The sequence below is a fragment of the Peribacillus sp. NPDC096448 genome (genome assembly GCF_044762675.1).
Classification (GTDB): domain Bacteria; phylum Bacillota; class Bacilli; order Bacillales; family DSM-1321; genus Peribacillus; species Peribacillus frigoritolerans_B.
Map to the genome: position 1 here is coordinate 1 of NZ_JBIWEU010000002.1, position 57,671 is coordinate 57,671.

58 protein-coding genes and 3 pseudogenes (1 of these 61 running past the window's edge) are annotated in these 57,671 nt (G+C 39.6%); 51 read left to right on the forward strand and 10 right to left on the reverse strand.

Annotated features, from left to right (window positions below; all coding sequences use genetic code 11):
* Positions 1–232 precede the first annotated feature (232 nt).
* Positions 233–699, forward strand: a pseudogene (locus tag ACIQ0C_RS03895) (recombinase family protein); the annotation flags it as partial.
* Positions 700–852: 153 nt separating this feature from the next.
* Here ACIQ0C_RS03895 and ACIQ0C_RS03900 read toward each other — a convergent pair.
* Positions 853–1,848, reverse strand: coding sequence for a hypothetical protein (locus ACIQ0C_RS03900; RefSeq protein WP_403057148.1), 996 nt, complete (start codon positions 1,846–1,848; stop codon positions 853–855).
* Positions 1,849–2,186: 338 nt separating this feature from the next.
* Between ACIQ0C_RS03900 and ACIQ0C_RS03905 the strand changes: the two genes are divergently transcribed.
* The 3 genes and pseudogenes from ACIQ0C_RS03905 to ACIQ0C_RS03915 all read left to right on the forward strand — a co-directional run.
* Positions 2,187–2,288 (forward strand): LPXTG cell wall anchor domain-containing protein, encoded by a 102-nt coding sequence (locus ACIQ0C_RS03905; protein WP_275728507.1) that lies wholly within the window; start codon positions 2,187–2,189, stop codon positions 2,286–2,288.
* Between the two features lie 390 nt (positions 2,289–2,678).
* Complete coding sequence (locus ACIQ0C_RS03910; RefSeq protein WP_403057151.1) at positions 2,679–4,838, forward strand: S8 family serine peptidase; 2,160 nt, start codon at positions 2,679–2,681, stop codon at positions 4,836–4,838.
* Positions 4,839–4,947: 109 nt separating this feature from the next.
* Positions 4,948–5,221: pseudogene (locus ACIQ0C_RS03915) on the forward strand (recombinase family protein); the annotation flags it as partial.
* Positions 5,222–5,500: 279 nt separating this feature from the next.
* On the opposite strand, the gene ACIQ0C_RS03920 reads toward ACIQ0C_RS03915, so the two are convergent.
* The 4 genes from ACIQ0C_RS03920 to ACIQ0C_RS03935 form a co-directional block, all read right to left on the reverse strand.
* Positions 5,501–6,028, reverse strand: a complete 528-nt coding sequence (locus tag ACIQ0C_RS03920) for a permease (RefSeq protein ID WP_403057153.1) — start codon at positions 6,026–6,028, stop codon at positions 5,501–5,503.
* Positions 6,025–6,507 (reverse strand): hypothetical protein, encoded by a 483-nt coding sequence (locus tag ACIQ0C_RS03925; RefSeq protein ID WP_402837874.1) that lies wholly within the window; start codon positions 6,505–6,507, stop codon positions 6,025–6,027. The genes ACIQ0C_RS03920 and ACIQ0C_RS03925 overlap by 4 nt, the downstream gene beginning before the upstream one ends.
* Positions 6,500–6,841: a PadR family transcriptional regulator gene (locus tag ACIQ0C_RS03930; RefSeq protein ID WP_403057156.1), complete on the reverse strand. Its 342-nt coding sequence runs from the start codon at positions 6,839–6,841 to the stop codon at positions 6,500–6,502. Before ACIQ0C_RS03930 ends, ACIQ0C_RS03925 begins: the two co-directional genes overlap by 8 nt.
* Before the next feature lie 462 nt (positions 6,842–7,303).
* Entirely contained in the window at positions 7,304–7,525 is a 222-nt protein-coding gene (locus ACIQ0C_RS03935) for a hypothetical protein (RefSeq protein WP_403057159.1), read from the reverse strand.
* A gap of 129 nt (positions 7,526–7,654) precedes the next feature.
* On the opposite strand from ACIQ0C_RS03935, the pseudogene ACIQ0C_RS03940 reads away from it, so the two are divergent.
* From ACIQ0C_RS03940 to ACIQ0C_RS03960, 5 genes and pseudogenes are all read left to right on the forward strand, one after another.
* Positions 7,655–8,163, forward strand: a pseudogene (locus ACIQ0C_RS03940) (IS110 family RNA-guided transposase); the annotation flags it as partial.
* A gap of 1,201 nt (positions 8,164–9,364) precedes the next feature.
* Complete coding sequence (locus ACIQ0C_RS03945; RefSeq protein WP_403057162.1) at positions 9,365–11,542, forward strand: DNA topoisomerase III; 2,178 nt, start codon at positions 9,365–9,367, stop codon at positions 11,540–11,542.
* A gap of 102 nt (positions 11,543–11,644) precedes the next feature.
* Positions 11,645–12,073 carry a transcriptional regulator MntR gene (gene mntR / locus ACIQ0C_RS03950; RefSeq protein WP_048687667.1) on the forward strand — a complete coding sequence of 143 codons (429 nt, stop codon included), beginning with the start codon at positions 11,645–11,647 and terminating at the stop codon, positions 12,071–12,073.
* 220 nt (positions 12,074–12,293) lie between these two features.
* The gene (locus tag ACIQ0C_RS03955) at positions 12,294–12,989 is read left to right on the forward strand and encodes a class I SAM-dependent methyltransferase (protein WP_402837868.1); all 696 of its coding nucleotides are present in this window, start codon (positions 12,294–12,296) and stop codon (positions 12,987–12,989) included.
* Positions 12,989–13,684 (forward strand): AIM24 family protein, encoded by a 696-nt coding sequence (locus ACIQ0C_RS03960; RefSeq protein ID WP_402837866.1) that lies wholly within the window; start codon positions 12,989–12,991, stop codon positions 13,682–13,684. Before ACIQ0C_RS03955 ends, ACIQ0C_RS03960 begins: the two co-directional genes overlap by 1 nt.
* A gap of 105 nt (positions 13,685–13,789) precedes the next feature.
* Here the strand turns inward: ACIQ0C_RS03960 and metA are convergent, their stop codons facing one another.
* Positions 13,790–14,698 (reverse strand): homoserine O-acetyltransferase MetA, encoded by a 909-nt coding sequence (gene metA, locus ACIQ0C_RS03965; protein ID WP_403057165.1) that lies wholly within the window; start codon positions 14,696–14,698, stop codon positions 13,790–13,792.
* Positions 14,699–14,866: 168 nt separating this feature from the next.
* Here metA and ACIQ0C_RS03970 point away from each other — a divergent pair, with 168 nt between their 5' ends.
* The 9 genes from ACIQ0C_RS03970 to ACIQ0C_RS04010 all read left to right on the forward strand — a co-directional run bounded on the left by ACIQ0C_RS03970 (position 14,867) and on the right by ACIQ0C_RS04010 (position 24,236).
* A complete protein-coding gene (locus ACIQ0C_RS03970; protein ID WP_403057168.1) occupies positions 14,867–15,400 on the forward strand; it encodes a hypothetical protein in 534 nt (177 codons plus the stop codon).
* A gap of 78 nt (positions 15,401–15,478) precedes the next feature.
* Positions 15,479–15,955, forward strand: coding sequence for a glutathione peroxidase (locus ACIQ0C_RS03975; protein WP_403057171.1), 477 nt, complete (start codon positions 15,479–15,481; stop codon positions 15,953–15,955).
* A 140-nt stretch (positions 15,956–16,095) separates the two neighbouring features.
* Entirely contained in the window at positions 16,096–16,941 is an 846-nt protein-coding gene (locus tag ACIQ0C_RS03980) for a DegV family protein (protein ID WP_403057174.1), read from the forward strand.
* Positions 16,942–16,994: 53 nt separating this feature from the next.
* Positions 16,995–17,639 (forward strand): HD domain-containing protein, encoded by a 645-nt coding sequence (locus tag ACIQ0C_RS03985; RefSeq protein WP_402837856.1) that lies wholly within the window; start codon positions 16,995–16,997, stop codon positions 17,637–17,639.
* The gene (locus ACIQ0C_RS03990) at positions 17,636–19,513 is read left to right on the forward strand and encodes an ABC-F family ATP-binding cassette domain-containing protein (protein ID WP_403057177.1); all 1,878 of its coding nucleotides are present in this window, start codon (positions 17,636–17,638) and stop codon (positions 19,511–19,513) included. The genes ACIQ0C_RS03985 and ACIQ0C_RS03990 overlap by 4 nt, the downstream gene beginning before the upstream one ends.
* A gap of 130 nt (positions 19,514–19,643) precedes the next feature.
* Positions 19,644–20,780, forward strand: coding sequence for a conserved virulence factor C family protein (locus ACIQ0C_RS03995; protein WP_403057180.1), 1,137 nt, complete (start codon positions 19,644–19,646; stop codon positions 20,778–20,780).
* Positions 20,781–21,109: 329 nt separating this feature from the next.
* Entirely contained in the window at positions 21,110–22,780 is a 1,671-nt protein-coding gene (gene ilvD, locus ACIQ0C_RS04000; RefSeq protein WP_034311212.1) for a dihydroxy-acid dehydratase, read from the forward strand.
* A gap of 171 nt (positions 22,781–22,951) precedes the next feature.
* On the forward strand, positions 22,952–23,389 hold the full coding sequence (locus tag ACIQ0C_RS04005) for a BrxA/BrxB family bacilliredoxin (RefSeq protein ID WP_402837851.1): 438 nt from the start codon (positions 22,952–22,954) through the stop codon (positions 23,387–23,389).
* Between the two features lie 67 nt (positions 23,390–23,456).
* On the forward strand, positions 23,457–24,236 hold the full coding sequence (locus ACIQ0C_RS04010) for a class I SAM-dependent methyltransferase (protein WP_403057183.1): 780 nt from the start codon (positions 23,457–23,459) through the stop codon (positions 24,234–24,236).
* Here the strand turns inward: ACIQ0C_RS04010 and ggt are convergent, their stop codons facing one another.
* Entirely contained in the window at positions 24,237–25,925 is a 1,689-nt protein-coding gene (ggt, locus tag ACIQ0C_RS04015; protein WP_403057186.1) for a gamma-glutamyltransferase, read from the reverse strand. It abuts the gene before it with no gap.
* A 437-nt stretch (positions 25,926–26,362) separates the two neighbouring features.
* Here ggt and ACIQ0C_RS04020 point away from each other — a divergent pair, with 437 nt between their 5' ends.
* Together ACIQ0C_RS04020 and ACIQ0C_RS04025 are read left to right on the forward strand one after the other, a co-directional pair.
* Positions 26,363–26,980 (forward strand): YpjP family protein, encoded by a 618-nt coding sequence (locus ACIQ0C_RS04020; RefSeq protein WP_403057189.1) that lies wholly within the window; start codon positions 26,363–26,365, stop codon positions 26,978–26,980.
* Between the two features lie 200 nt (positions 26,981–27,180).
* A complete protein-coding gene (locus ACIQ0C_RS04025; RefSeq protein WP_403057192.1) occupies positions 27,181–27,945 on the forward strand; it encodes a TerC family protein in 765 nt (254 codons plus the stop codon).
* Between the two features lie 347 nt (positions 27,946–28,292).
* On the opposite strand, the gene ACIQ0C_RS04030 is transcribed toward ACIQ0C_RS04025, so the two are convergent.
* The gene (locus ACIQ0C_RS04030) at positions 28,293–28,535 is read right to left on the reverse strand and encodes a hypothetical protein (protein WP_403057195.1); all 243 of its coding nucleotides are present in this window, start codon (positions 28,533–28,535) and stop codon (positions 28,293–28,295) included.
* 223 nt (positions 28,536–28,758) lie between these two features.
* On the opposite strand from ACIQ0C_RS04030, the gene ACIQ0C_RS04035 reads away from it, so the two are divergent.
* The 11 genes from ACIQ0C_RS04035 (at position 28,759) to ACIQ0C_RS04085 (ending at position 37,355) form a co-directional block, all read left to right on the forward strand.
* Entirely contained in the window at positions 28,759–29,472 is a 714-nt protein-coding gene (locus tag ACIQ0C_RS04035; protein ID WP_403057198.1) for an anthrax toxin lethal factor-related metalloendopeptidase, read from the forward strand.
* Between the two features lie 57 nt (positions 29,473–29,529).
* The gene (locus ACIQ0C_RS04040) at positions 29,530–30,324 is read left to right on the forward strand and encodes a thymidylate synthase (RefSeq protein WP_403057200.1); all 795 of its coding nucleotides are present in this window, start codon (positions 29,530–29,532) and stop codon (positions 30,322–30,324) included.
* Positions 30,321–30,806 (forward strand): dihydrofolate reductase, encoded by a 486-nt coding sequence (locus tag ACIQ0C_RS04045; RefSeq protein WP_402837835.1) that lies wholly within the window; start codon positions 30,321–30,323, stop codon positions 30,804–30,806. The genes ACIQ0C_RS04040 and ACIQ0C_RS04045 overlap by 4 nt, the downstream gene beginning before the upstream one ends.
* 150 nt (positions 30,807–30,956) lie before the next feature.
* Positions 30,957–32,225 carry a threonine ammonia-lyase IlvA gene (gene ilvA, locus ACIQ0C_RS04050; RefSeq protein WP_403057202.1) on the forward strand — a complete coding sequence of 423 codons (1,269 nt, stop codon included), beginning with the start codon at positions 30,957–30,959 and terminating at the stop codon, positions 32,223–32,225.
* Between the two features lie 194 nt (positions 32,226–32,419).
* Positions 32,420–32,611 carry a twin-arginine translocase TatA/TatE family subunit gene (gene tatA, locus ACIQ0C_RS04055; protein ID WP_034307557.1) on the forward strand — a complete coding sequence of 64 codons (192 nt, stop codon included), beginning with the start codon at positions 32,420–32,422 and terminating at the stop codon, positions 32,609–32,611.
* A gap of 85 nt (positions 32,612–32,696) precedes the next feature.
* Positions 32,697–33,443 (forward strand): twin-arginine translocase subunit TatC, encoded by a 747-nt coding sequence (tatC, locus tag ACIQ0C_RS04060; RefSeq protein WP_403057205.1) that lies wholly within the window; start codon positions 32,697–32,699, stop codon positions 33,441–33,443.
* 152 nt (positions 33,444–33,595) lie between these two features.
* On the forward strand, positions 33,596–33,841 hold the full coding sequence (locus tag ACIQ0C_RS04065; protein ID WP_225988704.1) for a DUF2535 family protein: 246 nt from the start codon (positions 33,596–33,598) through the stop codon (positions 33,839–33,841).
* Between the two features lie 229 nt (positions 33,842–34,070).
* A complete protein-coding gene (locus tag ACIQ0C_RS04070) occupies positions 34,071–34,913 on the forward strand; it encodes a DegV family protein (protein WP_403058052.1) in 843 nt (280 codons plus the stop codon).
* A 152-nt stretch (positions 34,914–35,065) separates the two neighbouring features.
* Positions 35,066–35,656, forward strand: a complete 591-nt coding sequence (locus ACIQ0C_RS04075) for an SCO family protein (protein WP_048686762.1) — start codon at positions 35,066–35,068, stop codon at positions 35,654–35,656.
* Positions 35,657–35,931: 275 nt separating this feature from the next.
* Positions 35,932–36,774: an SGNH/GDSL hydrolase family protein gene (locus ACIQ0C_RS04080; RefSeq protein ID WP_402837828.1), complete on the forward strand. Its 843-nt coding sequence runs from the start codon at positions 35,932–35,934 to the stop codon at positions 36,772–36,774.
* A complete protein-coding gene (locus tag ACIQ0C_RS04085) occupies positions 36,771–37,355 on the forward strand; it encodes a YpmS family protein (RefSeq protein ID WP_305162880.1) in 585 nt (194 codons plus the stop codon). Before ACIQ0C_RS04080 ends, ACIQ0C_RS04085 begins: the two co-directional genes overlap by 4 nt.
* A gap of 54 nt (positions 37,356–37,409) precedes the next feature.
* Here ACIQ0C_RS04085 and ACIQ0C_RS04090 read toward each other — a convergent pair whose 3' ends face one another.
* The gene (locus ACIQ0C_RS04090) at positions 37,410–38,159 is read right to left on the reverse strand and encodes a DUF4397 domain-containing protein (protein ID WP_403057208.1); all 750 of its coding nucleotides are present in this window, start codon (positions 38,157–38,159) and stop codon (positions 37,410–37,412) included.
* Between the two features lie 236 nt (positions 38,160–38,395).
* Between ACIQ0C_RS04090 and msrA the strand changes: the two genes are divergently transcribed.
* Positions 38,396–38,887: a peptide-methionine (S)-S-oxide reductase MsrA gene (gene msrA / locus ACIQ0C_RS04095; protein ID WP_403058055.1), complete on the forward strand. Its 492-nt coding sequence runs from the start codon at positions 38,396–38,398 to the stop codon at positions 38,885–38,887.
* Positions 38,877–39,305, forward strand: coding sequence for a peptide-methionine (R)-S-oxide reductase MsrB (msrB, locus tag ACIQ0C_RS04100; RefSeq protein WP_402837822.1), 429 nt, complete (start codon positions 38,877–38,879; stop codon positions 39,303–39,305). The genes msrA and msrB overlap by 11 nt, the downstream gene beginning before the upstream one ends.
* A 51-nt stretch (positions 39,306–39,356) precedes the next feature.
* Here the strand turns inward: msrB and ACIQ0C_RS04105 are convergent, their stop codons facing one another.
* Positions 39,357–40,445, reverse strand: coding sequence for an SGNH/GDSL hydrolase family protein (locus ACIQ0C_RS04105; RefSeq protein WP_403057211.1), 1,089 nt, complete (start codon positions 40,443–40,445; stop codon positions 39,357–39,359).
* A gap of 295 nt (positions 40,446–40,740) precedes the next feature.
* Here ACIQ0C_RS04105 and ACIQ0C_RS04110 point away from each other — a divergent pair, with 295 nt between their 5' ends.
* From ACIQ0C_RS04110 to ACIQ0C_RS04195, 18 genes are all read left to right on the forward strand, one after another.
* Entirely contained in the window at positions 40,741–40,896 is a 156-nt protein-coding gene (locus ACIQ0C_RS04110; protein ID WP_133347152.1) for a YjcZ family sporulation protein, read from the forward strand.
* 315 nt (positions 40,897–41,211) lie between these two features.
* The gene (locus ACIQ0C_RS04115; protein WP_403057214.1) at positions 41,212–42,186 is read left to right on the forward strand and encodes a S66 peptidase family protein; all 975 of its coding nucleotides are present in this window, start codon (positions 41,212–41,214) and stop codon (positions 42,184–42,186) included.
* A gap of 222 nt (positions 42,187–42,408) precedes the next feature.
* A complete protein-coding gene (locus ACIQ0C_RS04120) occupies positions 42,409–42,738 on the forward strand; it encodes a hypothetical protein (protein ID WP_402837815.1) in 330 nt (109 codons plus the stop codon).
* A 182-nt stretch (positions 42,739–42,920) separates the two neighbouring features.
* Entirely contained in the window at positions 42,921–44,285 is a 1,365-nt protein-coding gene (locus tag ACIQ0C_RS04125; protein ID WP_403057217.1) for an aspartate aminotransferase family protein, read from the forward strand.
* Between the two features lie 2 nt (positions 44,286–44,287).
* Entirely contained in the window at positions 44,288–44,998 is a 711-nt protein-coding gene (locus ACIQ0C_RS04130; protein ID WP_403058058.1) for a 3-oxoacid CoA-transferase subunit A, read from the forward strand.
* Entirely contained in the window at positions 44,965–45,630 is a 666-nt protein-coding gene (locus tag ACIQ0C_RS04135) for a 3-oxoacid CoA-transferase subunit B (RefSeq protein ID WP_403057220.1), read from the forward strand. The genes ACIQ0C_RS04130 and ACIQ0C_RS04135 overlap by 34 nt, the downstream gene beginning before the upstream one ends.
* A gap of 9 nt (positions 45,631–45,639) precedes the next feature.
* Entirely contained in the window at positions 45,640–46,911 is a 1,272-nt protein-coding gene (locus tag ACIQ0C_RS04140; RefSeq protein ID WP_403057223.1) for a peptidase, read from the forward strand.
* Positions 46,912–46,990: 79 nt separating this feature from the next.
* Positions 46,991–47,839 carry a putative beta-lysine N-acetyltransferase gene (gene ablB / locus ACIQ0C_RS04145; protein WP_403057226.1) on the forward strand — a complete coding sequence of 283 codons (849 nt, stop codon included), beginning with the start codon at positions 46,991–46,993 and terminating at the stop codon, positions 47,837–47,839.
* Between the two features lie 83 nt (positions 47,840–47,922).
* Positions 47,923–49,302 carry a sigma-54 interaction domain-containing protein gene (locus ACIQ0C_RS04150; protein WP_403057229.1) on the forward strand — a complete coding sequence of 460 codons (1,380 nt, stop codon included), beginning with the start codon at positions 47,923–47,925 and terminating at the stop codon, positions 49,300–49,302.
* 118 nt (positions 49,303–49,420) lie between these two features.
* Entirely contained in the window at positions 49,421–50,824 is a 1,404-nt protein-coding gene (kamA, locus tag ACIQ0C_RS04155) for a lysine 2,3-aminomutase (RefSeq protein WP_403057232.1), read from the forward strand.
* A gap of 1 nt (position 50,825) precedes the next feature.
* Positions 50,826–51,101, forward strand: a complete 276-nt coding sequence (locus ACIQ0C_RS04160; RefSeq protein ID WP_402837803.1) for a YokU family protein — start codon at positions 50,826–50,828, stop codon at positions 51,099–51,101.
* A gap of 458 nt (positions 51,102–51,559) precedes the next feature.
* Positions 51,560–51,802: a YozE family protein gene (locus ACIQ0C_RS04165; protein WP_192205163.1), complete on the forward strand. Its 243-nt coding sequence runs from the start codon at positions 51,560–51,562 to the stop codon at positions 51,800–51,802.
* Between the two features lie 15 nt (positions 51,803–51,817).
* Positions 51,818–53,584 (forward strand): ATP-binding protein, encoded by a 1,767-nt coding sequence (locus tag ACIQ0C_RS04170; RefSeq protein ID WP_403057235.1) that lies wholly within the window; start codon positions 51,818–51,820, stop codon positions 53,582–53,584.
* A gap of 153 nt (positions 53,585–53,737) precedes the next feature.
* Complete coding sequence (locus ACIQ0C_RS04175) at positions 53,738–54,445, forward strand: hypothetical protein (protein WP_402837799.1); 708 nt, start codon at positions 53,738–53,740, stop codon at positions 54,443–54,445.
* A gap of 177 nt (positions 54,446–54,622) precedes the next feature.
* Positions 54,623–54,793 carry a YozD family protein gene (locus tag ACIQ0C_RS04180; RefSeq protein WP_402837798.1) on the forward strand — a complete coding sequence of 57 codons (171 nt, stop codon included), beginning with the start codon at positions 54,623–54,625 and terminating at the stop codon, positions 54,791–54,793.
* A 232-nt stretch (positions 54,794–55,025) separates the two neighbouring features.
* Positions 55,026–55,730: a purine-nucleoside phosphorylase gene (deoD, locus tag ACIQ0C_RS04185; RefSeq protein WP_403057238.1), complete on the forward strand. Its 705-nt coding sequence runs from the start codon at positions 55,026–55,028 to the stop codon at positions 55,728–55,730.
* A 281-nt stretch (positions 55,731–56,011) separates the two neighbouring features.
* The gene (locus ACIQ0C_RS04190) at positions 56,012–57,472 is read left to right on the forward strand and encodes a lmo1851 family serine protease (protein ID WP_403057241.1); all 1,461 of its coding nucleotides are present in this window, start codon (positions 56,012–56,014) and stop codon (positions 57,470–57,472) included.
* Positions 57,473–57,586: 114 nt separating this feature from the next.
* Positions 57,587–57,671 carry the 5' portion of an LCP family protein gene (locus tag ACIQ0C_RS04195; RefSeq protein ID WP_403057244.1) on the forward strand. Its footprint extends 803 nt past the window's final position, so 85 of the gene's 888 nt are visible here — the first part of the coding sequence; it begins with the start codon at positions 57,587–57,589; the stop codon falls past the right edge of the window.

The following is a 57,671-nucleotide window of genomic DNA, read 5'->3' on the forward strand; positions in this document are numbered from 1 at the left end:
GTCAAGGGGTTAATGGGTTAGACTCTATTTTTGAGTTTAGATTTTCGTAGTAGATGGTGGCGGCGAGGAGCGCCGCCATAGGAGTTTCTTATGAAGCTAAGGAGTAGTTTAGTGTAATTAGTACACCGTTTATTCGTACTGTGCGGTTAAATATTTCTCATTTCTTCCTTAAAATCATCCAATTAAAAAGTGAAGTCACACTCTAAAGCATGGCAGTGTGGAACCTCTTTAGAAACAAAGTGGTGCTAAAAGTGATCGTGAGGACCTGATTAAGGCGTTGGACTATTTAAGGGAAGGTGACAAGCTGGTTGTTTACAAAATAGACAGACTAGCTAGGAGTACATTTGATTTACAAAAGATTGCTAAGGATTTAGAAGAACGTGGAATAGCTTTAGTATTCATCAAAGAACAGATTGATTTTAGTGCACCATCAGGAAAGCTAATGTTTACTATGCTGGGGCTATTGCTGAGTTTGAACGTGATCTAATTAAAGATGGAACCACTGAGGGACGTAAAAGGGCTAAGGCACAGGGTAAACATATGGGACGTAAAGGGAAGGACGAGAAGGTCGTTAAGAAGGCGTTAAATCTGTATGATAAAAGAGAATCTAACGGTTTAAGCGTTAATGATATAGCTAAAATGACTGGCGTTCCACGTTCCACTATTTACGCTAAAGTGAAAGAGATGACTAGCAAATAGCTAATCGTGTTTTTTAACTTTAAAATTATTTAAAGGGTGATTTTAAGCGTCTACTAACTGTACTAATTGGTGTACAGTAATCTTACATGTAAGAGAATAGTTAACATTAGCATTGAAAAAAGGATCTTCAAATCGAAGACCCTTTCTTAGTGCCTATTTAGTTAATGGTATTTTAATATCATCACCAACTTCAAGAATACTATCTTGACGATCCATAACCGGAGCAAAAATCATAATATATTCGTCCTCTGCGCCCTCTACTTCACCCTTACTAAAAACTGGATCAACTTTTTCACCAGCAGATTTCAAGAATACACCAGATTTTTTATCATCAACGATATAACCGTATTCTTTATCAACTTTCCTTGCATTAAGAAATTTATCCTCTAATTTGCTCATTACTCTGTATTGCATTCCACTTTCATCTTTTAGGAGTTTTGTGTCAGATCCAGTAACAACTACTCTTGTTTCAAATGCTGAAAACTCTATCTGCTTAATCTTGTATGTTTCGTTTTCAAACGTGAATTCTCTATTTATTTCTACGGTTTCTCTTTTTGAGACGGCAGATTGATCGAGTTTAAAATCGAGTGGCCATGTCGTTTGTACACTGTCCCTCCCACTGTCATTCCAAATTGTCAAATTTTCGATTTCTAAACGAATGTCTTGGCCTTCATATTTTTTGATTGATTCAAAGGATAAGGCTTCAGCCATCTTGTTTTCTTTACTATCGTAATAATTACTTCCCCATCCCACATTGTCTAACTTCTTTCGTTCATCTCCAACAATCAAGTAGATTGAACTTACACCCTCAAAAAGGTCAATATAATGTTTTTTTAAATTTGTTTTTTCACTTTGATAGGTCAGTAACAGTTTTGTTTCCTTTTCATCCGTCAACACCCTGTTAAAATGCACTGTTATGTCATGTTTTTTATCATAAAATGTTTGATCAAGAACTTGGCCATGTCCTAGTTTAATTGCCGCCTTAACACCTGTATCATCAATATGTTTGCTCAAAAATATTTTATCGTCGTTCTTAACTGTTTCAGCTTGTGAATTAACACTCTCAGTAGTAGAATTTTGTGTTTTGGAGCCACAAGCTGATAGTATCAATAACATTAATAAAAAAGTAATTAATATTTTTTTAGACATCTAATTTCTCCTTTTTATAAGGGATGTCCAATTTCAACAAATGAAAATGCACAATACCCTTTCTTTATTTGTTGTATTTTACCACATAAATCCATAAATGAATTCTTAACTATCAATATTTTATTGTATACTCCATACAAAACTAGTTAACAATTTCAGGAAGTAGCTAAAAAAACCAAACCCATGGGTATTGTATCAGCGGTTTGGTTCTAATGGCACTAACGGGGCAGTTTAGTTTAATAAGACTTTTAGAGTCAAACTACCAGTTTAAACCTTTTTAGGAAAAATGTCGTATATAGATTTAGGGAAATGTTTTTTTAGAATAGGAGGAACAGGTTATGTTAGGGGATATTATATATCAAGTTATTGTTTTCGGAGGTATAGCATTAATTTTAGGTGTTTTAGGTTATTTATTTTTTAAGAAGACCAAGAAAAGCTAATTAAATTTCTAATTCAAGTATCGTGTGCGTTAGTTGATTAAGGAACACAAAAAAATGATTTTTTTTATAAGAATAATCCAATTTAATATTATAAGGGCATGTTTTGATTCATCTTTTTTCAAAACATGCCCTTTCTATTTATTCATTCACCTTATTAATATACATTTTTTTCTAAATGAACACTTGAATATTTAATTCACATCTATTAAACTAGTGGATAGTTGTTAAAAAACACCAGAAAAGGAAAAAATTAGTTGTTCTCTATTTGAAAAACACTGAATTTGATCCTTTTTTGGCGAGAGAATTAAATATCTAATAAATGGATATTGGAGGTTTTTGTTCTTAACAAATTATTATCATGCAAACAAAAAAACTGAGGGAGATTAGAGAATGAGAATACCAAAAAAGATAATAGGTATATGCGGAGCTGTAGGATTATTATTTGGGGGGACAACAACATTTGCTGCCACTTCTACGAATACTCCTCAAGTTGTTAAACATGAGAAAAAGGTAGAAGGAAACTTACAAGAGGAGATTATAAAAGTAGATAGTAGCGAAGTTAAAAAAAGGGGAATCCTTACTTATTTTAATAATAACAAACCAAAGAAGTATAAAGAAAATGAGGTTATCGTAAAATTTAAAAAGAATTACTCCATAAAAAGTCTAGGATCCCTGAGCACTACTTTAGGTTTAACAAATGCAAAAGAATTGAATAAAGAAGGAATACATGTAATGAAATTTTCCAAAAATAAAAAGATGGCAGATGTGTTAAAAGAACTTAACGCTTCTTCTAATGTTGAGTATGTAGAGCCAAACTATGTATATCAACCGACAGCAGTTACAGATCCCCTATATAACGAACTATGGGGACTTAAAAATACTGGACAGGAAATATTAGGGCAAGTTGGTAAAAAAGGTATTGATATAAGTGCGGAAGCAGCATGGGCTAATACAAAGGGCAGTTCCTCTCTTGTTATTGGAGTGATTGATACAGGAATCGAAATTAATCACCCAGAATTAAAAGATAGAATTTGGGTAAACACTGAAGAAATTCCTAACGATGGAATCGATAATGATAAAAATGGATATATAGACGATGTAAACGGCTGGAATTTTTATGATAAAAATAATAAATTGTTCATTCGAGGAGAGGAAGACTTCCACGGAACTCATGTTGCAGGAACAATAGCTGCAAAAGCAAATAAAATTGGAGTTACCGGTATTGCTCCAAATGTGAAAATTATGCCTCTCAAGTTTCTCGGACCATATGGAGGGTACGAATCTGATGCGATTGTTGCCATTGAATATGCTAAGGCAAAAGGTGTAAAGATTTTGAATAACTCATGGGGTGGAGGAGAACATTCACAAGCATTAAAGGATGCTATTAAAAACTCAGGTACCTTATTTATAGCTGCGGCAGGTAACTCTGCAGAGAACTCGGATACAAGTCCAGCGTATCCTGCTGCTTATGATTTGCCTAACATTCTTTCTGTAGCTTCTATTAACAATACAGGAAATCTTTCAGGTTTTTCTAACTACGGTGCAAAAAGCGTAGATGTTGCTGCTCCTGGTGAAAGTATTTTAAGTACAACCCCAAGTATGGAAGGCGACTATTCTACGGCTTATGAATATCTTGATGGAACATCCATGGCTACCCCGCATGTTACAGGAGTAGCAGCGTTAGTAAAAAGCGCACGTTCATCATATACTCCCGTTCAAATCAAGGATGCTATCTTGAGAACCACTACAAAGCTGTCTTCATTAACAGGAAAAGTTGGTACGGGAGGACTTGTGAATGCAGGGAGAGCAGTTAATTTCGATGTAGATTCTGATATTCCAGGTATTACTTGGAAAGGAGGAAGTATCAGTACTTCACTTGATGCAAGTAAAGATAAAAATGATGTTTATTCTATTAAACTATTAAAAGGGGAAAAGGTGAAGGCTACACTAACTGGTGATTCCGAGACGGACTTTGATTTATATTTGTATAACGACACTACAAAGACTGTAAATTCGAGCAACGGCATTGTAGCACATTCAGAAATTGCAAATTCATCCAAGGAATCCTTTACTTTTACAGCTCCTGAAACAGGCACATATTATTTGAATGCCTACGCTTTTAGTGGAGCTGGAAAATACATTCTTTCTGTAACAGAAGGCATTGGAGCAGGAACATATGAAAATACGAGTAAATATTTTGGATATGAAGGAACATGGAATAAAATATCCGATGGAAGTGCGTCGGCAAGCTCATACACAAGTACGAACCAAACCGATTCAACTGTGAAAATTGTGTTTAATGGTACAGGAATATCCTATAAAGCTTTAAAAAATGACAAACAAGGAATTGCAAAAGTGACATTGGACGGAAAATCAGCAAATTATAGCTTGTATGCTGCTACTCCTAAGTATAAAGAAGAAATCTTCAGTAAAACAGGACTAACTGCAGGGAAGCACGTATTATCTATTGAATGGACTGGTCAGGCAGATCCTGTTGCCCGTAAAAATTCTACAGAGGTGAATATTGATTCCATCTCAGTTTTAAAATAGTTGTTATATAGAGTATACCCTTAGCTTCCTCCATAAAGAGGATAAAGCTAAGGGTTTTTGTAGTCGGGAAATCCTGAATTTGAGTGGTGAAAATTATCCATAAAACGGTAGTGTATCATCAGGAAAGCTAATGTTTACCATGCTTGGGACTATTTCTGAGTTTGACGTGATCTAATTAAGGATAGAACGGCAGAAGGCAGGGAATGTGCTAAGGCACAGGGAAAACATAAGGGTGGAAAGGGCAGGACGAGAAGGACGTTAAAAAGGCTTTGAAGCTGTATCAGGAAATAGATTCTAACGGATTAAGTGTAAATGAGATAGCTAAAATGACAGGCGTTTCCCGTTCCACTATTTACGCCAAAGCGAAAGAGGCGACATTTTAATAGTGTTAGCCTTTTTTTCTGCTTACAGTGGCATTGTGCAAAAATAGGTTTGGAGGTGCGTTGTCTAAAACATCTACTATGTAAAAGTTAAATTTTAAAATGAACAATTCTAGAACCCAGTCCAGCAGCGACAAGTGAATAATCTCGAGATATTTTCAACTTATTTCCGTAGTGTTTTTCAATAAAAAGTCCGGCTCCTAATGGAATATTATATATTAAAAAAGCTACAGCTACATAAGAATCTGGGATTGAGGGGCTCAAAGACTTATTGATTTGAATCTATATCTCCTTAGTTATATCAGCCTTTAACAACTTTTGTTGACCATAAATTTTTTCAAAAAGAATTCCTGTTAAATAGTAAAACACGAGGCCAAAACAAATGTGAATAAGTGTAAATTTAGGACCAAATGAAGTGAATTCATATACTAGAACTGGCAATTTCACTGTTGACCAAGCTCCTAAGAAAAACACTATATAGCGGACACTGGCTCCTTTTTTCAATAAAAGTACTGCAATTGGAAAGGCTATATAAAGAGGGCCCGCAGCTACTGTTGCTAATAATAAGGTGAAGAAGACACCGTATATACCTGATTTTTCACCCATATATCGAATGAGTGATTCTTTCTTTACCCATTGATCCAATAATCCCACTAATATAAATATAGGAGGAAGTAGGAATAACATATCCAAAATACTTTTACCAGTTAATTGAACTGTTGTCATAGCGATAGCTTGATTCATAAATGAAATAAGAAGCAGCCCTAATAATAAAATGAAAAAGAACCGATATCTTTTTAGTTTTTTCATGTCATCACCACCCAAATAATCAAAGCAAATAGAAGAGACATTATTATGGCAGAAATATTTCGTGCATAAGCAAAACTTCGTCCAAAAGTTTTTTGTTCCATAGATAAAGTTGTAAGTCCTACAGACATTAATGTCGACATTAATACCGCTACTTGTGGAAGAGCAGCACCATTTTGAACTAATGTATGTCCGAGAGGAAAGACGATAAAGCTTGGAACTAAAGCAATTGAGCCAATGAGTGTTGAATAAATGATGCCTAGTAAGCCAGAATTTTCGCCAATAATTGAAGAAATAAGGGACGGCGTCAATAAAGATAATGCGAGCCCAACAAAAAGCATAATAGCTAATAAATCCGGTAAAACATTGTGAAACATTTTCCATGAACTTAATAAAGCCGCCTTTGTTTTATATTTATCTTTTGTAAAAGAAATACCTAAATAAATAATGGCTATAGTATATAGAATAATTCCATTAATCATTATTTTGAGCCTTCCATTCTTTATATTTATCTTGAAAAAACTCTAAATTTTTAATTTTTTCTTCAATATCTATTTGAAAATCTTCTAATTTTCTTCTTCCAACTGTAGTGATTTTGTACATCCTTATCGGTTTATCTCGATCAGATGTATCCAGATAAGACTCAACAGCGCCTTCTTCCTCTAATTTTTTTAGTGTGCGATATAATATGGCACTATCAATTGGATTGATGGGAAGCTCTTCCTCACATTTTTTCAGAAGTTTCCCTCCATAGTTATCTCCCTCTGTTAAAAACAGCAATAGAAATGCACCTGTATGTCTCCCTGTATGTTTCATGAAATATATAACCTCCTAATTTTAATGTGAAAATTTTTTTCGGTAACAAGTTACTGTTAATAACAGTATGCTTTCATAAACAGTAATGTGTCAATTTTTTTCTTTGTGATAACAAAAAAATTAGAATGTGAAAGGTTGCACTTAAACTACCAAGAAAATAAGTTTCTTTAAAAATGAAAAATGACAATACTTAAGAAGACCCTGCTCAATCGTTTTAAAAAAAGAGGAGAGCGTTAATTAATTAGTCTATAGATTAGGGATGACTGGATTAAGTATCAGTATTGACATTTCCTAACCATTTTCATTCTTTGTGGTGAAATGCCGATTTTGGCGATTCATGGATGGCTAACGGGTGCGTTAGTGGAGTGTCGGAGCTGCCATTTGGTGGCTTTTTTTCTTAATGAACTAAAGGGGCAGTTTAGTTCAATTAGCGTTGTGTAGTCGAACTATGTTGTAAGTCTGTTAATATTCAATCAAGATTTTCAAGGGATTAATTCTCCCTTCACTCAATTCCTCAAAACATCGGCATATTTTTTGTTTGGTTATTTTACTTTCGAATATCTTTTTTAAAAGGGAGCCAGTCTCTTTTACGCTGTTTAAATACCATTCTGAGTGTTTTCTATAATCATAACCATCACTTGAACCGACTATTTTTAATTCTTTAATATAAAACTCTGGTTGCAATTCAAATTTTTCCTTGTTTCCATCTGAGAGGATACAAATTCCACCATCTTTGCGTATTGATTGTTGAAGTGTTTTAAATGCTTCATTACGAGCAGAACACAATCTTTAGGGGAACTAATTCCGTTTTTAAATCCATTTCAAATAAACGTGTATCAAAGTCACGTAATCAATCTTCGTATGTATATTGAGTTGCTTTTTCATTACCAGGGACACCTCTCTGAGTTGAAAGATCGTATAGTGGCCCTGGCAAATGAAATGGAAGAATATAAAATCATCCAATCGATTCCAGGTATCGGAGAAAAAATCGCAGCCACGATTATCTCTGAAATTGGTGAAATCGATCGGTTTAATCATCCGAAAAAACTGGTGCCTTCGCTGGAGTAGATCCAAGTGTTCACTCTTCGGGTAAGTTTACGGCAACCATTAATCGTATTACTAAAAGAGGTTCGAGCAGACTACGTCATTCTCTATATCTTGCCGTACTTTGCGGCATAAGAAGTTCAAGGAACAAAAAGCTTAAAACATTCTATGATAAGAAAAAATCAGAAGGAAAACCTGCCAAAGTGTCAATCGTTGCCTGTATGAATAAGTTGCTTCATTGGATATACGCTTTATTAAGAGAAAAGAAGCATTCCTAGATTTAGCCTGATTAACGATTTTGTGAAACAGAGAAAAATCCTTCCAAAAGGGTTTTGGAGGGTTATTTGTCATGAACAAAAATAGTATATCATAAGGGAATGAAAATTTTAGAGAAAGATATTGACATCCTATTAGCTGGTTTAGTTCTATAATGACACTAAAATAATCAAATATTTTATAAAAATTGTATAACAAGTCACTAGAAAAGAACCCTTTTTGATCAATCTCTTTTCAAAATGGATTGTATTTATTTACGAATATGAGGGTTCATGAGGACCTTTTGATCAATCTTTATTTCAAAGCTACAGTGGATTCTTGTTTTAACAGATGCTTTAACACAATACATACATGAACTGAGCTGGAAAGTTCCCTCCAAAGAAAGGAATAAGAATGGCCGAAAATCAATTTGATTTTTCGGCCATTTTAATATTTGAAAATGGGGGATTTAAGAATTATTTTTCTACAGATGCAATGATGTCATCAGCTAAGAGTTTAGAACCACTAGCACCTTTTAGATCTTCACTAGACCAATCAAATATCTTTATAGGCCGGCTATAGCAAAAGCATTTAAACAGACTATATGAGTTAGTCTATATTGCTTATAATCACAACATTCAACAGGTAACAACTCTTTTATACAATTAAAATAAGTAAGAGTTATATTAAGTATTTTTCCTTAGGTAATTCGGCTATCTTTTTGTTTTTAATTAATAACAAAAGAAGTTATATACATTTTGTAAAGTAATATGCTTTTCTTTAGTTCTTTTGACAATTAACGTTCCTTTATTATACAAGGGGCTGTTAGGTTCAATAATTAGCTGTGTTGCAATCCAGTTAATATTATCGTTGTTTCTTTTCAAATTTCTGCTTAATGATGATGCAATTCCTTTAGCTTTTGTATTAATAATATCAAAAAATTTAATTTCTTCATTTTCGTCTTACAAAAGAAGGCAAGAAAAGGAACATTCAACATTGTACTTGTTGTTTTTGTATATAGCTCAATTCCCTCTAATCTATGCTGACTAACCATTAGCCAATCTCTATTTGCCTATTAATCTTTAAGACAGATTTCATCATCAGCCTGAAGCAAGCAATCATTTCATGTTTCCAGTAAAAACGAAGTCATATCTAGCCGATTGTGATAATTAAGGTATAATGATAGGGGAAAGATATTTTGTAACGGATTAGGTGAAGATGATCATGAAGCTAATCATTGCGGAGAAACCAGATCAAGGTTCAACGCTAGCGGCTCAATTTAAAACGAAGAAACAGCAAGGCTATATAGAAATCATGCCGAATGAACTTTTTCCCGATGGAGCTTATGTAACTTGGGCCGTCGGGCATTTATGTCAACTCGTTTCGCCAGAAACTTATCATTCAAAATGGAAAAAATGGTCGATGGAAACGTTGCCGATGATTCCTGAGAAATTTCAATATGAAGTGACCAGACAAAAGGCAAAGCAATTCAATGTTGTGAAGACTTTGCTTAGGAAACCGGAAGTCGATGAAATCATTCATGCAGGTGATGCCGGGCGTGAAGGAGAATTGATTGTACGCAACATCGTTAACTTATGCAATGTCCATAAACCGATGAAACGTTTATGGATTTCCTCTTTGACCCCAAAGGCGATTTATGAGGGATTCCAAAATCTGAAGAGCGAGGAAAAAACCAGGCCGCTTTATTATGAAGCGTATACGAGAGCTTGCGCGGACTGGGTTGTGGGTATGAATGCGTCGAGGGCGTATAGTATTTTATTGAAACAAAGGGGCGTTTCGGATGTGTTTTCAGCTGGAAGGGTTCAGACACCGACTCTCGCCTTGATTGTGAAGCGGGAAATGGAAATTGAGCAATTCAAGTCTGAACCGTTCTGGGAAGTGTTCGCTGACTTCAAGCTGGATGGAAAGAAATATCAGGGAAAATGGCAGCAGAACAATGACCCGAGAATCAAGACAAAAGAAATGGCTGATAAAATTGCCGCCTTTTGCAAGGGGAAGGAAGCTGAAATAGCTGAAATGGATACTGAGAGGAAAGAATTTCAGCCGCCTTTGTTATTTAATCTATCGTCATTGCAAGCGACAGTTAACAAGATTTATAAATATTCACCGAAACAGACGCTTGATATAGTTCAAAGTTTATATCAAAAAGGGATCGTTTCTTACCCGCGTTCAGATTCCAATTATGTGACGGAAGGGGAAGCCGAAACATTTCCAGATATTTTGCAAAAACTAAGCGGATTTTCAGAATATGAATCACTGTTTCCTTTGCCACAACCTAACATCATGAATAATAAACGGTTTGTAAATGAAAAGAAGGTGACTGATCACTATGCCATTATTCCGACGGAGCAGGTAACCGACCCAAAGCGGCTTTCTGCTGAAGAACGGAATATATATGACTTGGTGGTCCGCCGGTTGATTGCGGCTCATTATGAGAAAGCCATTTTTGATTACACCACCATTAAAACGCTTGTCGATAAGCGGGCAGAATTCATTTCTAAAGGTAAGCAGCAGATTCAAGAGGGATGGCGCAAAGTGATTTTCCAAAATAATGAAAAGGATGATGATGATATCATTTTGCCGTCCGTTTCCAAAGGGGATACTGGAAAGGTCGCAAACATAAAGGTGAAAGAAGGAAAAACCCAGCCTCCTAAGCGTTATACAGAAGGTCAGCTGATCACTTTGATGAAAACTGCCGGAAAGCATCTGGATAATGAAGAGTTAGAAAAAGTGCTGATGAAAACCGAGGGTCTCGGAACCGAAGCAACTCGGGCTGGCATCATTACCATGCTCAAAGACCGTAAATACATCAATGTCAAAAAGAACCAGGTGTTTGCGACAGACAAAGGGAAAGTGCTGATTACTGCGATTGGGGAGAAAATCCTTGCTTCACCCGAGATGACAGCCAAATGGGAACAGCGCTTAAGGGAAATCGGTGAAGGTAAGGCTTCAGCTGGAGGCTTTATGGAAGCTGTTAAAAGGATGTCAGCAAAAATCATCAGCGATGCAGTGGAATCATCGGAAAGCTGGGATTTTCAAGGGCTGGACACCGAGTCGATTCAACGGAGCGGCTCTAAAAAGAGAAGTTCCGCATCTGTGGGCAGCTGTAAATTATGCGGTTCAAAGATTGTCGATAAAGGGGAATTCTATGGATGTGTAAGTTATCAAAAAACAAAGTGTAACTTCACTATCTCCAAAAAAATCCTTAATAAGAAAATTAGTCAAGCAAATATAAAAAAGCTGTTGGCAAGCGGTGAAACGGATTTGATAAGCGGTTTTAAGAAAGGGGAAAAGACCTTTGATGCCATTTTATCTTGGTCCGATGCTGAAAAAAAGATCAGTTTTACATTCCCAACAGAACAAAACGTCAAGCAAACTTGAGAAGAAACGTCAATAAAGGCGCCCTGAGACTTATATCTTCTTGTTTCGGGGTCGTTTATATAGTAAAATTTTTAGATATGCGTTTGAATGGGAGGATTCCGAATGCCTACACCGAGCATGGAGGATTACATAGAACAAATTTATTTACTTATTGAAGAAAAAGGATATGCAAGAGTTTCCGATATTGCCGAAAATCTTTCCGTCCACCCATCTTCTGTTACAAAAATGGTTCAAAAACTTGATCAGGAAAAATATTTGATATATGAAAAGTACCGGGGTCTCGTTTTAACTGCAAATGGGAAAAAAGTTGGTAAAAGGCTCGTATACCGTCATGAACTTTTAGAGCAGATGCTAAGGTTGATTGGGGTCAAGGAAGAAAATATTTACCAGGATGTAGAGGGGATTGAACACCACCTTAGTTGGAATGCCATCGATAGGATTGGAGACCTGGTTGAATTTTTTGAAGAATCTCCTGACCGTGTCGAGGATTTACGAAAGATACAAAAAAGAAATGAAGAAAATTCAAAATAAGCTGCCGCTGGCAGTTTTTTTTATGTTTTTGAAAAACATCCGTTTTCTTGAACCGGTCATTGTTCGTTTTACAAATAAGGTGAAAAGGGAGCGACGTTTTAAAAGAGGATTTTTTGATTATGAGCAGAATAGCTATAAAGAAGCCCTGGTATTATGATTCGGGAGAAATTTTCTCAGGTTATTATTTAGTTAGGGGTTAAAAGGGGAGGGGGAATTCCTGATGAATTTACATACATGGCATAAAGAGTCGAAAAAGGAATGGGATGTTTTTGCACCAATGTGGGTGAAGAATTCACAAGAAATGTGGGAAACGGGGAGCCGGAAAAACATCATTCCTTTCTTTTCTGAATATGTACCTTCGGGAGTGAAGGTGGCTGACATAGGCTGTGGAGATGGAGTTGGTTCTTTGAAATTGGCCGAAGCGGGATTTGAAGTAACCGGAGTTGATTTATCCAATGTGATGATTGAATTTGCAAAGGGGAAAACCGCTCAACAACCAGGACTTTCTTTCCTTCAAGGGGATTTTTATAATCTTCCATTCGAAGATGAAGAAATGGATGCGGCAATGGTCATAAATTCTTTGGAATATACGGGTGAACCATTAACGGTGATGAAGGAAATTCAACGCGTAATAAAGCCTGGAGGTTATGTCTGTTTTGGAATACTCGGTCCAACAGCTGAGCCGCGAAAAAAATTCAGTTTCCATCGGTTATTGGGAGATGAAGTCATCATGAATACCATGCAGCCGTGGGAATTTGAAAAAATGGCTTTAGAAACGGGATGGAAGGCAGTGGCTGATACCGGTGTTGCAAAAAGAGGGGTGGACTATACAAAGCTGGAACATTTTTCAAAGGAATTAAAGCAAGCTGTATCGTTCATGTGGCTTTTCCTCCTTCAAAAAGAGGTGGGGCAGTGATGGAGAAGTATCAAATCGATCAATTCGTTGAAAAGACGAAACAGCAGGATAAAGGGCAAGGTTTATTCGAACTTGAAACGGAACGAATTCTGGAAATTAATTTGGAAAAGCAGATCTGGGCGAAAATGGGGACGATGGTATCTTATCGCGGCGACATTAAATTCGAGCGGGAAGGTATATTGGAGCATGGTCTTGGTAAACTCTTTAAAAAAGCCTTAACCGGTGAGGGTGCATCCTTGATGAAAGCCACCGGAAGCGGCAAGTTATACGTCGCGGATCAAGGGAAGAAGATTTCAATTTTGCAATTAAATGGTGAATCGATCTGTGTTAACGGTAATGACTTACTCGCATTTGAGCCGGGGATTCAATGGGATATAAAAATGATGCGGCGCATTGCCGGGTTATTGGCGGGGGGATTGTTCAACGTAAGGCTTGAGGGGAGAGGCATGGTCGCATTCACTTCCCATTATGAGCCGCTTACTTTAATGGTGGAACCGGGGAATCCGGTCTATACGGACCCGAATGCCACAGTAGCTTGGTCAGGGGAATTGCAGCCTGAATTCGTAACGGATGTTTCATTGAAGTCGTTTTTTGGAAGGGGAAGCGGCGAATCCGTTCAAATGAAATTCGAAGGTCATGGATTTGTGGTCGTCCAGCCTTTTGAAGAGGTATATTTCGGTAATAAGGAATCATGAAACAAACAACCTGAGTCAGAACTCAGGTTGTTTCCCATGATACTCGGATGTGTCTGCGATAAAAAGCGATTCACTTCAAAGTGAAAGCTTCTTTTTCTTACCCTTTCAATCCCACTCATAAGGGGTTGATTGGTAGACATAATAGTTCAGCCAATTCGAGAACATCAGGCTGCAATGGCTTTTCCAGCGGTGAAGAGGCATCTTGGTAGGATCGTCATCAGGAAAGTAATTTTCAGGGAGTTGCGTATTGATCCCACGCTCCCTATCGCGCCTGTATTCTTCCCCTAGGGTATCTGCATCATACTCGAAATGGCCGGTAACCATAATTCTTTTTCCATCAACCGAAGCAGCGATCAGTACCCCAGCTTGATCGGACTGTGCGAGAACCTTCAATTCAGGATGGTTAACTAATTTTAGATAGTCAATATCCGTGTAGCGTGAATGTGGGGCCATAAAATAATCATCGAATCCGCGGACTAGATTTTCATTCGGTTCAAGGACCTCATGGGTGTATACGCCGAAGCATTTCTCTGGAAGTTCGTATTTGCCTATTCCATAATGATGGTACAGGGCAGCTTGTGCCCCCCAACAGATATGTAGGGTGGATGTGACATTTTCGCTTGACCAGTTCATGATATTCTGCAGTTCTTCCCAATAATTAACGTCTGAAAATTCCAGCTTTTCTACTGGAGCACCTGTAATGATCATGCCGTCATATTTCTTCGTGCGAATTTCATTGAATGATTTGTAAAATTGATCCAAATGAAATTTACTTGTGTTTTTTGATTCATGCGTGCTCAAGCGCAGGAACGATATATTTACTTGAATGGGAGTATTGCCAAGAAAACGCAGTAGCTGTGCCTCCGTTTTTTCTTTCTCTGGCATTAGGTTTAAAATTAATATATTCAATGGACGGATTTCCTGATTGGTCGCTCTTTCCTCATCCATTACGAAGATATTTTCCTGTTCTAAAATTTCCCTTGCTGGCAGTTGTTCCGGAATTCTGATTGGCATGATTAGCCTCCTTCTTCAAAAATCATAATATTTTAATTATATAGAAAATTATTGAATAGAAAAGCTATTTTAATAAATTCTTGTAATTCCCGAAGGAAATGGCCTGGGAATGGTAAAATGGGAAGATCATGAATACATAAACTTTTAAGTTGGAGAGGGGTTTGGAGATTGTTTGATCCTACAGCATTTGAAAACATGAAAGTGGTTTTGGAAGGAGCGGTTTACGATCGTGACTTCATTGGAGATATATTGGTCATAAACCGTGATGATATCGTGAATCTCTCAACCATGTCCAGATCATATAAGATCGAGATGGAATTGAAAAAAACAATGGCGCCTATTTCGATTAGCGGTGCCATCGAGTTACACGCTTCCCTACAGAACCTAAGTTCGGAGTTACTCGATGCAGCTATTGATGATACGCATTCGGGCTGCACGGTCGATATATTCATTTCTTTTCCCAAAAAGCTTGATGAAGTGAATGTTGAACAATTGTTGAGCGACCTGGAAAAAATTTGGGGAGATCAGAGAATCATTTCAGTGACGACCAGCGAAACGATCAGTAAAAAAATGCAACCCATTACTTCATCTTTATATAAAATTTCATTTGGAAGGCTTGTAAGAGAAGAGCAAATGGAAGATTTGGAAGACATGGTAGAGTATTTGATTCAATCCATCCAAGCAGTGAAGATTCCGGGATGATAGGAAAGGGATAAAAGTTGGTAAACCTACCTTTAAATACGTTAAAATGAATCATCATACTAAAGGGAGAGATCATACATGTCCATTTACGAATTTGAAGTCAAAAAAATCAATGGCGAATCCATCTCGCTTGAGGAATATAAAGGGAAAGTGATGATTATAGTGAATACCGCAAGCAAATGCGGTTTTTCGCCACAGTATGATGATTTGCAAAGTCTGTATGTGCAGTATAAAGAGGATGGGGTAGTCGTTCTTGGGTTTCCGTGTAATCAGTTTTTGAATCAGGAGCCTGGTGATGACCTTGAAATCGATTCATACTGCAAATTGAATCATGGTGTAACATTCCCGATGTTTGCAAAAGTGAATGTCAAAGGAAAGGAAGCCCATCCCTTATTCAGCTATCTGACTAAAAATGCGCCTGGAGTGATGGGGTCCAAATCGATAAAATGGAATTTTACAAAGTTCTTGATTGATCGTAATGGAAATATCGTCAGCCGGTTTGCGCCTAAAACAAAACCTCTGGAAATGGAAGAAGATATAAAAAAATTATTATGAAGTATGATATCAGTCCAACGGAAGATTCTGTTGGGCTCTTTTTTTGAGGTAAGATATTTATTGAATGCATCCGTTTTTAAAAGGGGACAGATGGTTGGGATATTGAATATAATAGAAAAAACAAATGAGGGGGGGAAACCATGGAACGAATTGCATGGGTAACAGATAGTACGGGAACTTTAGATGAAGAATTATCATTGAATGAACATGTATATGTCATTCCAATGGTCGTCATCATGGATGGGAAGGAATATGAAGATGGTGTCGACCTTTTACCTGAGGAATTATACCGGCGAATGAGTGAGGAAAAAATCACCGCCACAACGTCACAGCCCTCTGTCGGCAGATTCCAGGAGTTATATAAGGAGCTTGAAAAACGCTATGATCGAATCATAGCCGTACATCTTTCAAGTGAATTGAGCGGGACCGTATCTGCGAGCAGGCAAGCTGCACAAATGGTTACGATCCCTGTTGACGTTTTTGATACTTTACTTATTTCCTTTCCAATGCTATTAATCTTGAAACGGCTCATGCATTATATTGATAATGGCGATTCCATCAATGAGGCTTTCGTCAAAACGAGAATGTATGCGGATAACCATGAAACCTATGTATTAATAGGGTCTTTAGATCAGCTGCATCGAAGCGGCAGGTTAACAAACGCACAGTATATTCTAGGAAGCCTATTGAGCTTTAAACCCATCATTTCAATCGAAAATGGTTTGCTCCATACTAAATCTAAACCCCGGAACCTTAAAAAAGCGGAAAAACAGATCTTCACTGATTTTCGCAGATCAGTCGAAGCGGGAAAAGTAAAAGAGTGCACCATATTATATGGCGGAGTGTCGGAGCAGGCACAAAGATGGAAAAAGATGATTTCCGAAGAATTTCCTCATGTGTTGACCCATGTATCCCCACTTGGGAGTGCCATCGGGGTGCATACCGGTGAACAGACGATTGGTATCAGTTGGTTCAATGAAGATTAAAGCACACCATTATTGAGAACCATGGTAAAATAGAAAGGACATGGAGTGGTGAAATGAAACAAACGATAATTGAGTTAACGGAGAAGTATGTATATGACCAATTGAATTCTGATGCCAGCGGCCATGATTGGTTCCATATCGATCGTGTTCGTAAGCTGGCTTTACATATTGCAAAAGAAGAACGAAAAGGAAATGAGTTCATCATTGAATTGGCGGCTCTGCTTCATGATATCCCTGATGATAAATTAAACCAGGAAGCCGATGGAGGTTGGAAAAAGCTTGATGCTTGGTTTGATGAAATAAAGTTGGATATAGATAGTGTTGAGGCCATCAAACAGATCATTAATACAATTTCGTATAGTTCAGGGCAGTTGGAGCTTCCTTCGACCGAGGCTGAAATTGTTCAGGATGCGGACCGCTTGGATGCAATTGGTGCCATTGGCATAGCCAGGACATTTGCATTTGGCGGAAAAAAGGGACAGCTTATGTATGATCCTTCATTGCCAATAAGGGAAAATATGACCAAGAAGGAATACAGGAATGGCAAAAGCTCTTCCATTCATCACTTTCATGAAAAATTATTGCGCTTGCAAGATATGCTTAATACTTGTACAGCAAAGAAGATTGCAAGTGAAAGGCATGAATATATGGTAGGCTTTTTAAAGGAATTTAATAAGGAATGGGATGTACGATTATGAAAGTTTTTAGCATGGAACATGTAATGAAAACCCAAGGGGAAAAGCTGCTTTTTAAAGATGTCTCTTTTTCCATTACCGAAGGGGAAAAAATCGGGATCGTTGGGATAAACGGCACGGGCAAATCGACATTATTGAATATCATCGCAGGGTTGGAAGACAGTGATTTAGGAACGAAGGATCATCCGAATGATTATACGATTTCCTATCTATCCCAAGATCCGCATTTTGATGAGAAATTGACGATCATGGAATATATGTATGAAAGTTCAACTCCTGTATTTTCGTTGATTAAAGAGTATGAAAAGACGCTCGTTCAACTCCAGGTAGATCCGCAGAATAGCGCGATACAGGACCGTTTGTTAAAACAGCAACAGGATATGGACACGCTTGGTGCCTGGGATACAAGTGCCAATGCCAGAACGATATTGACCAAGCTTGGGCTTCCTGATCATTCAAGGAAATTGGGGGAACTGTCAGGCGGCCAAAAAAAACGTGCGGCCCTGGCAAAAACCTTGATTGAGACCCCTGATTTACTGATTTTGGACGAGCCTACGAACCATCTCGATTTTGAAAGCATCACTTGGCTTGAAGAATATTTAGGGAAATATCAAAAGTCCGTTTTATTTGTAACCCATGATCGATATTTCCTTGATCGTGTGTCCAATAAGATTTGGGAAATTGCCCAGACGCAGCTTTTCGAATACAAAGGAAACTATGCGGATTATTTAGAATCAAAGGCCATTCGTGAAGAGAATGAATCGGCTGAAAGAACGAAAAAGGAAAGTCTATTCAAAAAAGAACTGGCCTGGATCCGTAAAGGTGCAAAGGCCCGTACAACGAAACAAAAGGCGAGGATCCAACGCTTCGAAACATTGGAATCAGGTGTAAAGGATAAGCAGAAAACCGAGAACCTGGAAATGGAATTAAGCGGTGCCCGTCTTGGGAAAAAGGTACTTGAAATGCAGGGTGTTTCTAAATCCTTCGGTGATCGAACCATCATCAACCATTTTTCCTTCCTATTCAAACCAGGTGATCGAATTGGAATCGTCGGTAATAATGGCAGTGGAAAGTCAACCTTGTTAAATATCCTGGCAGGACGGGAATCCATAGATGAAGGAAACCTGGAAAAAGGGCAAACCGTGAAAATAGGGTACTATACGCAAGAAAGCGTCGATATGGATGAGAATTTGCGCATGATAGAGTATATTCGGGAAACGGCGGATTCAATCGCCCTTAAAGATGGTAGTTTCATATCGGCTGCACAGATGCTTGAAAGGTTCTTGTTTCCAATGGGATCGCATGGGACGCCAATTCGCAAGCTGTCCGGTGGGGAGAAAAGGCGATTATATCTCCTTAACATATTGATGTCGGCACCTAATGTCCTGCTTTTGGATGAACCGACGAATGATTTGGACACGCAAACCTTGACCGTTCTGGAGGATTATTTAGAAACGTTTTCAGGTGTAGTCATTACTGTTTCACATGATAGGTATTTCTTGGATAAAACGTGCCATCAGCTTCTTGTTTTCAAGAATAAAGGTGACATTGACTTCTATTATGGCTCTTATTCAGAATTCTTGGAAGAAAAGAGGGAAGAGGCCGAGCCAGTAAAAGCACCGGAACCTCAGATGAACCGGACCGAAAAGAAAAAGAAAAAACTGACCTATGCGGAAAGTAAGGAATGGGAAGAGATAGAAGGGAACATGGAACGGGCCGAGCTGCGCCTTAAAGACATAACATCAGAAATGTCAGCAGCGGGAAGCGATTTTGAAAAAGTCCGCCTGCTTCTTGAAGAAGAAAAGGAACTAACGGATAAATTAGACCATTTGATGGAAAGATGGACGTATTTAGCGGAAAAATTGGAAGAAGAATGAGCGAGGTGACTGGTCCAAGGGAGCAAACTTGGATCAGTCTTTTTTGTGCCAATCTCAATTGCATGAGAATCTGTTGCCGATGTGATAATATCTAGTACATGGAAACGTCTTGTAAAAGGAGAGAAATGCATTGAAAATTAAATCGATAGAACCAACACCCAGTCCAAATACAATGAAAATCAATTTAACTGAAGAGCTATTGGCTGGTAAAAGCAATAATTATAAGAAAGATCAAGCTGACCAAGCACCCAAGCTGATAAGGGATTTATTTACGATCGAGGGAGTGAAAGGGGTCTATCATGTTGCGGACTTCTTAGCCGTTGAGCGAAATGCGAAATATGATTGGAAAGATATCCTGGTCCAAATCCGTCAGGTCTTTGGGGAAAAAACGGAGGAACAAAATCAACAAACGGCATTAAATGAACATTACGGTGAAGTAACTGTTGCCATTCAACAATTCAAGGGCATTCCGATGCAAATTAAAGCAAGTGATAGTCAGCACGAAAAACGTTTTGCCTTACCGGATTATTTCATAAAGGGCATTGCCGCTGCCCAAAAAGAAGATGACAATGTAGTCCTGCTTCGAAAATGGAAGGATTATGGCGTAAGATATGGTGATATGGAAGATATCGTGAGGGAAGTATCGGATGAGCTGATTGCAGCTTATCCGGAAGATCGAATTAATCGGCTAGTAGCAGCTGCAAAAGAAACGGTGGATACGAAGGAAGCAATTTTGAAACGTCCAAAAATTAAATTGACTGCAGAAATGCTGAATGACGAAAGCTGGGAAAAGCGTTATCAGGCTTTAGAACAAATGGAAGATCCAACGGTTGATGATATTCCAGTATTGGATATGGCACTCTCCGACAGTAAGGTCTCCATTCGAAGGCTCGCGGTAGTTTACTTGGGTATGATCGAAGATAGAAAAGTGCTTCCGAGCTTGTATAAAGCATTGAAAGATAAAAGTGCAGCGGTAAGACGGACGGCTGGTGATTGTTTATCAGATCTTGGCTTTGAAGAAGCGATGGGAGAAATGTCTCAATCACTTTCGGATAAAAATAAATTGGTTAGATGGCGGGCGGCGATGTTTTTATACGAACTGGGAAATGAAACGACCCTCCCTTATCTTAAGCAAGCGGAACAGGACCCTGAATTCGAAGTGGCCCTTCAGGTCAAGATGGCCATAGACCGTATAGAAAATGGGGAAGAAGCAAAAGGTTCGGTTTGGAAGCAAATGACAGAATCAAGACAAGCGAATGACAAGTGATTTGAAATGACCCAGGCAAAAGGCATGCGGATTATATCATCCGCATGCCTTTTTATTTTTTAAGCGAATCTTCAAGTCATCTGACATTGGTTCCTCTAGGTCGAATTACAAACCATTCAAAATGGCTAACTTTCCATATACAGAAGATATTAGGATATAAATTTGATCTCTATTATTTTAGTAAAATGATTTTTGTAGATATTTAGTGTAGAATGGTTGCATTTATAGATAAATATGTTAGAATTTTTAGAGTATACTAAAAATTATATTATTCTGAATCATTAAACATTTAGTGGAAATTGGGGGTACAACAAATGTCTACATCAAATATGAGAAGTGACATGATTACAAAAGGGGTCGATCGAGCTCCACATAGAAGTCTGTTGCGGGCTGCAGGGGTTAAAGAAGAAGATTTCGGTAAACCGTTCATCGCGGTTTGTAATTCATACATCGATATCGTTCCAGGTCATGTCCACCTTCAGGAATTTGGAAAAATAGTGAAGGAAGCGATTCGCGAAGCAGGCGGTGTTCCTTTCGAATTTAATACGATCGGGGTAGACGATGGAATTGCGATGGGTCATATTGGTATGCGCTATTCTTTGCCAAGCCGAGAAATCATCGCAGATTCCGTGGAAACTGTTGTATCGGCACATTGGTTTGACGGTATGGTTTGCATCCCAAACTGTGACAAGATAACTCCGGGAATGATGATGGGAGCACTTCGTGTCAACATTCCAACAATATTCGTAAGCGGCGGACCCATGAAAGCAGGTAAAGACAAAAACGGTAAATCTCTTTCATTAACATCCGTTTTTGAAGGGGTGGGAGCTTATCAAGCAGGTAATATCAATGAAGAAGATTTGCAGGAAATCGAGCAAGTTGCCTGTCCTACTTGCGGTTCTTGTTCCGGAATGTTCACTGCAAACTCCATGAACTGCCTGGCTGAAGGCTTAGGACTTGCGCTTCCGGGAAATGGAACGATTTTGGCGGTAGCCGAAGAACGTAAGGAATTCGTTAAGAAATCCGCTAAACAGTTGATGGAGATAATCAAACAGGATATCAAGCCCCGTGATATCGTGACGATTGATGCAATTGATAACGCATTTGCTTTGGATATGGCGATGGGCGGTTCAACAAACACCGTTCTTCATACACTTGCATTGGCACACGAAGCAGGTTTTGAATATCCGATGGAACGCATAAATGAAATAGCTAACCGCGTACCGCATCTAGCGAAAATTGCACCGGCATCCGATTATCATATTGAAGATGTACATAATGCCGGTGGTGTAAGTGCCGTCATTAATGAGTTACTCAAAAAACCAGGTGCTTTTAATGGAGATTGCCTTTCTGTCTCAGGTAAAACGCTCCGCGAAAATGTTGCCGGTTGTGAAATATTGGACAAGGATGTAATCCATCCGTTAGATAATCCGCATTCTGAGCGTGGCGGGCTTGCGGTATTGTTTGGAAACCTTGCTCCTCAAGGCTCCATCGTAAAAGTGGGGGCCGTTGACGCATCAGTTGGTGGCTACCACAGGGGTCCTGCCATTTGTTTCGATTCCCAGGAAGATGCACTTTCCGGAATCATCACTGGAAAGGTTAAAGAAGGAGATGTAGTGGTCATTCGTTACGAAGGACCTAAAGGAGGTCCGGGTATGCCGGAAATGTTGGCACCCACTTCCCAAATCGTCGGGAGGGGACTTGGAGCGAAAGTCGGTTTGATCACTGATGGCCGCTTTTCAGGCGCATCTCGAGGCATCAGCATTGGACATATATCCCCCGAAGCAGCTGAGGGAGGCCCGATTGCCTTTGTTGAAGATGGAGATATCATCGAATTGGATTTGAATAATCGTAAAATCCAATTGGAAATTTCCGATGAAGAATTCGAAAAGCGCAAAGCCAATTGGAAAGGCTTCGAGTCAAAGGTCAGGACAGGCTATTTAGCACGTTATTCCAAACTTGTGACGAATGCCAGCTCAGGCGGAGTTATGAAAGTTTAAGTTAAAAGGAAGACTAAAACATGGTGGCAGAATGAAAGTGGATTCTGTCACCATGTTTCTTTGTGAAGAACAATGAAATTTTACAAATCTTTAAGCGTCATTTTTGCATATACACTCAAGAATATAGTATCATTATACTAATTGAAGAATTGTAACCAAGGAGGTTTTTTTATGTCGATGGCATATGATGAATATATGAAACAAATGGTGAAACCAATGCGCGCGGAACTTGTGCAGGCAGGTTTTGATGAGTTGGAATCCGCTGAAGCGGTTGAAAACTTCATGGAATCGGTAGAAGGTACGACACTTGTGGTCGTGAATTCAGTTTGCGGATGTGCTGCCGGGTTAGCCCGTCCAGCTGCTACTCAAGCCGTACTGCAAGCAGACAATAAGCCAGATCATTTGGTAACTGTATTCGCCGGCCAAGATAAGGAAGCGACAGCTAAAATGCGCGAATACTTCGATGGAATAGAACCCTCTTCACCATCCATGGCTCTTTTAAAGGACAAAGAGGTCGTACATTTCATTCCACGCCATGATATAGAAGGACAGCCAATGGAAGCTATCATGGAAAATTTATTGGCAGCGTTCAGTCAAGTAAATAAGTAATGAAGCGGAATGTCCTGGAAACAGGGCATTCTTTTCAAATTTAAGAGAGTATGAAGGGGTAGGAATCATGTTTGTCACAACAGTTGGAAGAGCCGATAAAGAAACGATGATATTAGCCAAAAGGTTAGCTGAAGAATTGCAAATCCCCTTTATAGCCAGAAGAAAACGATCGCTGGGAGAGATCCAAACGGAACAGAATGAAGAAGATTGCCTTGTTTTTGGTAAAAAGCGGATGGAGTTATACAGATACCAGGAAAAAGAACCATTCTTTTTCCACCCGAACCTAGCGATGATCCGTATAAAAAGAATAATGCGCGGAGAGAGTGATCCATTTCTCATTGCCGGAGATATAAATGAAGGGAACGCTGTGCTTGATTGTACCTTGGGATTGGGCTCTGATGCGATTGTCGCAAGTTTCGCAGTGGGTGAACATGGGCAGGTTGTCGGGTTGGAAGGAAATCAATATTTAGCCTTGCTCGTGGACCATGGATTGAAGACATGGGAGGATGCAGAAGAAAAAATGATTTCTGCGATGAGAAGAATAGAGGTCAGGCAAGGTGATCATTACGAAATTTTGAAAACATTGCCGGAAAATCATTTTGATGTCGTATATTTCGATCCCATGTTTGATGAAACGATTAAGGAATCGAATGGAATCAGGGGATTGACTCATTTTGCGGAAGGTAAGGATTTATCTGTGGAAATAATGAAAGAAGCCAAGCGGGTTGCGCGCAAGAGAGTCGTGTTGAAAGACCATTTCCGCAGCTCCCGCTTTGAGGAATTTGGATTTGAGGTAATAAAAAGAAAAACATCCAAATTCCATTTTGGCTTTATCTCCATCCAGTGATCACGATTTATAATCTGTTTCGTCCAGACCCATGGCACAGCCTTCTCGGCTTGAATCGGCAGCACCATAGTTCGAGCCATCAGGGTTTATTTGAATCGCTTGGACATTCCCTATGGAATGGGGAACTTCATTAAAGGCGAAGCCCATTGCTTCCAAGTGGCCTTTGCTAGTCATATCCATTCCAGGCTCCCATTCAATATGAGGGCCCATCGGAGTGAAAATTCTAGGTTCTTCGATGGCTGCTTTCAAATCCATTTTCATATCGAGTACATTAATGATCGTTTGTAAGACTGAACTGATGATGGTTGGTCCTCCTGGTGAACCTAACGTCAAGATCGGCTCACCGTCTTTAAAGATGATGGTCGGGCTTTTACAGCTGACTGGGCGTTTATTGGGCTGCACTTCATTCATGCCGCCTGGAATGGAATCGAAATCAGTCAGTTCGTTATTCAGCATGAAACCATAGTCGGAAACCATGATGCCTGATCCGAATGGATGTTCCACTGTAGAAGTGCATGCTGCGATATTGCCCCATCTGTCACGGACAGTGAAGTGTGTCGTTTCACTGATATCTTCTTCATTAGGTTGCGGAATGACTTCCCTTTGTTGCACGGAATCATAAATCCAAGGGTTTCCGAAGTCAATGGCATTATTTCTTGTTTTGAAATTAATGAATGAGCGGCGTTTAGCTATATACTCATCATGCATGAGACCCGCTAATGGCAATTTGGCAAATTCTGGATCAGCGAGAAATGCTTTTTTATCTGTAAATGCCAGACGCATCGCTTCTGCTATTAAATAATATTTTTCCCAAGAACGGACGTCATATTGTTCTATATGGAAGCTTTCCAATATTTTCAGGATTTGGATGACAGTGAATCCGCCAGCACTTGGAGCATTTGATGAAGCAATTAAATAATCCTTATAAGTCCCATACATTGGTACATCGATAGTAGCTTTATAGTCCTTTAAATCAGAAAGGTCCATGAACCCTCCAAGTTCCTGTATACAGGAAATGATGCCCTCTCCGATTTCACCTTCATAAAAAGCGGAAATTCCTTCACGTTGTAAAATCCGATAGGTATTAGCCAAATTTTCTTTAATCAGCAAATCGCCATCCTGATAGGGTTTTCCGTTAGGGATGAAAAACTTACGCGCTTCATCGCCCAATCGGTATTCAAAATTTTTAAGAGCATCGCATAGAACCCAATTGACGGGAACTCCTTTTTCCGCAAATTCAATGGATGGTTCGATAAGTTCAGCTAAGGGCTTGCTGCCATTTTCGGCGAGTGCTTCATCCATAGCTTTCAGTATTCCAGGAATGCCAACCGCTGTTGCTTTGATAGATCTTTCTTTAAATGGGATGACTTCCCCTTTTTCATCAAGAAACATGTCTCGATGAGCGGCTTTAGGTGCCCTTACATGGCCGTCGTATATTTTCGTTTCCTTATCTTTTACGTTATATACCATAAGAAAACCACTGCCGCCGATACCAGTCATCATTGGTTCAACAACATTTAGGGCAAATTGGATCGCGACGGCCGCATCGACAGCATTTCCACCTTCACGTAATATTTTTTCCCCTATGGAAGTAGCTACGGGATGAGCGGTAACGACCATTCCGGCGTTCCCTTTCGCAGTTTCCCTTTTGTAATCATTATCTTTTATGTTTTCCTTGTTGTTTTCCAAAATGATTCCTCCATTATTCAGTCCTTTTATCTGCCAAAAGGAAGGCTTATGTTTTTAGTGAAAAGAAAACCTTGTCATTGTAGAATAATGACAAGGAGATTTTTCGTAGGTATTCATTTATTCTTAATCAGCAAATGATAAATATACGAAAAATGCTAATGTTACAAGACATAAAGCCACCATGGCAGTCGAAGCCATATAAGACCCCTCCTTTAAAAGACTTGAATCTAATTAATTTCTCCAAATATCGTCAAAATCCTTCATTAAAATGTAAAATTGTTGATTTTTATTTACAAAGTTATGCTTGATAAAAGTTTATATAGGTATTTATCCTTTTTTTTGATTTTTAAAACATGGGTAACTATATATTCGTAATTACCAAAAAATAAAAGTATACTAAATATAAAGACAATACAAAAAAGGAGGGGGAGTGTGAGTTGAAAGCAGCGGTTTGGTTCAGGAAAAGTCTCGTCATTTTAGTATCCGTTTTAACGTTTGGTCTTGTTACTCCTACAGATCTGGCGTGGTTAGCGGAAGCCGATTCGCTAAAGGATACTAAAAAAGGGTTAGTGGAAGAAGAGGGATTAGCTTATCTTCCTTCGCAGAATTCGAATGAACTTGAAGAGGAATTCAACCGGGAAGAGTTTTTATCGGATATCCTGAATAAGGCAGAGGAAAATGCATTTATGAAATTTGGCGAAAAGATCAATCCTAAAATTGGCGATGAATTCAAAATGGCCATATTACCAAAAATGGAAGAAGCCATTGCAGAAATGGCTGCACAATTTCCAGATGATAAATTACAGCAATTAACCATCACTGAACAGCCGAGTGCGGGCAGGGCCGAGAAAATATTTCATATTTATGATTCAAACAGCGGCAAGGATATCATCAGATTCCATGTCAGGCAGGAAAATCCCCCGCTGGAAGGGTATTGGTTCGATTTTCACTATCATACCTATCATGATTCATTTGCCACCCATTATAATATCGGGAAAATTTATTGGGATAAAAATACGCCGCCAGAGTGGACGAGTAAACAAAGGCTCTCATAGCGGTTGGTTTCGTTGATTTTATTTAAGTGTAAGAGTAAGATTAAATGGAACGATACTCTAATAAGCATCGAATGATACGTTGTCATGCAACGTATTTATTTTGTGTTTAAAATTAAAGTAAGTTTATATCATAACTGGGAACAATGTAATTTTAAAAGGTTTTCTAATTTTGCTGTTATAGTAGCAGAGGAGTCTTTATCATGTCAGAGTTGTTAAATAACATCGTGCAAACGTATGCTCAATTTTTTGACTGGCATATGTGGATGGAGGTTTTATCCGACCCGGTGAGCTGGGGTTTGATCGGGACGCTCGTATTAATGGAAGGATTGCTATCAGCGGACAACGCACTGGTATTGGCTGTAATGGTAAGGCATCTTCCTGAAAAACAACGGAAAAAAGCACTGTTTTACGGTTTATTAGGTGCTTATGCTTGTCGATTTATAGCGATTGGAATCGGTGTTTTCCTCATTAAGCTTTGGTGGGTGAAGGTGATTGGAGCAGCCTACCTTGGTTGGCTCTCATTTAAATACTTTAGGGATAAAAGAAAAAAACAAGCAGATGAAGATATTCAAGGAATGAGTAAAAATAGCATCTTGATCCGTATGTTTGGTACATTATGGGGAACGGTTGCGGCTGTGGAATTGATGGATATAGCATTTTCCGTCGATAGTGTCTTGGCCGCATTCGGGGTGAGTGAAAAAGTCTGGGTCCTTTTGACAGGCGGAATGATTGGAGTCTTGATGATGCGGGGAGTGGCCGGGGTATTTCTAAAATTGATAGATAAGGTTCCAGAATTGGAAACCGCCGCATATGTCCTTATCGGATTCATTGCTATTAAAATGTTGATCGCAGTTGCAGGAATCGAAATCCCCCCTGCAATCTTTTTTACTTTTATTTTACTGATTTTCGGCACTACAATCGTGTTTCATTTGAAGAAAATGAAAAAGCTCAAGGAACATGGTTGAGACTATTTAAAAAGCTGGCATCAATATGATGCCAGCTTTTTGTTGGGCTAACTCGCTTTTCTTCTAAATTGTCTGTATACAGACTGGCGATTAAACAAACTTGTATTACTTTTTTATATGGATGAAACCCTCATTGAAGGGAAGGAATTCGCGACACTCCTGCCGAAAAACTGGCTAGCTGAGACCCCACAGGCGCAAGTGCGCCGAGGAGGCTCCCGGACCGTCCGCGGAAAGCGAGTGCCTGAAGTGGAAATCAACGTCAAAATTTGTACAAGCCCAAAAAAACTGTAGACAAACTCGATTTTCATCGAGTTTGTCTACAGTCTGAGCTGACATCAAAAATGATGTCAGCTTTTTTTTTGGAAAATATCAAATATTTGAAGGAGGGCGGCAAATGTAGTGAAAAAAAGCAAAGGAAATAAAAAGTTAAGCCAGTGAGAAGACAGGAGCGGATGCAGCAGTATGCCCAATAAAATGGAGAAAAGAAAAAGGTCGAGTATGATAAACACTTTTAAACTGTAAATATCAAGGACTTCTTCAGCAAGTTCACGTTCCTCATTCAAGATGACTTTTTTATTATTGGTTTCCATGCGATCACCTTAAACCTTTTACAATTATATATTGTTGATATATGAAAAACGTGGATCAATGGTTCTTCTCATGATGAATTGAAACCCAAATTACCAAAAAAACATAGAGTTTTTACATTAGGGCAATATGTTATACTAATATAATAGTATAAAAGGTTTAGAGATATTAAATAACATATATTTTCTTAACGATAAATGAGGAGTGAAGAAAGGGGAGAAGAGTGTGAAAAGGAAGAAATGGTGGTTATCCATATTTGCATTGTTTGTTTTTTTACTCTCCATGCTCTCCTATTCATTAGCGAAGGATGATGGGGTAAAATGGCGGAATTTACCCAAAGATAACCTATTAAGACAAGCTGAACTTTTTAAGGGGAATAAAGAATTGCAAAGAATATTTTTATTTCCAGAAGAGGAGTACGATGAAAGGGAAGCACTTAAAATTGCGGGAACCATTAATGAACTGCCTCATTCACTTTTGGTGAAAACAGCGGAAAGTGGTGTGAGGATCAAACTATTCGATGGTGATATAACAGAAAATCAATCCGCGGCCAAATTAAAGGGGAAAACTCCGCGTGGTTATTTGAATAAAGAAACAACTTGGGATGATGTGCCTGGTATGGGCGGATCACATACGGTATTGGTTAAAATCGGAGCGAGTGACAAGGGAAGCGGGCATGGCTCCGTTAATTTGGAACTGCATGAGCTGGGGCATTCAATTGATAATATAGTATTTGATGGAATCCGTGAAGACATGGATTATTTGAAGATTTGGGGTAAGGAAGTGGATGGGCTGTTTCCTGGGATTACGTATTTTTCCAATTACCCTGAGGAATACTTTGCAGAAACGTTTGCCATGTTTTATGTGAACAATGAACAAAATCAATTGCTTAGACAAAAAGCACCCGAGACTTATAATTTTATTAAACAATTAGATTAAACATTGGGCAATAATACGTTAAAATAAGGTGAATGAAAGTAGAAAAGGTGGTTTATCATGAAGCAATATTTAGATTTATGTAAGCATGTACTCGAAAATGGAACGCAAAAAGGTGATCGTACGGGAACAGGGACGATCAGTACCTTTGGATATCAAATGAGATTCAATTTAAAAGAAGGATTCCCTGTACTTACAACGAAAAAGGTTAGTTTAAAAGCGATTATCCATGAACTATTATGGTTTTTGAAGGGTGATACAAACGTTGGGTATCTTCAGGAAAACAGTGTGCGCATATGGAATGAATGGGCGGATGAAAAGGGGGAATTAGGTCCGATTTATGGACATCAATGGCGTTCTTGGGGAACGGCGGATGGAAGGCAAATCGACCAAATCAGTGAATTGATCGAACAAATCAAGACGAATCCAAATTCAAGAAGATTGATAGTCAGTGCTTGGAATGTTGGGGAACTGGATGAAATGACCTTACCGCCTTGCCATGCTTTCTTTCAATTCTATGTCGCTGATGGCAAGCTTTCATGCCAGCTATACCAACGTTCGGCGGACGTCTTTTTAGGTGTTCCTTTTAATATAGCTTCGTATGCGCTGTTAACGATGATGATCGCCCAGGTGTGTGATTTGGAAGTTGGCGAATTTGTACATACTTTCGGGGATGTCCACATCTACTCTAACCACCTTGAACAAGTGGAACTGCAGTTGACTCGTGACCCGAAACCATTGCCAATCATGAAAATCAATCCAGAAGTGAAAAATATCTTTGATTTTAGCTTCGAGGACTTCGTTTTGGAAAATTACGAAGCCCATCCCCATATAAAAGGTGAGGTTAGCATATGATATCGTTGATAGTAGCTATGGATCAAAACCGTGTGATTGGTAATAACAATAAACTGCCATGGCATTTACCGGCAGATTTGCAGTACTTTAAAAAAGTGACGATGGGCCATCCGATCGTCATGGGCCGAAAAACATTTGAATCGATCGGCAGGGTCCTGCCTGGCCGCGAAAATGTCATCGTCACCCGCAATCAGGAATTTAAAGCGGAAGGCTGCGTAGTATTACATGATATTGCACAAATCAAAATGTTCGCTGACAACCATGATGAGGAAGTCTTCGTGATTGGCGGAGCCGAAATCTTCAAGGAAATCCTTCCTTTTACCGACCGCCTGTATATAACGGAAATCCATGAAACCTTTGAAGGTGATACTTTCTTTCCCGTGATTGATGAAAATGAATGGGATGAAATCTCCTCAAACCCAGGCAGCATCGATGAAAAAAATCGATATGCACATGATTTTATTATTCTACAAAAAAAATAAAGTGCTAATCCGATTATGGGGAAATGTCCATAATCGGATTTTTTTGGTATGGGACAAACAAAAGCAAGAATTTTTAGAAAAATCAATTACATTAATAACAGTAAAGTGCTATAATGATTGAATTCATCAGAAAGGAAATGAGGGATTGTTATGAATCAGACTGCATCTAAGAATAGGGGGATTCAATTGGAAGATATTCTAATTGCCTATAGAGAACTGAAAGAAATCGTTTTACATACTCCTTTACAAAAAAATCAGAGGCTCTCTGAAAAATATGATTGTAATGTTTATTTAAAACGCGAGGACTTACAACACGTACGTTCCTTTAAACTAAGAGGGGCTTACTATAAAATGAAAAGCCTGACCGAGGAAGAGACGAAGAATGGAGTGGTTTGTGCCAGTGCAGGAAACCATGCACAAGGTGTTGCTTTTTCTTGCAGCCAATTGGGCATTCACGGAAAAATTTATATGCCTGCTACAACTCCAAGGCAAAAGGTCGATCAAGTTCAGCTATTCGGCAGGGATAATGTGGAGATTATCCTTATCGGGGATACATTCGATGATGCATTTGCCATGGCGATGGAATGTTGTGAAAAAGAAGAGCGTTCTTTTATCCATCCATTTGACGATGAAAAGGTGATCGCCGGGCAGGGTACAACGGCTGTAGAAATCCTGAATGATTGTGAAGATGGAATCGACTATGTATTTGCCGCTATAGGGGGGGGTGGTTTAATGGCCGGAGTATCGAGCTATTTCAAATCGGTTTCCCCAAATACGAAATGCATTGGAGTTGAGCCGCAAGGTGCTGCTTCGATGGAATACTCTTTCAAGGAAGGAAAAGTTTCTGAACTCGAAAACATAGATACATTCGTTGACGGAGCAGCTGTCAAGTGTGTGGGGCAGTTGACATATCAGCTTTGTAAGGAAAACCTGGAAGATATCGTTGTCGTACCTTCAGGCCAAATCTGTACGACGATTCTCGATTTATATAATCAGCATGCGATTGTCGCTGAACCGGCAGGGGCTATATCTGTAGCCGCGTTGGATTTATATAAAGAACAAATCAAAGGCAAAACGGTTGTTTGCATGGTCAGCGGAGGGAATAACGACATTGGGCGTATGCAGGAAATTAAGGAGAAATCCTTATTATATGAAGGGCTGCTTTATTATTTCATCGTGAATTTTCCACAACGTGCTGGCGCGTTAAGGGAATTCCTTGATGAGGTGTTAGGACCGAATGATGATATAAGCCGCTTTGAATATACGAAGAAAAATAATAAAGAAAGCGGGCCGGCCCTGGTTGGTATTGAGTTAAAAGATAAAAATGATTATGAAGGGCTCATTCAAAGGATGAACAAGAAAGGGTTCTCTTTCGTAGAGGTCAATAAAGACAGTAATTTATTTCACTTATTGATTTAATCATGGACAAAATGTTAAATTAGGATAGAATAATACCTATGTTTTTACATTTTTTTCTGCCGGCCAAGTCGTATATGGGCATACTGTCGATAATTGTTACCATTCTATGACGAATTGCCAGTTCCCTTTCAATTGGTTGGAAATGGTATTATAATCGGAGTAGGTCTAATTACAACACCAAAGGGGATGTATCCATGTCGAACATTGGAGTACCTGGTCTAATTCTCATCTTAATATTGGCTTTAATTATCTTTGGTCCGAAGAAACTTCCAGAAATTGGCCGTGCTTTTGGGCAAACGCTTCGTGAGTTTAAAAAATCCACGAGTGATTTAACAAAAGGTGATTATGAAGAAGATAAGAAGCTACAACAAAAAAATCATGAATGATTGAATGCTGGGCGTAAGATGCAATCGTCTTGCGCCTTTATGCTGTAACAAAGATACGGATTTTCAGATGAAGGCGTGATCAACTTTGGAAGATAAAGAATTACATATCATCGATCATCTCGATGAATTGAGAAAACGGCTCATCATTACAGCTGTTGCTTTTGTCATCTTTTTTATCGCCAGTTTTATTTATGTTGAGGAGATTTATAATTGGTTCGTGAAAGATCTCGATTTTGACCTGATGGTATTGGGACCGAGTGATATTATTTGGATTTACTTCATGCTTGCAGGTGTCGTAGCCATTGCGGCAACGATACCGGTAATTGCCCTGCAAATCTGGTTATTCGTTAAACCCGCTTTGATGCCAAATGAAGTGAGGGCGACCCTTGCCTATATTCCAGCACTTTTCCTGCTTTTTATCGGAGGGCTTGCTTTCGGTTATTTTGTCATCTTCCCGACCATTCTTCAATTTTTGATTGAATTGGGTGATGGGATGTTCATAACCAGTTTTACAGCTGATAAGTACTTTTCATTCGTATTTAATATGACGATACCTTTTGCTGTTTTATTCGAGCTTCCTGTCGTTACCATGTTTTTGACCTCCCTTGGCATCATAAATCCTTATGTGCTTCAAAAATTAAGGAAGTATGCATACTTTGTACTGGTTGTCATAGCGATATCGATTACGCCGCCTGACTTTATGTCAGACTTTATGGTGATGGTTCCATTGCTGTTATTATACGAAATCAGCATTTCTTTATCAAAAGTCGTCTATAAACGAAGGGTGAAACGTGAAAGCTTGCGGGAAGACACCTACGAGGAAGGTTTATAAGAAGAAGCCCATAATGGCATTTTGCCCTTATGGGTCTTTTTTTTTGAAGATCATTCAGATTTCTCTGTTTTTTTACACATTTGAATATTTATACTTTTGAATTTTTTGTGTATAATGTAAGCAATCGGTTAAAAATGAGGATTGATATTTTGATGTTCAAATGCTTGGAATTCAAAGATTGTTTTGGACATAAGGTCACAATTTCAGAAATACCTGTCTTACTGCCTAGTGATCCGAATTTTTTTATGTTGACCGTGCGTTTGGAAATATTTGTTAAGAAAGTTTTTGCCAATAAAGATCATAAAGAAAATTACTCATTTAAGCATTATTTAGCATCCGTACTCAAATGGCCCGTTTATAACAAGCTTTTTTTTGGAAGTTTACTCAATAATGCTTAATGCGGACTGTTCCAAAGCTAACTTCTCCGTTAAAAGGGAGGATACGAATGCCATGCAGTATCGAATGAATCGGCAGGGGTGTTCAAGTTAGCTCATGGAACGGTCTTTTTTTGTGTACTCATTTCAAAAGATAAGTATCACTTCAGTAGAAAAAAGAATACCTTTGGTTTGAATGCTTACCTTGAATAGGTATAATACAATAGATATGTTAATTTAGGGATGTGTAATGATGAATAAAGTAAAGATAGTAACAGACTCGACCGTAGATATGACACCAGAGGAACTGGAATTTTATGATATTACAATGGTCCCTTTATCGATCTATATAGATGGGGAGACTTTTTTGGATAAGGTTGAAATCGAACAAGAAGAATTCTTGAAAAGGATGAACCAGTCAAAAGAACTGCCAAAAAGCTCACAACCAGCCGTAGGTACCTTTGTGGAGGTATATGATGAACTCGGAAAAGACGGCAGCGAGATTATTTCCATACATATGACAGGTGGAATGAGCGGCACAGTTCGCTCAGCGGAAAGCGCCGCTAGTATGTCTGAAACGAAGGTTACCGTTCATGACTCGAAATTCATTTCAAAAGCGATGTCATTTCAGGTGATCGAGGCAGCGAAGATGGCGAGGGAAGGGAAATCCGTAGCTGAGATAATTGAAAGATTGGAACATATTAAAAAGCAGTCAAGTTTAATCATTGTCATAGAAACACTTGATAACCTCGTTAAGGGTGGAAGGATCGGCAAAGTTTCTGCTTTTATCGGTTCATTGCTTCACATAAAGCCGATTGCACTTCTTGAAGAGGGTGTACTGAATCCTGTATCCAAAGCTAGGAGTCAGTCACAGGTCGTGAAATTCATCATCAAGAAATTCAAAGAAGATACTCAAGGCAAAAAAATTAGAGGAATCGGATTTGTACATGCGAATGGCCTTGAAATAGCGGATAAGGTCCGCCAAGCCATTGCAGACTTAACAGGATATCAAGACATAAAGATAGAAGCAACGACTGCCGTTGTCAGTACCCATACAGGTGAAGGCGCAATGGCGATCATGTATTATTGGGACTGATAAGGATATACCAAATGAAACTGCGTTTGCGGCGGTTTTGTCACTTTTCCATTTGTCTTTAATCCGTAGTAATAGTTGCTGTTCTCATTCCGATTGGTCTGTTAGAATAAATGAAGTAACAGAATATTTTATACATAAAGGACGGGGTAGGGATGAGAAAGCTGCAATTGCTTATGGCAGCTATGGGAGCATCAATTTTATTGCTGTTGACAGCATGCGGTTCCAATGGTGTACCTGATGCTAAAAATTGGGACCTTGAAGATTTCAGTTATATCGATCAGGAGGGGAAACCTTTCTCAAAAAGCGATCTAAAAGGAAAGGTTTGGGTAGCGGATTTTATATTCACAAGCTGTGAGACGGTCTGTCTCCCCATGACTTCGAATATGACGAAGCTGCAGCAGCAATTGAAGGATGAAGGTATTAAGGATGTAGAGTTCGTTTCATTTTCCGTGGACCCGGAAATTGACAAACCTGATGTTTTAAAAAAGTTTGGTGACCAATTTAATGTGGATTACGGCAACTGGCACTTTCTGACCGGTTATGGACAGGAAGAAATCGAGCAGTTTGCATTGGATAACTTTAAAACGATCGTCAAAAAACCAGAAGCAGAGGATCAGGTGATCCATGGGACCAGCTTTTTTCTGATTGATCAAGAAGGAAAGATCATCATGGATTATACAGGTCTGCAGGATATTCCCTTTGATGAAATCATTAAGCATATTAAAATTTTACAGAATTATTGAACAGGTTTAATGACCTGTTCTTTCTGTTTTTCCATCCTTTATTATAAGGCTTTAACGATGTGAAAATGAGCAATAAGTTTTTGAAGAAACAGCGGTAGTGAAGAATGATTTTACATGCTCAGTACATGCTAATTTTTATAGGACTAGCTTTAATTCCCTGCATTTTTCATATTGTATAGTAAGGAATGCTCAATTCTGGAAGTACAATGAAGGTATATTGTTTGCAATCTTTCGTTTCCTGCATGATATAATATATGGGTAGGAAGGTGAGGGTCATGAGGTACAAAATCACCTGTCTTTTCATATGCCTAGTTTGGATTTCAGGCTGCAGCCAAAGTGAAACAGCCTCAAATCAGCCATCTGTTCAGCAGAAAAGCATAGTTGAGCTGAGTAAAAAGGAAACCATTCCTGCCAGCTTTTTTCCGGACCCTGTGAAAATCGTGTCAATTGGCGACTCCTTGACTCAAGGTGTCGGTGATAGTAAAGATAATGGCGGGTATCTGCCTTATTTACAAAATAAGCTGGAAAAAGAACCATCGATTACTTCCGTTGAGATGATTAATCATGGCATACGTGGAAATAGGACCGACCAACTATTGAAAAGACTGGATAAGACTAGGATTAAAGAAGACATAAAGCAAGCTGACTCGATTGTCGTCACAATCGGTGGAAATGATATCATGAAGGTCTTTAAACAGAATTTCTCCAACTTGGAGCTGAATCAGTTTGAATCTGCAAAAATAGGGTATGAAAAAAGATTAAGGCAGATACTCGATAAGGTTCGTTCCGAAAATGATTCTGCACAAATTTACCTTGTAGGCGTCTATAATCCATTTTCCAAATGGTTCGGGGATTTTTATGAACTTGATATGATCATGAATGAATGGAATGAAAGTGGAAAAGAGATCATTGAAGAATATGATTCAGCCTATTTTATTGAAATAGCAGACATTTTCGAGAATTCCGAAGAAGATTTGCTGTATGCCGAGGATTATTTTCACCCAAATGACCGCGGATATGAATTAATCGCGACAAGAATCTATAATGATATGGATATTACCACTATCGGAAAGGACACATTGGAAGCGAGTGCCAAAGGAGATGATGACCAAGAATGACAAATGTCAAATGGAAGACTTTGTTTATTTCCCTATTAGCCTTAAACATCCTGGTCATCTTGTTTGTAACGATTTTAGTTAATCTGCCGACTAAAGATAAAGAGCTGATACCCAAAGTAAGCCACGAAGAAGATATCCAATTTCAAATTCACACGAATCGGGAAGATTTGACAAGATTAATCAACCAGTATCTGGATAAAGAAGGGTTGACGGGATCCATTCACTACGAAGTGTATTTAACGGATGAGGTGGAGCTATACGGAACAATGCCATTTTTCAACCGTGAAGTGGAAATGAAATTGACTTTTGAACCAATTGCCCAAAAGAATGGGGATTTGATCCTTAAGCAAAAATCAATTGCTGTCGGTAAAATGAACCTTCCTGTTTCATATGTAATGAATTTAATTAATGAGCGTTATAATATGCCGGATTGGGTTAGTATAAGCCCCAATGACGAAAGTATTTATGTGTCATTACAGGATATGGAACTGAAAAGCGATATTAGGGTGAAGGCGAAAGAATTCGATCTAGAAAATGATGACATTTCATTTTTATTGACCATCCCATCATCATTACAGTGATAGTGAATAAATGGATAAAAAACCAGGATCGGTGCATCCTGGTTTTTTATCCATTTATGGGGAGAGCGTTAGGGTTTCTAGTGAGGATGATTCCCGATTCGATCCGATTATATAAATGGTTGAGGGAGTATTTTCTTGGAAGGCCTTGTTTGGCAAAGGAAGTGCAATCTCTTTTGTTCCAGCTATCCTCACTTCAAAGTCTATGATCATAGGATGAATATTAAGATATGCGCTTGCTTTCCTGAAATGGAGTTGATCAAAAACGACATCTCCACCTTTGACGGCAATGTCCACCAAGAGTAAATCATGTGAAAGCTGGATGAATCGGACCTTTGCTTCATTTGGGGGAACAGATGGATTATCCTCGAAAGGTAACAGTTTCAACGATTCATTAGCGACGGTAGGTGCTAGAGCAATGGTATAGGAAGCCCCGATTTCGAGAGCCACTTTACAGCTTAATAGAGGCGAGGTGTTTTGCCCGCTGCGGTATATATCCAATTGGTACTTGCCAGGGGGAAGCGGTAAATAACCATTGCTCTCTTTATATGAGAAATTTTTGAGGAAACGCATTTCATTTACATAAACATCAAATGAGTGAGCTGTTGGGGCAGCATGTAAAAAGCGAACTTGTGCAGGCAGTAGGACATTCATTTGTTCATATCTCAATTGTTGTGTTGATTTTTCGGGACTTTTCAAATGTTTATGGTAATAATAAGCATGCAATTGCGGATCGCCGTTTTTATTATAAGGCGATAGTAAATCATATGTTCCCGATTTTTGTGGATATGATTGTTTATCGCTCATTTCCAGCACCTCTCATTTTTCCATTATGTTTTTAACATATGTAATTATGCTTGGGCGTGTGCCTCCTTTTTAAAAAGGAAGGGAACCTTTTCGTGAAAAGGCTTGATCGGCATATTATTTTACAGGGATAAATAAAAACGTTAAAATGCATTCAATGGATTGTTTGTAAAAAGGAGGATTTTCATTTGACAAAGCAATTAGAGAAAGCAACATTCGCAGGTGGATGTTTCTGGTGCATGGTGGAACCATTCGATGAACAGCCTGGCATCGAATCCGTTATCTCAGGCTATACAGGCGGGACAACGGAAAATCCCACGTACAAAGAAGTTTGTTCGGAAACCACGGGACATTATGAAGCTGTTCAGATCACCTTTGATCCAAACGTATTTCCATATGAGAAGATAATCGAGTTATTCTGGCAGCAAATTGACCCGACAGATGCTGGCGGGCAATTTTATGACCGGGGAAGTTCTTATCAAACGGCCATTTTTTATCATGACGAAAACCAACGTGAAATTGCTGAAGCATCCAAAGCAAAGCTGCAGGCAAGCGGGAAATTTTCCGGACCGATCGTAACTCCGATTATACCGGCTAAAACGTTTTATCCAGCCGAGACATACCACCAGCATTATTATAAAAAGCAACCAGAGCATTATGAAAGATATTCGATTGGCTCAGGACGTAAAGCATTTATACAACATCACTGGGGGGAAAAAAATGAAAAGTAAAGAAGAATTAAAAAAGGAACTCACTCCGATTCAATATGAAGTAACGCAAAATAATGGAACGGAACCAGCCTTTAACAATGAATATTGGAATTTGAAGGAAGAAGGATTATATGTGGATATCGTTTCAGGTAATCCTCTTTTCACTTCAAAGGAAAAGTTCGATTCAGGCTGCGGTTGGCCAAGCTTCACTAAACCGCTTAAAGAAGAGGAAGTGGTGGAAAACCTCGATACGAGTTATGGTATGAGAAGGATCGAGGTTCGCTCAAAAACTGCCGATTCACATCTGGGACATGTTTTCAATGATGGGCCGGGACCGACAGGATTACGCTATTGCATCAATTCTGCATCATTAAGGTTCATCCCGCTCCAAGATCTTGAAAAAGAGGGATACGGAGAATACAAAAAGCTTTTTGATTGATTGGAAAACCCCCTATCAAATAATGATAGGGGGTAATTTATTGGGTAATATTCAATCTGTGATGATTGACGCGATCCGGACATATGGAATGGCGGTAAGGTCCATTGCTTTAGTCCTGCCAGTCACCTCAAAACGGACAGTATGTGATCCGGGACGAAGGCCATTTGTGACAAATAAATATCTTTCACGGGCAAATGGCCACCATGTATTCAAAGTCGTGATTTCATTTCCATCGATCCAAACATTCACTTCCCCGCCATCGGGACTTCTAAGCAGTTTCACTCCAAGCATACTTCCTTTGAAGGTATATTCAATCACACTGCCCTTTTCACTACTAGTGTAATAGCCACCCATTGGACGGAAACCGCTCATTTTTTCATAGCGGTCAATTTCCGATAATTCAAATCCAGAACGGGTATGCAGCTTAGTTGGAAGGCCTGCAACAACCTTCTTTTGTTTGATGTTATCCAGGAACCGTTCATATATGGCATTTGCATATAATTTATACCCCAGCCCATTTGGATGTACCAAATCTCTGGTCAGTTGTTTTTCAGTATATCCTGAATCTTTGAATATTGGTCGCATATCCACATTTGTTGCACCGTAATGTTTGGATAAAAGGCCGATGGCTGACGCAAATTCCTCATATTTCAAGGAACTCTCTGTTATTGTGAATAACTCAGCATTAGGGTGGAGCCGTTTTGCCTTTCTCATTAACGCTTCATATGTCATGGTAAAATCATCGACATTCATATATTTGCGGTCATTTTCACCAAAAACGAAGAAAATCAGATCTTTATGATCATGCTCCCTTCTTTGGGAAAGCTTGAATAAGCCTTCAAAAGCAGTTGAACCGCTTTGGACCACGTAGTCACCGTGTAAAGGAATATCATTAACATCATTCATTCTTTTTTCTAACTGTTTGAACCATGTTTGATTGGGCTTTTCAGCTCCTGATCCTCTTCCGATGCTGTCACCAATGACGAGATACTGAATGGGCTGGCCTGACTGGAATTTTTGATAAACATTTATCGAATCATCTGATCCATATGTTTTAGGAACTTTTTGAAGGATATAGCTGATAAGAAGGATCGTGGCGATTGCAGCGAAAGGGATGAAGGATTTTGCGTTCGTTTTCAATTATGTTCCCCCGTATTGCCTTTTATGTATCCATGCAGGTATGAGATAGCTTAAAGAGGCTAAGAATTGTTTTTTCCTTATTATATCCCAATTTTAAAGTAACACAATAAACTTTTGACATTTTTCATGGTTACTCGAGGTATTTCAGCCATTGAAATGATTACCGCTGAAGATGGTGTTGATTGAAGTTTTTTCTTAAATCCAGAAAAATAGGCAAATGCACAGACCAAGGCGGGCGTATCGACATATGGTAAGGTGTAAAGAGAAAACAGAATTCTAAAAGGAGTGAAACTTAATGTACGGATATGGTGGAAATGTTGCAGGACCAGGGTACGGATATGGTGGCGGTGGATACGGCGGCGGCGGTTGCTGCGGCTTTGGATCAGGCTTCGCTTTAATCGTTGTCTTGTTCATTCTATTGATTATCATCGGTGCTTCATTCTGCTGCTAATACAATAACCCAAAGACCAGTTGAAAAAGCTGGTCTTTTCTTTATGTAAGGAAATTGGTGGTTTGACAGTGGACCTCTCTGGTTCCATGGTTGTTGACTGAATAGTCATGGATAAGTCCATGTAATCATGGGACAGGCGATACACAGCCATTCCTTTTTCCAATCCTGTTATCAGTTCATTGGGAATGACGGGGGAATTCCAATGATGAGGAAAACAAGCTGGGTGAATGACATACGGCAAGGCATTTGGTTTTCTTTGTTAACCATTTCTGCTAAAATAACGACAGAATGTAATTAATTTAGGGGGATAAAGATATGAAACCTTCCCGTTTACAAGCAGGGGATGAAATTCGAGTAATTGCTCCTTCAAGAAGCTTGGCGATTGTCAAAGGGGAACAACGCAGATTGGCAGAAGAAAGATTGACTGAGCTTGGTTTTAAAGTGACATATGGTAAAACGGTCCTGTTCCATGATGACTTTTTCTCGAATTCGATCGAAGACCGGATCGAGGATTTGCATGATGCGTTCAGGGATCCGAATGTTAAGGGGATTTTTACAGCCATCGGGGGGTATAACGCTAACCAATTGTTACGGTATATCGACTATGATTTGATTAAGGAAAATCCAAAAGTGTTGATGGGGTATAGTGATATAACCGCAATTTTATTGGCCATATATAATAAAACAGGCTTAACTACATATTCAGGTCCTCATTTCTCGACGTTTGGGATGAAGGCTGGTCTGGAATATACGATGGAATATTTTAAAAAGGCTGTAATTGAAAGTGAAGGCTTTTATCTTGATCCAAGTGAAACGTGGAGTGATGATTCTTGGCATTTGGAACAGGATGACCGAACTTTCCACCCGAATGCTGGATACAAGGTCATTCAGGAAGGTGAAGCTGCCGGGACAATCATTGGGGGAAATCTTTGTACACTCAATCTATTACAAGGTACAGAGTACATGCCATCTTTAAAGGACAGTATCCTTTTCATAGAAGATGACGAAGAAAGCCATCCATTCAGTTTTGACCGGGATTTACAATCCTTGCTCCATCAGCCTGGTGCAAGTGGGATTAAAGGAATCGTCATTGGCCGTTTCCAAAAGGATTCAGGAATGACTGACTATGCTTTGGAGGAAATCATCGCCGCCAAAAAGGAGATAAATGGCATACCAGTGATCGCTAATGCCAACTTTGGTCATGTTCATCCATTTGTAACTGTGCCGGTTGGTTCAAAAGCAATAATGAAGGTGAAGGACGGAAAAGCGACGATCCAGATCCATCCATGAACAGTTTGAAGACGCCGTTCAAAAAATGGACGGTGTTTTAATCTGTTAGAGATATGTATGATTATGGTTTGCATTATGGTGTATATTTAGGGGTCTTTCCTCTTGTCAGCCCTGAAAATTGTCCTATTTTACAAGCATTATTAGGGAATATGAGTCTAATAGTTCAAATTCTTTATTTTTCTGATATAATACTAAGAGATTTAAAATAGAAAAGGTGATTATGTGTTATTAACAATTCCAGCATCCATTCGATTGGAAGGGGCTTTGGCCGAGTATAATAAAAAAGGCCGTGTGAGCCATACATGTTCCGTTTGCAACGAAGACACTTCTAATGGGGATGCAAGTAACTTGAACTACTATAAGTTAGGAACTAAAAAAGTTTGTCATTCCTGCATGAAAAATGTTTTGCGTCATCCGTCTTTAAAAGAGTATGAATATGTACATACTTCAATTATCGATAAAACTGCTTTTTATAAAAATGTGTTGGCTGTTTTAAAGGATGAAAGTTTTTTGGAATCCATTCGTGAAGAAAAACTAAATAGCGCATTGTAAGAAAAAAGTGTATCTCTCGCGGATACACTTTTTTTGTCGCCATTTTTGGAAGGTCACCCATGGAACCTGAGAAATTTATCCGTATACATGCTTAGGCCAATTTCCTTAGCAAGATTGCCTTCATCTGGACATACACTTTACTATATTGCATTTGTTTTTAAAAAGAAGGAGTGTGTGGGCTTATGGAGCAGTCTTCATTGATCAAACCGGTCCTGGGAGGAGCCTACCCGACTATCAGTCATGGTCAGGGAGTGTTTTTATACGATAAAAATGGAAAGGATTACCTTGATGCTTCTTCCGGTGCTGTTACAGCCAATATTGGCCATGGAGTCAAGGAAATCATTGAGGCGATGGTAAAACAGGCTAAACAGGTTTCATTTGTGTATCGTTCCCAATTTACCAGCGATGCTGCAGAGAAACTTGCCGGAAAAATTGCAGAATTGACCAAAGGGGAACTGACATACTGCTTTTTTGTAAACAGCGGCTCCGAGGCGACTGAAACGGCATTGAAAATTGCCATTCAGCATTGGCAGGAAAAAGGGAAGCCAAAGAAACAGAAAATCATATCGAGATGGATGAGCTACCATGGCATCACGATGGGAGCTCTTTCGATGTCTGGACATCCGATTCGCCGAGAACGATTTACTCCTTTGCTTGAATCATATCCTTCTGTTTCTCCTCCATATTGTTACCGATGTCCACTTCAACTTGACCAACATACGTGCGGAATGGCCTGTGCTTCGGAATTGGAAGCATCAATCCGGCGCATTGGCAGTGAAAATATAGCGGCTTTCATTGCAGAACCTGTAATCGGTGCAGCCGGAGGGGCCATTGTTCCTCCTGACGGTTATTTTAAAAAACTCAAGAAAATCTGCGAAGAGAATGATATTTTGTTCATTGCTGATGAAGTAATGACCGGATTTGGACGTACCGGTAAGATGCTTGCTTCCGAATATTGGGATGTGGAACCTGATATCGTAACATTAGGTAAAGGTATGAGTGGGGGATATACCCCAATAGCGGCAGCAGTAATGACCAAAAACGTGATGGAACCCATAATGAAAGGCTCGAAGTCCATTATAGGAGGCCATACCTTAAGTGCAAATCCGTTATCTTGTGCGGTATCTTTGGCCGTTTTAGAATATGTCGAAAGGTATGAACTTGTTGAAAAATCAGCCGACAGAGGGAATTACTTGATCAGGGGCCTGAAAAAGTTGGCAGGGAAGTATTCCTTTATCGGTGATATACGCGGGAGAGGTCTATTGATTGGCATCGAATTTGTCCTGGATAAAGTAACGAAGGCCCCATTTCCGAAGGAGGCAGACGTGACCAATGAAATCATTGAATTGGGAATGAGGAATGGAATACTTCTTTATCCCGCAGCTGCTGGCCTTGACGGTGTAACCGGGGCAGCGATCATCATCTCCCCGCCTCTAACGATATCGGAAGAGGAGTGTGCTGAATTGTTAATGAGGGTCGATATAACCTTTGGTCAATTTAATGAATCGATAGGTAAACGATCATCACCACAAGGAAGTGAGTCATAGTGGTGGAAAATACATTCAAGAAGATTTGTCGTTTGGAAGATGTCCGTTATCATTTTAAAGATAAACAGTCCATCCTGTTTGGGGGCTTCGGTGGCATTGGGACGCCTCCGGGATTGATCAATCTGATTTTGGAATCAGGTATTAAGGATTTAACCTTGATTGGAAACGATACAGGTTTCCCCGATATCGGAATCGGAAAACTGGTAACCCAGCGCCGGGCGAAAAAAGTCATCGTTTCCCATATCGGTTCCAATCCAAATGCCGGACTATTAATGAACAATGGAGAACTCGAAGTGGAGTTCTCTCCGCAAGGGACACTTGTCGAACGCATCCGGGCCGGAGGGATGGGACTCGGCGGGATATTGACCGATATTGGAATTGAGGCTGATATCGTCCGGGACGGCAAGCAAACCGTAAAGCTAGGTAAGAAAAATTATCTTGTGGAATCGGCATTAACTGCAGATATCGCCATTGTTTACGCAGAAATGGCAGATCCTTATGGAAATCTTATATTCGATAAAAGTGCCAGGAATACGAATCCTATCGTTGCTGCGGCCGGACAAATCACTATAGTCGAAGTCATGCAAATCGTTCCGCTTGGCACTTTGGATCCTGAGAACATCATTGTACCGGGTGCCTTTGTGGATTATATCATTCCATCAAAAGGAGTCGATTGGAAATGGGTTTGGGAACCGGAGATAGAAACAGAATAGCGAAACGGGCAGCCGCAGAAATAAGCGATGGGATGCTGGTCAATTTGGGAATTGGCATTCCATCACTTGTACCGAATCATCTTTTGAATGATCATAAAGTTATGTTTCATGCAGAAAATGGTCTTGTGGGAATTGGCAGTACTCCTGAAACGGGGAAGGAAGATGCGCATCTTTGCAATGCTGGGGGACTGCCGATCACCATTAGGGCCGGGGCTTCTTACTGCGACAGTACTGTTGCATTTGGAATGATACGTCGTGGCAGGGTGGATATCACGATTCTAGGAGCCCTTCAAGTAAGTCAAGAAGGGGATCTCGCTAATTGGATTGTTCCGGGAAAGCGGGTGCCAGGCATGGGCGGTGCAATGGAACTGGCTGCAAAGGCAAAAAAGGTCATTGTCTTGATGGAACATAACGATAAAGCGGGCATTTCTAAATTAGTCAAAACATGTACATTGCCGTTAACTGCCAAAAAATGCGTACATATGATCATCACCGAATTAGGCGTGTTTTCCGTAACTTCGGAGGGCCTCCAATTAACTGATGTATTTGATACGTCCAGCATTCAGGAAATCAGGGATCGGACAGAAGCCTCGTTTACCGTCTCTGAAAACATCCACAATATAAAAGAATGAGAGAGGAGAATGGATATGTATGAGGAAAAAATAAGAACATGGTTGAATGAACATCGGATGAATGGACTTCAGCTTTTGCAAAAACTGGTTCAGGAACCGAGCAAAAGGGGCCAAGAAGGAAGTGCACAAGCAATAGTGGTCGAGAAGTGCAGACAACTTGGTCTGGAAATAGATCTTTGGGAAATCGGGGATGAACAATTAAGAAAACATCCCCATTTTTATTGCGACCGCAGGGATTTTAAAGGAAATCCGAACCTTGTGGCCATTAAAAGAGGAACAGGCAAGGGGAAATCCCTTATTTTAAACGGACATATTGATGTAGTTCCTGAAGGAGATCATGCAGCATGGCACGATGAACCCTATAGCGGCAAGTTGATTGACGGGAAAGTTTTCGGGCGGGGAACGACGGATATGAAAGGCGGCAATGTATCTTTATTGCTGGCCATTGAAGCGATCGTCGAATCTGGAATCCAATTGAAGGGAGATTTGATATTTCAGAGTGTGATTGAAGAGGAAAGCGGTGGTGCCGGCACACTTGCGGCAGTCATACGCGGGTATAAAGCTGATGGTGCAATCATTCCGGAACCTACAAACATGAAACTATTCCCATTACAACAAGGTTCGATGTGGTTTCGACTGAGAATAAAAGGCAAGTCTGCACATGGAGGCACTAGGTATGAAGGAGTCAGTGCAATTGATAAAGCGGTTGTTGTAATGAAAGAAATCAAGATGCTTGAACAAGAACGGAATGAGTCACTCCGTCATTCACTCTATAAAAATGTCCTTATCCCCATTCCGATCAACATTGGTAGCATTCAAAGCGGGAATTGGCCGTCCTCCGTACCGGATACAGCCGTCCTGGAAGGTAGATTCGGCATCGCGCCGACAGAATCCATGGAAGAGGCACAAAAATCGCTGAAGGAGCGAATAGATGCTTTAAACGAGAGTGATGCATGGTTCAAAGAAAGACCTATTGAATTAGAATGGTTTGGGGCCAGATGGCTGCCTGGCAATCTCGAAATAAATCACCCGCTCATGAAGACAATTGGCACATACTATGAAAAAGTGGTCGGGGAAGAACCGCTTGTCGAAGCGTCCCCTTGGGCGACGGATGGAGGTTATCTTTCATCGGTTGGTTCTACCCCCGTTGTTGTGTTTGGACCAGGGGAAACGAAGATGGCCCATGATTCGAACGAATATATAGAGGTGGATAAAATGATGGAGGTTGCGGAAATCATCGCATTGACCATTATTGAATGGTGTGGGGTGGACCAGGAATAATCATTTTTCCCAAGGTCTGATCCCAGGAAGGATCAGGCCTTTCGCAACAATTTTCGAAGATGTGAAAGGAGCGAGACAAATGGAGGCTGGAATCATCGAAAAAAGAATTCAAAAGCCAAGGTGCACCATACATATTTCGATCGACCATTTTAATAAGCGAATCAGGGTTGATGATTATCTAGGGCATTTTCAAGAATGCGTGGAGGAATCTTTGGAAGTGGCTAAAAGCATATCAGCAGAAAAAATCATCTTCAAGTCCCGTAAGGAAAACGTTATGGCATTGCTTGCTCAGGGATTTCTCTATGAAGGAAGCATCGATAAATTCTTTTTGGGAAGCGATTGTTTCTTCCTTGTTAAATATAGCCGTAATGAAAGGCGCAACAGTGCTGAATGGGAAAAGGAAGATCAAATCCTTACCGATGTTCAGAGGCTGCCGATTAAATCTGGACTGGATGATCCGCCGTCAGCCTACCAAGGCCGTAAAGCTGAAGTTACAGATGCACTTCAGCTGGCACAATTGTATGGGAAGGTTTTCGAAGTGTATCCCACACCGATGAATGATCCGATATATGTGAAAAAGTGTATGGAAATGGGAACGGTTTTTTATATTTATGTCCATGAAGAGAGGATCGTCAGTGCTGCTTCTGCAGAAATAAATTCCTTTTACCATAATGCAGAAATCACTGATTGTGCGACATTGCCGGAACATCGGCAGTTCGGCTTGATGAAACACTTGATATCCTCGCTTGAAGACTATCTTATTTCACATGGCATTTATTGCATCTATTCGATTGCCCGGTCGCTCTCATTCGGCATGAATGCTGCATTGCATCAGCATGGATACTCGTACCGCGGACGTTTGGCTAATAATTGTTATATCTTTGATAAACTTGAAGATATGAACCTTTGGGTGAAAAATTTTTGTTGAATGCTCATTTTTAGGCGGGTTCATGACTAGTTTTTGGCATTTCCCCATATACATCTAGCAAGAAGGTCTTGAGGAGGGATATCTTGCCAAGTGAATTTTTTAATACAAGTGAAGTGTTGGAAGCGATATTAGAAACCATTGATGAAGGCATTCATGTAATAGATCCAAAAGGACAGACCATCTTTTATAACGGAGTGGCGGCCAATCATGATGGGATGAAAAGAAGTGAGGTGCTTGGGAAACCGTTGCTTGAAGCATTCCCTTCGTTGAATCACAAATCATCGACCTTACTCCGGGTCATTAAATCTGAAAAACCAATCTATAACTATAGTCAATCATATGTAAATGCTCATGGGCGAATCATTGAGACGCTAAATACTACGCTCCCCATATATGTCGATGGGTTTATGATAGGTGCAATAGAAATTGCAAAGGATTATTCAAGCTTGAAGCAATTATCCGAAAGGTTAGCTGATCTGGAAAGCTCGCTCAAGACGATCAAAAGTCCTGAAAGGAAAACGCCTGGGAACCGCGGATTGTATTCTTTCGCTGAAATCCTGACAAGTGATCCTGGGTTTAAAGGTTTGATATCACAAGGTAAAAAGGCTGCCCGTTCCTCCTCATCGGTATTGGTTTATGGGGAAAGCGGTGTAGGAAAAGAGCTTTTTGTTCAAAGCATCCACCAGGATTCGAACCGCAGTAAAGAACCTTTCATCGCGCAAAATTGTGCGGCCCTTCCAGAAAGTTTACTGGAATCGCTTCTATTCGGTACGGCAAAAGGAAGCTACACTGGTGCTGTGGAACGACAGGGATTGTTTGAGTTAGCCAACGGCGGAACCTTGTTTTTGGATGAATTGCAATCGATGCCGATTGACTTGCAGGCAAAGCTTCTGCGTGTGCTTGAAGATGGGTTCATCAGGAGGATAGGTGGCACAAAGAGTGTACAGGTGAATGTCAGGATCATGGCAGCGATGAATATTGATCCGAAAAAGGCCGTATCGGAAAACAGGCTAAGGCCGGATTTATTTTACCGATTGAACGTATTGAGCTACGAGCTGCCTCCGTTAAGGGAGCGGATTGATGATATAGAGCTTCTTTCTGAACATTTCATATCAATATTTAACAGTAAATTAGGACTGTCGATAAAAGGCATGGATGAGGAGACGAAGGTTTTTTTTCGGAAATATCACTGGCCAGGAAATGTAAGGGAGCTTAAACATACGATAGAATTCATGATGAACCATACGGAGAATGATGTTTTGAATCTTGAGGATTTGCCCCAGTTTTTAAAGAAGCGCACCCCATCAGAAAAGATCCTTCCGCTACGTGAGGCCATGATTGAGATGGAAACAAAATTGATTACCGAGGCCCTTCATCAAACGAATGGTAACGTTCTCCAGGCATCGAAGCTATTGCAAATTCCAAGACAGACCTTGCAATATAAAATAAAGAAACATATTTGATGGAAAAAATCCGGATGCAGCCTGCAGTCCGGTTTTTTTTATGGGCATTCGGATTTTGGGGTCATTTTGGCACCCTTCTTGCATTTAATACTACTATCATAACTCAGGAGGTATAACCATGTTATTTGACTTATATAAGCCAGATCGCAATTGGAAAGATATAGAGCTATGGAAAGATGTAACCGAAGAACAATGGAACAACTGGCTGTGGCAGCTTACGAATACGATCCGAACAGTTGATGATTTAAAAAAAGTGATAAACCTGACTCCGGATGAAGAGGAAGGTGTGAGGATTTCCACCAAAACCATACCATTGAATATCACCCCATACTATGCTTCGTTAATGAATAAAGATGACCCAAGGTGTCCTATCAGAATGCAATCGGTCCCAATCTCGGAAGAAATGCATAAAACCAAATATGACATGGAAGACCCCCTACATGAGGATGAGGACTCCCCTGTACCGGGACTGACCCATAGATATCCGGATCGCGTTCTTTTTTTGGTGACGAATCAATGTTCCATGTACTGCCGTTATTGTACGCGAAGACGTTTTTCAGGCCAAATTGGCATGGGCGTGCCAAAAAAACAATTGGACGCTGCAATCGGATATATACGTGACACACCGGCAGTTCGTGATGTCCTTATTTCCGGCGGGGATGGATTACTGATCAATGACACAATCCTTGAATATATCCTCAAAAACTTAAGGGAAATTCCTCATGTTGAAATAATCAGGATAGGTACCCGGGCACCGGTTGTTTTTCCTCAAAGAATCACTGAAAATTTATGTGCCATTTTAAAAAAATATCACCCGGTTTGGCTGAATACTCATTTCAATACCTCGATAGAAATTACCGAGGAGTCAAAGAAAGCATGTGAGATGCTTGCCGATGCAGGTGTACCTGTGGGCAACCAGGCAGTTATTTTAGCGGGGATAAATGACAGTGTCGCCATCATGAAAAAGCTGATGCATGATCTTGTTAAGATCCGTGTCCGCCCTTACTATATCTATCAGTGCGATCTCTCGGAAGGGATCGGTCATTTCAGGGCTCCCATTTCAAAAGGGATTGAAATCATCGAGGGGCTCCGAGGCCATACATCCGGGTATGCAGTACCTACCTTCGTCGTCGACGCGCCAGGAGGGGGAGGGAAAATCACACTGCAGCCGAATTATATCCTTTCACAATCCCCAACAAAGACGGTGCTGCGCAATTTTGAAGGTGTAATAACCACATATCCTGAACCTGAGCAATATACACCAGGACTTGCAGATGATTATTTCAAACGGGTATATCCCGATATGGAAGAAAAACAGTCAGATATAGGTGTATCTGGTTTAATGAACGACAAGCAATTCAATTTAGTGCCTGAAGGGCTGAAGCGAATGAACCGACGGGAAAAGTACGTGACCAACCCAGAGCATGCTTCATTGAAAAACAAACGTGAAAAGCGGGATCTGTTAAAAGAAAAGAAATTCCAGGCACAGCAAAAAAAGAGCACTCCTAAGGGGGATGAATAAAATGGAGACGTGTCCATGGTGTGAGAAAGGGAAGCTTGCATCAGTAATGGGGACTGTATATTGGGAACTGCCGGATGGTACGAGGGCGGTTGAAATTACGGAAACCCCTTCATCTCATTGTGAGAGTTGCGATGCTTTTTTTCAAAGTGATGAAATAGTGAAGGAAATTGAAAATCAACTATTTTTAATTGATTCGAAAAAGCTTGAAAAACAAACGAAGTACAGTGAGCTAATGAACATGAAAAGGCTGTTGAAACGTAATTACTTTGACTTTTAGGTTACTTTCCCATAAATGAATAAATCCTCTTCATTTTAGATAGTACAGTGTAAACCACTATTTCTATCTTAAATGAAGGGGTTTTTCCATTTCAGAAAATGATGGCATGCGGGTAAATGGGCTAACAAGTTTTTGAAGAAATTCCGCTTTCCTTCAACCTCCGCGTTTTTTATTATGGGAATTGGTTTTGAGTGAAGAGGTAGATTAAATAATATTGAAGCACTTCGTTTCCTTTATCGAATCATGTAAAAAAATCTTAAAAGGATGTAATCAATATGGAATGAGTACGATATTTAAGTGTAGTTCGTAATTTAACGGATGCATTTGTGTTGAAAAGTCGTGGATATCATAAAATGAGGAAGAAAAAACCAAATTGTTTTTTAAAAAAGTGGACGGAAGCGAAAGTTTCCGATATATTAAAGCAGAAATCATAGTTATTTTAGGGGGGGTTCGACATCATGAGACCATTTTATTTATATTTAATGAAATTTCGACAACCAAAGGAAATTGATGCAATCACTAAATTTGCCAATCATGCCTATGAGGATCATGGCTTCCCAAAACAATCGACTGATTATAATGAATTGAGCAGTTATTTAGAATTGAATGCAGACTATCTCGAAAGTATGTCAGTTTTCGATCAAGCGTGGGAACAGTATGTCCAAATAGAAGAAGGGCTCCTATTGGGAGATCAGGAATAGGGAGGAATCGGAAGGATGTTTAAAAGCCTTCAAACCCGAATATTGCTTTATTCTTTACTTATTGCAAGTGTTCCTCTTCTGGTACTGGGAATCATATCCTATGGATCACAACGGTCCCTGCTTGAGAAGGAAGCAAAAAATGCTCTGAATGCAGGTTCACTGAATATTGTAAATGAAACATACAGCTATTTGAACGAACGGATCAGTGATGTGAAGTTAATGAGTGTAAATTCGGCAATCATCAATCCTGGCTATTCAAAAGAAGAGAAGTCTGATGAACTTAAAAAGTTTATCGATGCCAAAGGAAATTATTACGGTGTCTTGCATTTGGATATGGAAGGCAATGTCATTGCAGATACATCAAATAAAATGATCGGGGATAACCTTGCGAAGAGAATATGGTTCAAAGAGGCCATAGAAGGTCATGAATTCCTTTCTGATGTTTATAAAACCCGAGCTTTCGCAGAACCTATAATAGCTTTGAGTGCGCCGGTATATGATAATTCAGGGAAAATGATCGGAGTCGTATCCACAGCTTTCCGATTGGAAGGGCTTTGGGAGATGATGGAGAAAAAGGCTAATGAAATTAGCGATAAATACCCAGTGAACTTTTTCATGATCAATCAAGAAGGCATCATGATTTCGAAAAAAGACCCACATGGCATTATGCAGGATTCTGCCTTGAAAGAAATGGGATTAACGAAAGATAAGCTGATGGGAGCGTCGTTATCGGATGAATTGTACAGTGAAGAGAATGGGGAAAAAATATATTCCATCCAGCCTGTCCATACGATAGCACAAACAGAGAATAAATGGTTTGTTGTTGTGGGTGCTGATAAGAAACAGGTATTTCAACCTTTGAATGACCTATTAACACGGTACCTGACAATCTACAGCATCGTTTTTGTTTCTATCATTCTGGCTGTCTATTTACTAACAAAGACTCTCGTACGGCCAGTTCAAGAACTTGTCGGAGCGACAGAGGATTTCATAGGAGGAAAGGAATTCATCATTTCCGACAATAGAAGCTTCGAGGAAATGGAAAAATTGAACCTTGCTTTTCTAAGAATGATGGAAACGATTGAAGATCGTGAGAGGGAAATCGTCCGTACGGAAAAATTGAAATATGTTGGCCAGCTTGCTGCCGGTGTCGCCCATGAAATCAGGAACCCGTTGACGACAATAAAGGGCTTTTTCCAATTATTGAAGAGCCAGGATCATGATAAATCATTGATAGAAAAATATAGCGATGTCATGCTTCATGAAGTGGATAGGGTCAATGTATTTGTGACACAACTTCTTGATTTGGCAAAACCGCATCAACTGGAATGGGAGAAAATCGATTTAAAGGATTTCCTTGATGAAATTATAGATACTTATACTTCCTCAATTCCGAGTTCTCATGTAAGACTAATTAATGAGGTGACACAATCCGTCATTGTTTATTCAGACAGGAACCGGTTAAGGCAGGTTCTCTTGAATGTCTTGAATAATGCTTGTGAAGCCATTGAAGAAAGGGGGCGGATTGAACTACATCACAATTCCGTGTCCCAATATATAAGATTAGTGATCAGCGATGATGGAAAAGGCATCAGTCCCGAGAATTTAAAAAATATCGGTATGCCCTTTTATACCACCAAACCGGATGGAAACGGATTAGGTGTAGCGACATGCATACAAATAATGGAGGAATTAAAAGGGAAATTCCAAATTGAGAGCTTCCGTGACGAAGGAACGAAAGTGACGCTCACAATCCCCACTACGAACCGTCTCATTAAATGAGTCGGTTTTTTTTGTTTGTAGTGCCCTTTAATAAATGGGCCGTTTAATTAGCTAAATGAGCAAAACGCCCTCTTATTTCCATTAACCTCCATGTTTGTTTGTGCATATAATTTACTAATCAAACGATAAGGACCATATTGGGGGATGTCTCTTATGGGCAAAAAAAAACAGCCGAAATTTAAATTAGGCGATACAGTCGTAATAACAATGTATGGGACAGTCGGGAATATAACCGATGTGAAATTTCTCGATGGTGCTTATGTGTATGAAGTGAACTATAGTGAAGGTCTTTATATCGAAAAAACATTGCAATCGATAAATGAATATGAAGGAGAAATCCTTTATCCGAAAGAACAAATCGATATTGAATATAAATATTTATTAGGTGACTTGGTCCAAGTGGATGGATATGAACAGGATTATTTCAAGATTATCGGCTATCGAACGGAAATTTGGCGCTATAAGGAAAATGCCTGGGAGGATGTAATCTATGAGTTATCAAGAATCTCTGATGGTGAATGGCTTGAAGCTCATGAAGAAGAACTGACTTTGATTGCCGATGCCAAACGGGCAGATGGAATCATTAAAAAATTGGGTCTGCTCCTTCCTCAAAAGAAAAATGAGCTTGCTATCATTGCTAAACAAAACAACCCTGGTAAAGGTGAGCGAGAAATGACAATGACAAAAGATGAAAAAAAGGAAATGATTGATGGACTGTTGGATTTATATAATGATTATTGTAAGCTCTACGAACATTTTGGCGATGATGAATATCGTCACATCATGAAAATCGCCCTTGCTAAAATTGAAAAAGCTGCAGAGGAAATTTATCCAGATCATAAAAAGAAGCAAACAAAGTGAAAGGTATCCCAAACTTTTAAAGGGCAATTTCCAAATTCCCTATAGAAGTATCCATACAATAGAACACGAATGGAACTTGATAACTATAGGCCCTTCATATGTTTTTCCATTATGGGATGCCTTAGTGGTATATTTGTCTCTACACATTCATAGACCTTTAAATAAGGGGGCGATGATTTGCGAGAAATTGAGGTTTTTATTGATACAGAAGAGATAGCGGAATTCTTTTTTCAAGAATTGATAAGACGGGGCTATCTTCCAACAGAAGCTGAAGTTGAAGATCTTGCTGACATCACATTCGAATATCTTCTTGAAAAATGCATAATTGATGAAGAAGTCGAAGAGTAACCTGTCATAAGACGGTTAGCAGCTTCCTTTCCCTTAATTTCATTAACCATTTAAAAAAAGACGGCGGACCACCGCCGTTTTGTTTGCGATTTAGGAAGGGTGCCAAAAGTCTTTTTCCTGCTTTTCATTTTTTCAAGTTCCAGATAAGGTTCGATTTTCCTAACTTGTGGTTGATATGGTATAGTAGTTTTTGAATATCATTTCAACCACAAGTTAAGGAGGACATAGTCGTATGAGCGTACATATTGGTGCAAAAGATAATGAAATTGCGGAAACGGTCTTACTTCCTGGGGACCCGTTGCGTGCAAAATATATTGCTGAAACATTTTTAGAGGATGCTAAACTTTATAATGAAGTTCGTAACATGTTTGGATATACAGGGACATATAAAGGAAAACGAATTTCTGTACAAGGTACAGGCATGGGTGTCCCATCCATTTCGATTTACGTGAATGAATTGATGAATAGCTATAATGTCCAGAAGCTGATTCGTGTTGGAACTGCAGGAGCGATTCAAAAAGATGTAAAAGTCAGGGATGTGATCCTTGCAATGAGTGCTTCCACCGATTCCCAAATGAACCGCATGACTTTCGGCGGGGTGGACTTTGCCCCGACCGCGGATTTCGAATTACTTAGAAAAGCTTATGACGTCGGCACGGCTAAGGGCTTGCAATTGAAGGTCGGTAATGTATTTACGGCCGATCAGTTTTATAACGATAATAGTGAATTGGAAAAATGGGCAAAATACCAAATCCTTGCGATAGAAATGGAATCAGCTGCCCTTTACACGCTTGCTGCTAAATTTGGCCGCCAAGCTTTATCTGTATTGACCATTTCCGATCACATTTTAACCGGTGAGGAGACGTCGTCGGATGAGCGCCAGTCAACTTTCAACGAAATGGTTGAAGTGGCATTGGAAGCAGCTATCCAGGACTGATAATTGGATGTAATTGACAGGCGGGTGACCAGGAATAAGTGATGCTGTATAATGGCAGTTGGATACAGGCTCATTTGTTCCATGGTATCCGCATTTTTGTAATGTCAGGAGATGCCTGTTTTCCTTGGACCATTTTCCCTGATTTGAAGTTTGCTAAAAAAATACATATGGTCATAAGTTGTTATTTTTGATAACTATTATTTTTCGATTGGCTTGAAAGCTGATAAAATAGGAATGAAATCGTTTATATCGTCATGAAGAATGAAAGTGGTGAGGCTTCAGTGGAAGAAGAAAATCAAAAACAGCCAAAAGAGGCAGGGAAATTCATTAAAATAAAGAAGTTTACGTTCATTATGGGGATTTTCTTAGTCATATTTCTAACTGCAGGGATTACTACAATAGCCTTGACCTTTGGAGATGAAAAAGTAGAGTCATTAGCACCGGATAAGCAATCGGAATTTGAAAAGCTGTATTCTACATACGATACGATAAAAGATAACTATTATGAAGAGATTGATGAAGAAAAGCTGGTGGACGGGGCAATTAATGGAATGATCGAATCATTGGATGATCCGTACTCTGCTTATATGGATAAAAAGGAAGCGTCGAGTTTCCATGAGAGCATCTCTTCATCTTTTGAAGGAATCGGTGCTGAGATTCAGGAGCAGGATGGACAAATAATGGTGGTCTCACCAATAAAAGGGTCCCCGGCAGAAAAAGCTGGGGTAAAACCGAATGACATTATATTAAGTGTGGATGGTAAAAGTGTTGAAGGACTGAGCTCTTCTGAAGCTGTCCTGAAAATCAGGGGCGAGAAGGGTACGAAAGTGGATCTATCCATTTCAAGAGCTGGTGAGTCGGAACCGATTGAGCTGACCATTAAACGGGACACAATTCCGATTGAGACGGTTTATGCGGAAATGCTTGATGATGGAGTTGCAAAAATTCAAGTGACCAGTTTTTCCGAACATACAGTCCAAGAGCTGAAAACGGCGCTTGAGGAAATGTCCAAGAAGGACATGAAGGGTCTCGTATTGGATTTGCGGGGAAACCCGGGGGGACTGCTTGAACAAGCAATAGAAATGGCAAGTCTGTTCATACCTAATGGGAAAGTGGTCCTTCAAGTTGAGGATCGCAGCGGGAAAAAAGAAGTATATAAATCGGAGAATGATGGAGAACTGAAAATCCCGGTAGTCGTGTTGATTGATGATGGAAGTGCCAGTGCTTCTGAAATCGTTGCAGCGGCTGTCAGTGAATCTGCGGACATTCCATTGATCGGTGTCAAGTCATTTGGGAAAGGGACAGTGCAGACTGCCCAAGACTTCAAAGATGGATCTAACTTCAAATATACGGCAGCTAAATGGTTGACTCCTGAAGGCAATTGGATTCATAAAAAAGGGATCAAGCCGGATATTACTGTGAAGCTTCCTGATTATGCGAGCCTTCCGTACATTTCGCCCGATAAGGAATTGAAAGCATCCGATTCTTCGAGTGAAGTGAAAGCGGCTGAAGAGATGCTGAAGGAAGCAGGCCATGATCCAGGTAAGGTAGATGGATTCTTTGATGAAGCAACCACGAATGCTGTCATAGCATTCCAAAGGGAACAAAAAATTAAAGAAACCGGCACCATTAAGGATGATACTACCGTTAAATTGATGCAGGTCATCCGCGAGAAAATCCTTAAGAACGACACACAAGTGAAAAAGGCAGTGGAAGTATTAAAGAAAGAAATCAATAAATGATTTTGACCGAAAAGCCTGTCAGCGAATTTCGTTGGCAGGCTTTTTTGTCGTTTTCATGCATAGGATTCCAACATTAGGCAGAGAATAGGGGTAATTTTCCAATGAGGTGAGGTAATGAAAGAAAAGGTATTGTTCATATATCTCTTGATCTTGATTCTGGCAGGCTGTACATATGCCCCTTTACCCAAACAAAATGGAA

Bases quoted from the DNA above. Each gene is read 5' to 3' on its own strand.
- ACIQ0C_RS03900 (WP_403057148.1), bottom strand. From the start codon at position 1,848: ATGTCTAAAAAAATATTAATTACTTTTTTATTAATGTTATTGATACTA.
- ACIQ0C_RS03905 (WP_275728507.1), top strand. From the start codon at position 2,187: ATGTTAGGGGATATTATATATCAAGTTATTGTTTTCGGAGGTATAGCA.
- ACIQ0C_RS03910 (WP_403057151.1), top strand. From the start codon at position 2,679: ATGAGAATACCAAAAAAGATAATAGGTATATGCGGAGCTGTAGGATTA.
- ACIQ0C_RS03920 (WP_403057153.1), bottom strand. From the start codon at position 6,028: ATGAAAAAACTAAAAAGATATCGGTTCTTTTTCATTTTATTATTAGGG.
- ACIQ0C_RS03925 (WP_402837874.1), bottom strand. From the start codon at position 6,507: ATGATTAATGGAATTATTCTATATACTATAGCCATTATTTATTTAGGT.
- ACIQ0C_RS03930 (WP_403057156.1), bottom strand. From the start codon at position 6,841: ATGAAACATACAGGGAGACATACAGGTGCATTTCTATTGCTGTTTTTA.
- ACIQ0C_RS03945 (WP_403057162.1), top strand. From the start codon at position 9,365: ATGAAGCTAATCATTGCGGAGAAACCAGATCAAGGTTCAACGCTAGCG.
- mntR (WP_048687667.1), top strand. From the start codon at position 11,645: ATGCCTACACCGAGCATGGAGGATTACATAGAACAAATTTATTTACTT.
- ACIQ0C_RS03955 (WP_402837868.1), top strand. From the start codon at position 12,294: ATGAATTTACATACATGGCATAAAGAGTCGAAAAAGGAATGGGATGTT.
- ACIQ0C_RS03960 (WP_402837866.1), top strand. From the start codon at position 12,989: ATGGAGAAGTATCAAATCGATCAATTCGTTGAAAAGACGAAACAGCAG.
- metA (WP_403057165.1), bottom strand. From the start codon at position 14,698: ATGCCAATCAGAATTCCGGAACAACTGCCAGCAAGGGAAATTTTAGAA.
- ACIQ0C_RS03975 (WP_403057171.1), top strand. From the start codon at position 15,479: ATGTCCATTTACGAATTTGAAGTCAAAAAAATCAATGGCGAATCCATC.
- ACIQ0C_RS03980 (WP_403057174.1), top strand. From the start codon at position 16,096: ATGGAACGAATTGCATGGGTAACAGATAGTACGGGAACTTTAGATGAA.
- ACIQ0C_RS03985 (WP_402837856.1), top strand. From the start codon at position 16,995: ATGAAACAAACGATAATTGAGTTAACGGAGAAGTATGTATATGACCAA.
- ACIQ0C_RS03990 (WP_403057177.1), top strand. From the start codon at position 17,636: ATGAAAGTTTTTAGCATGGAACATGTAATGAAAACCCAAGGGGAAAAG.
- ilvD (WP_034311212.1), top strand. From the start codon at position 21,110: ATGAGAAGTGACATGATTACAAAAGGGGTCGATCGAGCTCCACATAGA.
- ACIQ0C_RS04005 (WP_402837851.1), top strand. From the start codon at position 22,952: ATGTCGATGGCATATGATGAATATATGAAACAAATGGTGAAACCAATG.
- ACIQ0C_RS04010 (WP_403057183.1), top strand. From the start codon at position 23,457: ATGTTTGTCACAACAGTTGGAAGAGCCGATAAAGAAACGATGATATTA.
- ACIQ0C_RS04025 (WP_403057192.1), top strand. From the start codon at position 27,181: ATGTCAGAGTTGTTAAATAACATCGTGCAAACGTATGCTCAATTTTTT.
- ACIQ0C_RS04030 (WP_403057195.1), bottom strand. From the start codon at position 28,535: ATGGAAACCAATAATAAAAAAGTCATCTTGAATGAGGAACGTGAACTT.
- ACIQ0C_RS04040 (WP_403057200.1), top strand. From the start codon at position 29,530: ATGAAGCAATATTTAGATTTATGTAAGCATGTACTCGAAAATGGAACG.
- ACIQ0C_RS04045 (WP_402837835.1), top strand. From the start codon at position 30,321: ATGATATCGTTGATAGTAGCTATGGATCAAAACCGTGTGATTGGTAAT.
- ilvA (WP_403057202.1), top strand. From the start codon at position 30,957: ATGAATCAGACTGCATCTAAGAATAGGGGGATTCAATTGGAAGATATT.
- tatA (WP_034307557.1), top strand. From the start codon at position 32,420: ATGTCGAACATTGGAGTACCTGGTCTAATTCTCATCTTAATATTGGCT.
- ACIQ0C_RS04065 (WP_225988704.1), top strand. From the start codon at position 33,596: ATGTTCAAATGCTTGGAATTCAAAGATTGTTTTGGACATAAGGTCACA.
- ACIQ0C_RS04070 (WP_403058052.1), top strand. From the start codon at position 34,071: ATGAATAAAGTAAAGATAGTAACAGACTCGACCGTAGATATGACACCA.
- ACIQ0C_RS04075 (WP_048686762.1), top strand. From the start codon at position 35,066: ATGAGAAAGCTGCAATTGCTTATGGCAGCTATGGGAGCATCAATTTTA.
- ACIQ0C_RS04080 (WP_402837828.1), top strand. From the start codon at position 35,932: ATGAGGTACAAAATCACCTGTCTTTTCATATGCCTAGTTTGGATTTCA.
- ACIQ0C_RS04085 (WP_305162880.1), top strand. From the start codon at position 36,771: ATGACAAATGTCAAATGGAAGACTTTGTTTATTTCCCTATTAGCCTTA.
- ACIQ0C_RS04090 (WP_403057208.1), bottom strand. From the start codon at position 38,159: ATGAGCGATAAACAATCATATCCACAAAAATCGGGAACATATGATTTA.
- msrA (WP_403058055.1), top strand. From the start codon at position 38,396: ATGGTGGAACCATTCGATGAACAGCCTGGCATCGAATCCGTTATCTCA.
- msrB (WP_402837822.1), top strand. From the start codon at position 38,877: ATGAAAAGTAAAGAAGAATTAAAAAAGGAACTCACTCCGATTCAATAT.
- ACIQ0C_RS04110 (WP_133347152.1), top strand. From the start codon at position 40,741: ATGTACGGATATGGTGGAAATGTTGCAGGACCAGGGTACGGATATGGT.
- ACIQ0C_RS04115 (WP_403057214.1), top strand. From the start codon at position 41,212: ATGAAACCTTCCCGTTTACAAGCAGGGGATGAAATTCGAGTAATTGCT.
- ACIQ0C_RS04125 (WP_403057217.1), top strand. From the start codon at position 42,921: ATGGAGCAGTCTTCATTGATCAAACCGGTCCTGGGAGGAGCCTACCCG.
- ACIQ0C_RS04135 (WP_403057220.1), top strand. From the start codon at position 44,965: ATGGGTTTGGGAACCGGAGATAGAAACAGAATAGCGAAACGGGCAGCC.
- ACIQ0C_RS04140 (WP_403057223.1), top strand. From the start codon at position 45,640: ATGGATATGTATGAGGAAAAAATAAGAACATGGTTGAATGAACATCGG.
- ablB (WP_403057226.1), top strand. From the start codon at position 46,991: ATGGAGGCTGGAATCATCGAAAAAAGAATTCAAAAGCCAAGGTGCACC.
- kamA (WP_403057232.1), top strand. From the start codon at position 49,421: ATGTTATTTGACTTATATAAGCCAGATCGCAATTGGAAAGATATAGAG.
- ACIQ0C_RS04160 (WP_402837803.1), top strand. From the start codon at position 50,826: ATGGAGACGTGTCCATGGTGTGAGAAAGGGAAGCTTGCATCAGTAATG.
- ACIQ0C_RS04165 (WP_192205163.1), top strand. From the start codon at position 51,560: ATGAGACCATTTTATTTATATTTAATGAAATTTCGACAACCAAAGGAA.
- ACIQ0C_RS04170 (WP_403057235.1), top strand. From the start codon at position 51,818: ATGTTTAAAAGCCTTCAAACCCGAATATTGCTTTATTCTTTACTTATT.
- ACIQ0C_RS04175 (WP_402837799.1), top strand. From the start codon at position 53,738: ATGGGCAAAAAAAAACAGCCGAAATTTAAATTAGGCGATACAGTCGTA.
- deoD (WP_403057238.1), top strand. From the start codon at position 55,026: ATGAGCGTACATATTGGTGCAAAAGATAATGAAATTGCGGAAACGGTC.